The sequence below is a fragment of the Corynebacterium sp. HMSC08F01 genome (assembly GCF_001807545.1).
GTDB lineage: Bacteria > Actinomycetota > Actinomycetes > Mycobacteriales > Mycobacteriaceae > Corynebacterium > Corynebacterium coyleae.
This window is the reverse complement of record NZ_KV789303.1, coordinates 1-55,238: the sequence shown is the minus strand read 5'-3', so window position 1 is coordinate 55,238 and position 55,238 is coordinate 1. Positions and strand designations below refer to the sequence as shown.

Sequence of the window (55,238 nt, the reverse complement as noted above, 5' to 3'; positions counted from 1 at the left end):
GCGATCGTCGAAAAGCTTGATGCGTCTGCGGTGATCGTCGTCATCGAATGCGAGCACCTGTGCATGGCGATGCGCGGCATCCGGAAGCCGGGTGCGACGACGACAACGTCCGCTGTCCGTGGCGGTTTTCAGAAGAACGCGGCCTCGCGTGCCGAGGTCATGAGCCTGATTAGGGGATAGAACACCAATGACCACTGTCGCCGACCTGACACTGCCCGGACGCACGAGTGTGATGGGGATTGTCAACGTCACGGAGGATTCGTTTTCGGATGGCGGCAAGTGGCTCGCCACCGATGACGCCATCGCCCATGCCCACGAGTTGGTGCGGTTGGGTGCGGACATTATCGACGTCGGCGCCGAATCCACCCGACCCGGCGCCACCCGCGTTCCCGCGGAGGTGGAAGCGGAGCGCATTCGCCCGGTGATCCGGACGTTGCACGAGGATGGCATCCGGACCTCGATTGACACGATGCGTGCCGCTACCGCGCAGGCCGCTGCTGAAGAGGGCGTGGATCTGATCAACGACGTCTCCGGTGGCCTGGCGGATGAGGACATGTACCGCGTGATGGCGGAAACGCAGCTGCCGGTGTGCCTCATGCACTGGCGTGCGGACGCGTTTGTCAACGCCTCGGGCGCGGCTGACCACGGCGGGGATGTGGTCAAGGACGTCCACCAGGTGCTGGCAGAACTCGTCGAGAACGCCCTGGCCGCGGGGGTGGCCAAGGAGCAGATCACGCTGGACCCGGGCCTGGGCTTTGCCAAGACCGCGGCCGATAACTGGGCGCTGCTCAACGCCCTGCCGGAGTTCATTGCCGGCGAGTTCCCGATTCTTGTCGGCGCGTCGCGCAAGCGTTTCCTCCGCGAGATCCGCGCGGATCGTGGTCTGGAGCACTCCCCGGTGGATGCGGACCCGGCCACCGCTGCCGTCACGGCGCTTTCTGCCCAGGCAGGCGCGTGGTGCGTGCGCGTGCACGAGGTTGCGGTCTCGCGCGACGCGGTGGATGTGGTGGCAAGGTGGAACCATGGCTGACCGCATCGAACTCAAGGGGCTTAAGTTCCACGCCAACCACGGCGTGCTCGAGCACGAAACGGAGTTTGGCCAGGCGTTCTCGCTGGACATCACGTGCTGGTTGGAGTTTGCAGATGCCGCGCGTGACGACGACCTGACCAAAACCGTCAACTACGCCGAACTCGCCGACACCGCGCTGGCGATTGCAACCGGTACGCCGCGTCAGTTGATTGAGACCGTGGTTGTCGAGATCGCAGAGACCGCCATGCGCACCTACGACGCGCTGCACGCGATCGAGGTGACCTTGCACAAGCCACACGCGCCGATCCCGGCAGTGTTCGACGATGTTGCCGTGGTGGCGCGCCGCTCCCGGAAACGGATGTGATGCCCATGCGCGCAGTGCTGTCCTCCGGATCGAACATGGGTGATGCGCGTGCGCACCTGCGCGCGGTTGTGGACGAGTTCGCCGACGAAACCGTTGCCGCCAGCTCCATCTACGCCACCGCACCCTGGGGAAAAACCGACCAGCCGGACTTTCTGAACCAAAGCCTGCTGGTGGAGGTGGACCAAACCCCACACGAGTTGCTCGATCGCTGCCAGCGCCTAGAAAACGAGGCCGAGCGTGTGCGCGTGGAGCGCTGGGGCCCTCGCACCCTAGACGTGGACATTGTCTGGATCGAGGGCTACACCTCCGACGACCCGGTGCTGACGGTCCCGCACCCGCGCGCGCACCTGCGCCAGTTTGTGCTCGAGCCGTGGTTGGAGATTGATCCGGGTGCGGAGTTGAGGGGGTCGTCGATACGCGAATTGCTCGATGGCCTGGAGGATCAAGAGGTGCGCAAACTATGAAGCGCACGCCGATCGAAGGCCTTATCGCCGCCGCTGGCTTCAGTGCCGCAGCTGCGTTGATTGTGGTGCGGCGTTATTACAGCTGGCTGGAGTCGCTGGACCTAATCGTGCCGCTGTCGCTGTGGTGCATCGCTGCGGTGGCTGGGTGGCTGGCGTGGGTGGTGCATAAGCGCCGCAAGGACGGCCAGGTGGGGCTGGATCGGAGCCAACTCAACCCGATGCAGGCGGCGAACTTCATGGTGTTCGGCAAGGCCAGCGCGTGGGCGGGTGCGATCTGCGGCGGCATGTATGCAGGCGCGTTGATGTATGTGGTGCGCAGGCTCGACGTGCTGGCGGCCGCATCCGAGGACGTCGTGCCGCTGACCGTGGGCACCCTCGGCGGCATCGCGCTGTGTGTGGCCGGGTTGGTGCTGGAGAAAAACTGCGAGGTGTCGCCACCCGCCGACGGGCAGGGGGTTGGCTAGAGTGTTGGGCATGAGTGCCAAAAACACATCCAGTGACAGCGCAACCCTGTGGGTCATCGTCCCCTTTGTTGTCGCCGTAATTGGCACCGTTGTCATGCTGTTTACCAACTCTGCCAACGCGCTGAAGATCGCGTTGATCTTCGCGCTGTGGGCCGGAGCGGCCGGGTTGATCTTGAACTTCCGCAGCCGCCGCGAGCGTGACGACGCCACCCGGGACGCCGAAGCCGCCCGCGAGCAAGTCCGCGAGCAGGAAGAGCGCCACAAGGCCGTCATCGCCGCCCTGCCGCAGGGCGAGGGTTCCGCGGTGGACATGGAAGCCCTTCGCGCGCTGCAGGACGAGATCCAGGCACTGCGAGCACAGTTGGAGGAGCTCAACGGCCGCGTCTTCGAGTACGAGCCAGCCGCCGTGCGCGCCTCTGCGCGTCGCATCTCCGAGTTGGAGAGCACCCCAGAACCAGAACCAGAGCCGACACCGGAGCCGGAACCAACGCCGGAGCCGGAACCTGCGCGCCCGTCGCCGTCGACCGACGACACGGTTGTGCTCGACCGCGTGCGTCCCACCGGTGCACCGAGCTCGGATGCGATCGCTGGCCGCATTGGCACCCAGCCGTCCGGCCGCCCTGCCCGCAACCCGCTGTCTGACCTGATCAGCGAGCGAAAGGCGCAAGCAGAAGCAGAAGCAGAAGCAAAGCCAGAACCGCAGCCAGAACCCAAGCCGGAGCCAACCCCGGAACCGCAGCCGGAGGAGGAGCCGCACCGTTCGGGCCGCCGTCGTCGTGACGAGCGCGAGAACTCCATTTCCGTCGCTGAACTGCTCGCCCGCCGGGGGAAGTAAATGGCGCCACGCCTGCTCGTAGGCGCAATCCCCGGCCATAGCCAACTCGCTGTCGATCTGGAACGCGCCGGGCACACCGTGCGCCCGATCGACATCAACACTGACCCGGGCGCGATCGCGCACGTGGACCTCGTGCTCATCGACGGCTCCGCGAACGATATCCGCGCCGCCGCAGAAATCCTGGCTGATTACGCGCGCCCGCAGCAGATGTTCCTCCACACCGCGTTGGAGGAAGGCCCGCAGTTGCTTGACGACATCGAAACGTCTCAGGCCATCACCATGTGCGCCCACAACCTCTTCGACAACATCTGGGTCACCTCCGCCGCGGACGAACTCGGCGAGACCGTCGTGGGGCTGCTCATCGCGGAGATCGGCGGCACGAGCATGCGTATCGACGACACCGTCCGCCCCACCATCGCCGCCGCCCAAGAACTTCGCGCGCTGGAAGCGACGGTGCGCGATGACGCGCTCGAGCTGCTCATCGACGCGGTCCCGTCGTTTGAGGCGGTGGCGGAGAAGTTCATCGAGGCGGCGTCGGGTCGTCGATACGCAAGGAGCGTGAACGACTTGGACCGGATGCTGGACGCACTGCCGGAACCCGGGGTGCGCAGGCTGTTTGTGGATCTGCAGCGCCGACGCGGTGAGATGGAGCAGGACACGGATACGGAACTGTGGGTTATTCAGAAATACGAGGGAAGATAAAGGGGAAGATAGATGGCGTTTGAGGCAGGTAAGGCAGTCGTCGTTACGGATGAGGCGCTGCTGGCAACGTACGGGCGGGCGTTTCGCAAGATTGGCAAGTCCGTTGTGGTCGTGCCGTTGGGTCGCGATGTGCACGCGGGTCACATTGAGTTAATCCGTGCGGCGAAGTCGCTGCTCGGCTCGTGCGTCGTGGTCACGTTTACTGGCGACGAGGTGCCGGACATCTTCGCCGAGGAGAAGGTGGACGTGGTGTTCCACGGCCCGCTGGCAACCAAGGTGCGGGTGGATTCCGGGGTGGATCCGCTGGAGGACCCGGAGCACACGCAGCGCGAGGTGGCGCGCATCCTTGCTGCGATTAACGCCTCGCATGCGACGGATGTGGTGTTGGGGGAGAAGGACTTTGAGGTGCTCGTCGCCACGCAATATGCGGTCTCTGGCCTGCGTATGGAGGTCAAACTGCACTCGGTTCCCACCGTGCGTACTCCGAATGGGCTGGCGGTGTCGCTGCGCAACGCGGACGTGCCGGAGGATCTGCGCGAGGCAGCTCTCGCACTGCCTGCGGCGCTGACCGCAGGTGCCCACGCCGCTGAGCAGGGCGCCGAGGTCGTGTTGGAAACCGTGCGTGGTGTGCTCGCCGCCGAGGGCCTCGAACCGGCCTACCTTGAGCTGCGCGATCTGGCAATGCGCGAAGCGCCCGAGCGTGGCGACGCCCGCCTCCTCGCCGCCGTCGACCTCGGCCCTGTGCGCCTGGCCGACAACGTCGGTTTGCCGCTCGGGATTGGCTTCAAGCACATCGAAGAAGATAGGTAGCCGAACGGGCTGCGGTCGCAGGCGGTAGAATGCGGCGCATGTCTGTGCCCAACATCGCCGGAATCCTCGCCGACCGCTTCGGCTTCGCCTTCACCCCTGAGCAGGTGCGTGAAAGCGGCCGTACTGAAACGTCCACGTTGTACACCGCGTCGGACGACAAAGGCCACGCCGTAGAGGTGGAGGTCTTTGACACGAAGGTGGCGGAACACCTCGGCGCCGACGTGAACACGCTCAACAGCCGCCTCGCGTTGGCGGCGCATCCGGGCGCGTTCCAGCCGCGCAGTGTGGGTACCACCGACGAAGGGCAGCTTTTCGTCCTGCGCGAGGCCGCAACCGGCACGCCGCTGAGCGACCTCATTGCGGAGAAGGGCGCGACGTTTACCCAGCAGGAAGTGCGTGACCTGCTCGCCCCGGTGGCCGAGGCCATCGATGACTACGACCTCAAGGGCCTGTCCGGGTTCGTCTCCCGTTCTATTTCGCCGGAGCGCCTCTTGGTGCAGCCGCAGTGGTCGACCACCCCGGTGAAGCTCACCCTGGTTGGTCCGAGTACCGACGCGGTTGGCTCGGATGAGGAGTTGGCCAAGGCGAATGTGGACAAGTTCGCCAGCGTGGTCAGTCTGATGACGGGCGAGGCTCCGCGCGAGGGCACCCGCACCTGTGCGGACGTGCTGCAGATGGTGGCAGTGGGCGACGCACCCCAGGAGGCGTCCAACATCGACGTGGCCCCCAACCCGGAGGACGGCTACCGCAAGCGCCCTGAGCCGTACGCGTACGGCCCGGACGGCAACTACACCCGCCCGGCGGCGACGAACGAGAAGAAAGTCCCGTGGCCGTGGATCATCGCGATCCTGGCGCTTTTGCTCATCGCTATTGCGGCACTGTGGTATTGGTCCGCCAACCGCGGCGAGGCCTGGGAGGGTGCGGAGGCGCAGATCGCCGAGGAGTACCCGGATATCGTGTCCAAGAAGTCCGGCCAGAAGGGCTGGCAGGACCTGCGCTGCGAGAACGGCTCGACCGATCCGGACCAGGAAGGCAAGATCCGCTGCGCCAACGCAGAGTTGGGCGTGTCTGTGGTGAAGTACGCCGACGAGTATGACCGCGACGATGCGGTGCCGGACCCGCGCGAGGCCGTCGTTCTGGGCTCCGGTGAGTGCACCGTGAACTCCTATGAGTTGCCGGATGCGAACCCGCCTGCCTATGTGATGGTGCCGCAGGACAAGCCTGAATACCTCATGATTATTAACGGTTTGAACTCGGAAGAGCAGCGTCTGGATCTTCCGCTTTGCCAATAGACTACGATTGACCGGCGTGAGTACGCAGGATCTTTCAGAGCAGCAGCAAATCCGCCGGGAGAAGAGGCAACGGCTTATCGGCGAGGGCCGTGATGCCTACCCCGTCGAAGTTGACCGTACGACCTCGCTGAAGGACCTGCGGGCGAAGTACCAGGTCGTTGAAGAGGGCGAAGGCGACGGTGTGACCCGCCTTGAGGCCGGCCAGGAAACCCAGGATGCGGTGGCTGTCGCCGGCCGCGTCATGTTCCAGCGCAACACCGGCAAGCTTTGCTTTGCCACCTTGCAGGAGGGTGACGGCACTCAGTTGCAGGTCATGTTGTCGCTGGCAGAGGTGGGCGAGGAGGCCCTCGCGCAGTGGAAGGCTGACACGGACCTGGGTGACATTGTCTCGGTTCGTGGGCGCATCATTGCTTCTCGACGAGGCGAGCTCTCCGTCCAGGCACAGTCCTGGCACATGGCCTCGAAGGCCTTGAGCCCGCTTCCGGTCGCGTTCGCGGACATGAACGAGGAGCAGCGCGTCCGTCGCCGCTACACGGATCTGATCATGCGCGAGGATGCGCGCAAGAACGCCATGACCCGCATCAAGGTCATGGCCGCGGTGCGTAAGTACCTGACGGGCCTGGACTTTGTGGAGATTGAGACGCCGATGCTGCAGACGCTGCACGGCGGTGCTGCGGCGCGTCCGTTTGTCACCCACTCCAACGCCTTGGATATCGACTTGTACCTGCGCATCGCGCCGGAGCTTTACCTGAAGAGGGCCGTTGTTGGTGGCCTGGAGCGCGTCTTTGAGATCAATAAGAACTTCCGCAACGAGGGCGTGGATTCGTCCCACTCGCCGGAGTTCACCATGTTGGAGACCTACCAGGCGTGGGGCACCTACAAGGACGGTGCCGAAACCATGAAGGGTCTCGTCCAGTTCTGTGCCCAGGAAGTTTTCGGCTCCCAGAAGGTCACGCTGGCTGACGGCACCGAGTACGACTTCGGCGGCGAGTGGAAGGTACTGGAGATGTACCCGTCGCTCAACGAGGCGCTGCAGCGTAAGTTCCCGGGCCAGCCTGAGGTGACCATCGATTCCTCCGTGGAGGAACTCAAGGGCATCGCTGAGATTATCGGTCTGAAGGTTCCGGAGAATGCTGGCTGGCTGCACGGCAAGCTTGTTGAGGAAATCTGGGAGGAGCTTTGCTCCGACCAGCTCTATGAGCCGACCTTTGTCATTAACTTCCCGGTGGAGACCTCCCCGCTGACCCGCGACCACCGCGAGCAGCCGGGTGTGACCGAGAAGTTCGACCTCTACGTCCGTGGCTTCGAGCTGGCCACCGGCTACTCCGAGCTCATCGACCCGGTGATCCAGCGCGAGCGCTTCGAAGACCAGGCCCGCCTGGCGGCGCATGGTGACGACGAGGCCATGGTGCTCGACGAGGACTTCCTCGCCGCTATGGAGCAGGGCATGCCGCCGACAGCAGGTTGTGGCATGGGCGTGGACCGCCTGCTGATGGCCTTGACCGGCCTGGGCATCCGCGAGACCGTCCTGTTCCCGATGGTGAAGCCGGAGGCGTAACGACGATGCGCCGTTGGCCCCTCGCAGCAGCCGGAGTACTCCTCGCAGCCTCGTTGGCGGGCTGTGGCAGTAGTGAACAAGCAGAGCTTGCGGAGCCAACGGTGCCCGCCGCAACGTCGGCAACGTCGGCCACGGAGTCGTCGTCAAGCACCAGCGCCACGAAGCGCAATGAGCCGGATTGCTCTGATGAGGCGCTGCAGGCCTCGCCGGGGTTCGAAAACTTTGAGATGCACGGCCAATGCTGGTCTGGCTTCGCCCGCCCGGGTGTGCCGCAGTCAGATCACATCGTCCTGGCGCAGTGGGATGGCAAGCACTGGGTAGAAGTAGAGTCCGATGGTGTGTGGGATGGCATGGGTATGGCGCGGCCGTGCTTTAACCCGGGTCGTCTTGAGGAGCTCGGCGTTCCCGAATCCCTGGCGGATAAGGAGCCACGCTGCGGCGTATACCCGCCTGGTCAGGAGCCGCCGCACAAGAAGCAGGCGAAGGCTTCCACTCCTGTGCCGACATCGAGCACACTCGACCCAAACTGGGGGATTAAGCGCGACAGCGATGGCGTGATTATCGAGGCGCAGTTTGAAGGGGTTAAGCGTCAAATCTCTGCGCCGAATTGTGATGGACGAGGAATTCTCATTCTCGATTCCGTAATTGCGGACGGAGATATTGGCTCGACACACTCCAAGCTTGCGTTTGACATTGCGTATCTCGGCGATGGAAATGCTGAGTACACCTATCCAGGCCACTGCCCGTCGCTTCGCGCACAGGTCGATGGCAACGATATTTACCCGGTGTACCTCGATTTTGGCCACGACACGGATGCGCTGTGTGCTGCGAAGAAGAACTACGGCGGGAACGCGCGAGTGTTGTCGGATCGTGAGGAATATCTCGACCCCTGCTAATTGTGCACGGTGGTTATAACCAACTAACGTTTGATGTGACTAAATCATGTGGTTGAAAGGAGCATCAGCATGGCGACCACTAAGGCGAGCCTGCAGGATCAGGCTGCCGATATCCTCGCCGGAATCGGCGGGGCCGACAACATCGCATCGATGACGCACTGTGCGACCCGACTGCGGTTCGAACTCAACGACGCCTCCCTGGCCGACAAAGACCGCCTCGAAGCAAACCCGAAGGTAATGGGCGCGGTCCCCCAGGGCGGCAGCCACTACCAGGTCATCGTCGGTGGTGACGTGGCTACGGTGTACAACGCGATCAATAACCTGCCCGAGATGGCGGGCCGCTCGGTTTCCAACGATGAGTTGAAGAAGCAGCAGCGTGACAAGGCTAAGGGCAAGATGCCGTGGCTGGACGCGTTCTTCGAGTACCTCTCGGACTCGTTCCGCCCGATCCTGGGTGTGCTGTTGGGCGCGTCGCTGATCATTGCGTTTGCGGCATTCCTTGACGCGTTTGAGATCGTGAACTTCCACGCGGAAGTGAAGACGCCGGGCTGGCAGTTTGTCGACGCCATGTGGGGCTCGGTGTTCTTCTTCCTGCCGGTGGCGGTTGCCTACAACGCGGGCAAGAAGCTCAACATCGACCCGTGGGTGCCAGCCGCGATCATGCTCGCGCTATTTACCCCGGACTTCATTGACTTGAAGGACCACCCCGATGCGCGGGTGATCGATCTCTTCGGCGCACCGACCGACGTCGTCGATGTGTTCGGCCTGCCGATGATTCTGAACGGCTACAACGGCAACGTGTTCGTGCCGCTGATCATGGCGGCTGTTGCCGCCCTGCTGTACAAGGGGTTGCAGAAGATCATCCCGTCTGCCGTGCACATGGTGTTTGTGCCGTTTTTGACGCTGCTGGTCATGATCCCGGTCACCGCGTTTATCATCGGCCCGTTCGGCTACCTGCTCGGCGCGTGGATTGGTACTGGTCTGGCGTGGATGAACGGCAATGCGCCGTTCCTGTTCGCGCTGCTGATCCCGATGCTCTACCCGTTCCTGGTTCCGCTTGGCCTGCACTGGCCGCTCAACGCGCTGATGCTGGTGAACATCAACTCCCTTGGCTACGACTTCATCCAGGGACCAATGGGTGCCTGGAACTTTGCCTGCTTCGGCGCCACCGCCGCGGTGCTGGCTATTTCTATTCGTGACCGCGACCCGCTGATGCGCCAGACCTCCGGTTCCGCCCTCGCCGCGGGCCTGCTCGGCGGCATCTCCGAGCCGTCGCTCTACGGTATCCACCTGCGCTTTAAGAAGATCTACCCGCGCATGCTCGTCGGCTGCTTCGCCGGCGGCCTGACTATCGCGATCCTGGGCACCCCGTTCGGTGGCGTGAAGACGAACGCGTTCGTGTTCACCTCCATCCCGACCATGTTCGTGTTCGACCCAATGTGGGTCTACATGATCGCCATCGCAGTGGCGTTCTTCACCTCGTTCTTCATCATCCTGATCACCGACTACCGCACCCCTGAGGAGAAGGCGGACGCGCTTGCTCGCGCGGCTGCTGCTCGTGAGGAGGAGCCGGTTGCGGTTGTGGGGTCGTCGCAAAGCACTGAAAGCACAGTGCTCGCTCCTGTCGCTGGTGAGGTTGTGGCGATGGCAGCGCTTAACGACGCCGCCTTCGCTTCCGGCGCCCTCGGCCAGGCTGTTGGCGTGATTCCGGCGAATGACAAACTCACCGTGGTTGCGCCCGCTGCGGGCAAGGTGATTTCGGTGGCGAAGACTGGCCACGCCTACGGCATCAAGACCGACGACGGCGCGGAACTGCTGGTGCACATCGGCATCGACACCGTGAAACTCGAGGGCGAGGGCTTCACCCCGCTGGTGGAGAAGAAACAGGAGGTTGCGGCAGGTGACGCGCTGGCGGAGGTGGACTTCCCAGCGATTGCTGCCAAGGGGGTCGACACCACTGTGATCACCACCGTGGTCAACTCCAAGAAACTCGGCGGAGTAAACGACGTGGCCGATGGCACCGTCGAAATTGGAGATGCCATCCTCGAGATCACGCCCGCCGAGTAGGCTCGGTGGCATGACTGAACGCACAGTTCTTCACGGCATTGGTGTATCCGCTGGTACTGCCTGCGGACCCGTCGCGGTAGTGACCCCGGCGGTGGGTATCGATAACCACGAGCCCGCCTCCGTGGACCCCGAGGCGGATGGTCAGCGGATACGGGAAGTGTTGGGGGAGGTGGCGTCGTCGTTACGCGAACGCGCGGCGCACGCCAACTCGAAGGCGTCGCAGGAGGTGCTCGAGGCCACCGCGGCGCTGGCCACGGATCGTGGCCTGATCCGCGGGGTGGACAAGGAACTGAAGAAGGGCAGCGGCCCCACCAAAGCGGTACACGACGCGGTGGAGACGTACGCGAACAAGCTGCGCAAACTCGGCGGCTACATGGCCGAGCGTGTCACCGACCTTTACGACATCCGCGACCGCGCCACCGCACGCCTTCGCGGCTTGCCGGAGCCGGGCGTGCCGGATCTGACGGCGCCGTCTGTGCTGGTCGCGCACGATCTTGCGCCCGCCGAGACCGCCACACTGGATCCGGCGATGGTGCTCGGCATTGTCACCGAGGCGGGTGGCGCGACCTCGCATACTGCGATCCTCGCCGCCCAGCTCGGCATCCCCGCCGCAGTGCAGGTCAAGGGCATTTCCGATGCGATTGTCGACGACCCCCGCATCGCCCTCGACGGCAGCACCGGCCAAATCATCGTCGCCCCGTCCGATGAGGACGTCGCCGAACTCGACGAGCGCTCCCGCCGCCGCGCCGCCGCACTGGAAGGCTCCGCCGGCGCCGGCGCCACCCGCGACGGCCACGCCGTGAAACTGCTGGCCAACATCGGCACCGCCGAAGACGCGGTGAAGGCTGCGGGCTACGACCTGGAAGGCTCCGGCCTGTTCCGCTCTGAGTTTCTCTTCCTGGACCGCGACTCCGCGCCCAGCGTGGACGAGCAGACCGAGACCTACACCAAGGTCCTCGAGGCCTTCGGCGAGCGCCGCGTGGTGGTGCGCACCCTCGACGCCGGCGCCGACAAGCCGCTGTCGTTTGCGGACCTTGGCGAGGAGGAAAACCCAGCCCTCGGTCGCCGCGGCCTGCGCCTGTCCCAAGCCCGCGAGGATCTGCTCGCCGACCAGTTGGAGGCACTCGCCAACGCGCAGCGTAACGTGCCGGACGCCGAACTGTGGGTGATGGCGCCCATGGTCGCCACGGTCGAGGAGGCCGAGTGGTTCGCTGAACGCGCCCGCGCTGCTGGCCTGAAGCAGGTGGGCATCATGGTCGAAACCCCTGCGGCCGCGATTCGCGCCGGGCAGGTGCTCGACGTTGTGGACTTCGGCTCCATCGGCACCAACGACCTTTCCCAGTACACGATGGCCGCTGACCGCATGCAGGGCGAACTCGCCGAACTGCTCTCGCCCTGGCAGCCCGCGGTGCTGGCCATGATCCGCGAGACCTGCCGCGGCGGTGAAGCTACTGGCAAACCCATCGGCGTGTGTGGCGAGGCCGGCGGCGACCCGCTCATGGCCCTCGTCCTTGTCGGCCTTGGCGTGAAGTCACTGTCTATGGCGCCCGGCAAGGTCAACGCAGTGCGCGCGGCGCTGCGCCTGCACGACATGGATACCTGCCGGAAGATGGCCGATGCTGCCCTTGCCGCCCGGACCGCTGAAGATGCACGTGAGGCGGTGCTTGGGATCGCGGATTCGGTAATTCTTGACCTACTGTGAACCGCATAGTCTAGTAATGGCAGACAAAGTTGTTCACGATAGGGAAAGGGCTTCCCCATGAAGCGTTTCGCGTCCATTGCTTTGTCTGCCGCAGTTGGCCTTGGCCTCGTTGCTTGCTCCAGTGATTCGGGCGGTGAAGAACCGCTCACCGTCCTGGCGCAAGCCACGCCCCACGCGGAGATTCTGCGCTACGTCGACGAGCAAAATCCGGAGTACGAGCTGGATGTCAAGGTCATTTCTGGTGGGTCGGAACCGAACATGTCGGTGGCCAACGGTTCCGCAGACGCGAACTTTTACCAGCACTCGCCGTACCTGCTGGACTGGAATACTCAGACTGGCAAGAACCTGGTCAACATCGTCGGAGTCCACATTGAGCCGATGGGGATGTACTCCAACTCCATCAAGTCCATTGACGAGTTGGAGCAGGGGGCGAAGATCGTGACTCATAACTCGCCGTCCAACCTTGCCCGTGCGCTGATCCTGCTGGAGGCCAACGGCGTCATCGGTCTGGACCAGGAGATTGATCCGGCAAACGTGTCCAAGATCAACCTGCAGTCGATCACCGACAACCCGAAGGACATTGAGATCGTCCCGGTCGAAGACACCCTGGTTATTCAGTCGCTGTCGGACGAGTCTGTCGCTGGTGTCATCGTAACCTCGAACTTCGCTCTGGAAATTGGCCTGAACCCGTCGGAGGACTCTGTCATTGCCGAAAGCCCGGAGAACAACCCGTACGTGAACATCCTCGCAGCCAATGAGGACGCGGCGAAGGATCCCCGCATCGAGAAGCTGGCGGCGGACCTGAGCTCGCCGGAGACCGCAGAGTGGATCCGCGAGAAGTACAGCGGCTCCGTAATCCCGGTGAATTAATGAAAATCCACGGTATCGACGTCGGCCCGCAAGGCCGGTGCGCCCACTGGCACTCGGAGCGCGACGTCGTTGCCAACACCTGCGGGGCCTGCCACAAACTCTGGGCCTGTTCGCTGTGCCATGACGAGTTGGCGGATCACCGGTTTGTGGGCGTCCATAAGCACCTGCGCTCTGTGATGTGCGGCGCGTGCGGGCACCCGTTTAATCCGGGCTGCAAACTGCATGAAAATGTGTATTTCAGGGATGTTCGCTAAGGGTGAACATCCCCTCTGAGCACTGCTTTTCGACGATTCCACGCCCCCGGCAGCCAAAACGTGGGAAGTGATGTCGCACCCCGGCGTTATGGTGGTGGACAACGATTTAGCTATAGAAGGGGTCAGCCACATGTTCGAGCGGTTTACCGACCGGGCCCGTCGCGTCATCGTCCTGGCGCAGGAGGAAGCGCGCGCGCTCAATCACAACTACATGGGCACCGAGCACATCCTGCTCGGCCTGATTAAGGAAGGCGAGGGCGTCGCCGCGAAGGCCCTCGAATCCATGGGTATCAACCTTGAGGATGTGCGCCGCGAGGTCATCGACATCATTGGCCACGGCACCCAGCCGGTCACCGGCCACATCCCGTTTACCCCGCGTGCCAAGAAGGTCCTGGAGCTCTCCCTGCGTGAGGGTTTGCAGATGGGCCACAAGTACATCGGCACCGAGTTCTTGCTGCTCGGCCTGATCCGTGAGGGCGAGGGCGTTGCGGCGCAGGTGCTGATCAAGCTCGGCGCTGACCTGCCGCGTGTGCGCCAGCAGGTTATCCAGTTGCTGTCTGGTTACGAGGGCGGCGAGGCACAGAATCCGGAGTCCCCGCAGCAGGGCGGCGGCCCAGGCTTCGCAGGTGCGGGTGCTGGCGGCAACCGTGCAGGTGGTGGCGGCCCGCAGGGCGGCGAGCGTTCCAACTCGCTCGTGCTCGACCAGTTCGGCCGTAACCTCACCGCTGCTGCCAAGGAAGGCAAGCTCGACCCGGTTGTGGGCCGTGACAAGGAAATCGAGCGCGTCATGCAGGTCCTGTCGCGCCGTACCAAGAATAACCCGGTGCTCATCGGTGAGCCGGGCGTCGGTAAGACTGCCGTTGTGGAGGGCTTGGCGCTCGACATTGCGAACGGCAACGTCCCGGAGACCCTGAAGGACAAGCAGGTTTACTCGCTGGACCTGGGCTCCCTGGTTGCAGGTTCGCGTTACCGCGGTGATTTCGAGGAGCGCCTGAAGAAGGTGCTCAAGGAGATCAACCAGCGCGGCGACATCATCCTGTTTATCGACGAGATCCACACCCTCGTCGGCGCCGGTGCCGCCGAAGGTGCGATCGACGCTGCTTCGCTGCTGAAGCCGAAGCTGGCTCGTGGCGAGCTCCAGACCATCGGCGCAACCACGCTGGACGAATACCGTAAGCACATCGAGAAGGACGCCGCCCTTGAGCGTCGTTTCCAGCCGGTGCAGGTGGACGAGCCGAGCATCGAGGACACCATCCAGATCCTCAAGGGCCTGCGCGACCGCTACGAGGCGCACCACCGCGTGTCCTACACCGACGACGCTCTGAAGGCTGCTGCGAACCTTTCGGATCGCTACATCAATGACCGTTTCCTGCCGGATAAGGCAGTCGATCTTCTCGACGAGGCCGGCGCCCGCATGCGCATCAAGCGCATGACCGCCCCGGATTCCCTGCGCGAGGTCGACGACCGCATCGCCGAGGTCCGCAAGGAAAAGGAAGCGGCGATCGACGCCCAGGACTTTGAGAAGGCAGCCAGCCTGCGCGAAACGGAGCGCAAGCTCACCGAGGAGCGCGCCGCGAAGGAGAAGAAGTGGCGCTCGGACGACCTCGAGGACATCGCCGAGGTTGGCGAGGAGCAGATCGCTGACGTGCTGGCCAACTGGACTGGCATCCCGGTGTTCAAGCTCACCGAGAGCGAGTCGAAGCGCCTGCTCAACATGGAAGGCGAGCTGCACAAGCGCATCATCGGTCAGGACGAGGCTGTCAAGGCTGTGTCCCGCTCCATCCGCCGCACCCGCGCAGGTCTGAAGGATCCGAACCGTCCGTCCGGTTCGTTCATCTTCGCCGGCCCGTCCGGTGTGGGTAAGACGGAGCTGTCGAAGGCGCTTGCAGAGTTCCTCTTCGGCGACGACGACTCCCTGATCCAGGTGGACATGGGCGAGTTCCACGATCGCTTCACCGCGTCGCGTCTCTTCGGTGCCCCTCCGGGATACGTCGGCTACGAAGAGGGCGGCCAGCTCACCGAGAAGGTGCGCCGCAAGCCGTTCTCGGTCGTGCTTTTCGACGAGATCGAGAAGGCCCACAAGGAGATCTACAACACCCTCCTGCAGGTGCTGGAAGAAGGCCACGTCACCGATGGTCAGGGCCGCAACGTGGACTTCAAGAACACGGTGCTGATCTTCACCTCGAACCTGGGTACCTCCGACATCTCCAAGCCGGTCGGCCTGGGCTTCACCGGGGATACCGCTGCGGATTCCGAGGCGCAGTACGAGCGCATGAAGGGTAAGGTCCACGACGAGCTGAAGAAGCACTTCCGCCCGGAGTTCCTGAACCGTATCGACGAGATCGTCGTGTTCAAGCAGCTCTCCCAGGAAGAGATTGTCCAGATGGTGGACCTGCTCATCGCTCGAGTGGACAAGAACCTGGCCGCGCAGGACATGGGCATCGAGCTCACCGAGAACGCCAAGAACCTGCTTGCAGTCCGTGGTTTCGACCCCGTGCTGGGTGCACGTCCGCTGCGTCGCACCATCCAGCGGGAGATCGAGGACATCCTGTCCGAGAAGATCCTCTTCGGCGAGATCGGTGCCGGGGAGATCATCACCGTGGACGTCGAGGGTTGGGATGGCGACGTGGAGACGGCCCGCAAGGATCGCGGCAAGGCCGCCCCGGATGCGACCTTCACCTTCACCCCACGTCCACGCCCGCTGCCAGCGGAGGCCTTCGACGTCGAGCTGGAAGAAGAGGTCCGCGACATCGAGCCGGAGCGCACCCAGCCGGAGTCTGAAGCCTCCGAGTTCCCGGATGAGCGCGACACGACCGCCGAAGATCAGAACGGCAACGAGGGCAAGGAAGACAACGGCCCCGAGCCGGTGTAACCCCACCAGGCGGCTGCGGCACCGAGCACGCCAAGGATGCCCAGGACTAACGCGGTGATCTCCACCGCGTTGAGCCCCTCCACCACCTCATATGCAGGGTGGTCGGAGGGGCACACCCGTTTCATAGGCTGTTCGGCGAAACGATCATCCATCCACGCAATCGCATTATCGGCCTGCAAAAGCAGGGGAGCGGCATGGCCCGAACCAGGAACGCGTGGCGTCAACTGCAGACGCCCCGAAGACAATGGTTGCGTCGGGGAACCCGGCACCACCACGCGTCGGTACTCCACCTGCGCACCGACGGCGCAATAGTCCTCAGCCAGTTGGGTGGCTTGCGGCTCCGGAACGAGGTCGTCGTCGGCATTCGTCATCACCATGATCGGCGCAGACGGCGCGACGGTGCCCATTTTGTTTAGTTCCAGATATTTCGCCAGCCGCTCATCGGAATGCACGACCTCGGCAAACGAGCCGCCAGAGGTGAACAGTGTGGAAGGGTCGGCCGGCGCAGACAACGAGGCGTCGACCACGCACGAGTTTTTCAGTCCTTCGAGCCAGACTTTGCCCTCGTCGGTGAGGTGTTCCTGCAGGGCCTCGCCGAATTCCGAGTAGCTTTCGGAGTAGCTCGCAGCGGCAAAACCGGCCACAGCAGTAAGCATCGGGGCGGTACCTTGCTCCAGCACACCCAGCGGGTCGGCTGGCGGAGCACCGGAGAACGTTCCCATCACGTTGAGTTCGGGGGCGTAGTCGGCGACGAGTTCCGCAGCGGCCGCGGCAGCGCCACCGCCTTGGGAGTAGCCCCAGAAGCCCACTTTTTGGTTTGGTTTTGCAACGGCGCGGGCGGCGTCGATAAGCGCATGCCCCTGATCCACCCTGTTCAAGTAGGTGTGCAACCCATCGGTGCCCAACCCGATGTAGTCGGTGACCACTACGGAATAGCCGGCATCCAGCAGCTTCTGTACCAGGGGCGCCTCATAGTTAATGTTCACGGTGCCGTCTTCGATGCGCACCAGCATGGACGAGCCTGCCGATGGCGCGCACTGATCACCCAGACCACGCGTGCCCGGTGCGAGCGCGATGAGCCCCTTCGCGCGGCGGTGTTTGTAAAACGCCCCAGTCACCGCGACCTTCTCGCCCTTTTCGTTCGTGGTGGTGTAGCGGATGCGCTGGCCGGTCGACCCTGGCACCCGCTTCACCGCGTCAAGCGAGCCCGCCTCGCTACCTGGTGCGCCGGCCAGTGGTTTCCACGATGACTCCGGAAGCGACGACAACGACGACGCGTCGCGTACCACCTCGAGTGTCGACGACCCCACCGACGACAGCGACGACAACGACTCCGCGCTCAGGTCCGCAGCCTGCGCGGATGGGGCCAATAACACCGGAATGAGCAGGGAGCACCAACGTTTTTGCATGTACAGCAGTGTAAACTGCCGGCTATGGGATTCCAGTTTCGTAAGCGCCAGAAGCTCAGCAAGGACAGCTGGCTGAATTACTCCGGTTCGGGCGTTTCCGCCTCCAAACGCGTCGGGCCAGTGACCATCAACTCGCGTGGCGGCGTGTGGATCAAGCTGCCGGGTGGACTGACCTACCGCGGCAAGTGGAAGTAACCGCGCTCATCCTGTTCAGCGAGGCCGTCCTCCAACAGTGAGAACAGGGCGCGTGAGCGTTGGGCGTCGTCGGGCCAGACGGCGTCGATAATCGCCTGCTCAACCGGCGAATCTGCCTCGCGCAGTACCTTCATAATCTTGCCGCGCCCCTGCCTATCCGTGCCCTCAAAACGTTGCGACGGCCGCCGCTGCCCCTCCTCAGGTGCCGGCCTGCCCGCCGCCAACCAGGCACAATCCTGCGCAACCGGGCACGCATCGCACTTCGGTGCCTTCGCGGTGCACACCAGCGCACCAAGCTCCATGAGCCCGACCGAAAACTCGGGACCGTTGTCCTCCGGCAGCAGGTGCGCAACCTCCTGGATTTCCTTCTTCCCCGGCACCCCCAGCGCCTGGCCGCGCTCCACACGCGCCACCACGCGACGCACATTCGTGTCCACAACCGGCACGTTCTTCCCGTAGGCGAAACACGCCACCGCCCGCGCCGTGTAGTCCCCAATGCCAGGCAGTGCCAGCAGCGCGTCCACATCGTCCGGCACAACGCCGCCATGCTTGTCGACGATCACCTGCGCGCACTCCCGCAACCTCAACGCCCGCCGTGGGTAGCCGAGGTTGGCCCAGGCGCGCAGGATGTCGTCGATACGCGCCTGCGCAAAATCGTGCGGAGTCGGCCAGCGCTCGATCCACTCCAACCAAATGGGGGCAACGCGCTCCACCTGGGTTTGGTGGCTCATGACCTCGCTGATCAGCACACCCCACGGTGACGTACCCGGTTTGCGCCACGGCAAATCACGCGCGTTGGCGCGATACCAATCAACTATCTGATTTGGGCGAATATTCTGCACAATGAGTGCCACAATAGACGGTATGACTAATGCAACAGAGCTCCAGTCCGCAACCTCCCCACGCGAAGTGTGGGAACTGCTTCGCGCAGGCAACGAACGCTTCGCCACCGGCAACACCGTCGCCCCGAACCGCGACTCCGAAACCCTCCAGCAGCTCACGTCCGGCCAGAACCCAGCCGTGTGCGTCATCGGTTGTTCTGACTCGCGCGTGCCCGTCGAGTTGCTTTTCGACGCCGGCTTCGGCGACATCTTCGTCATCCGCACCGCCGGCGGCTGCGTCGACTCCGCTGTCTCCGCTTCCGTGGAGTTCGCCGTCGACGGCCTCGGCGTGGACCTCGTGCTGTTCCTGTCCCACGAAAAGTGCGGCGCTGTCGGCTCCGCAGTCCAGGCGTTCGAGTCCGGCGAGATCCCGCACGGCCTGACCCGCCTGTTCGTGGAGAAGATCGCCCCCTCCATCGTCGAGGCCGAAAAGCGCGGCGAACAGGTCGAGCAAGCCCACGCCCGCCACGGCGCCGAGCACTTGGTCGCCCGCATCCCCGCCGTTGTTGCCGGCCTGGAAGCGCGCCGCATCGGCGTGGTTGGTGCGCGTTACCGTCTCTCGGACGGCCGTGTCGAGACCACCTACGAAAACTTCGGCGATTAAGTTATAAGCATGTCGAACCAGCACCCATTGCCCCCGGAGATCTACATGCGTCGCCGCGTCGCGGCCCTCGTCATCCTCCTCGTGGTTGTGGCGTTGCTGGTCTGGGCGCTTTCCGCCATGGCCCGCAGCGGCGGATCCGGATCGGATGGGGCAACCGAAACCTCCACCGAGCAAACCGTGAACCCGACCGTGGCTACCGAGCCGACCGTCGCCGCGCCTGAGGAATCTGCTTCGGAGTCTGCATCCCCGTCGGAGGAACCTTCCTCCAGTGTTGAGGCCGCACCGGCCCGCACTGGCGCATGCGAACTCAAGGACCTACGGATCAAGGCGTTGCCGAACCAGCCGTCCTACGCCGCAGGCACCGAGCCGGTGTTCTACATGGAAGTGGAAAACCCGACCGACACCGACTGCGTCATCGACCTTGACGAGAACATCCTGCGCTTCGAGGTGTACGACATGCGTACCAACGAGCGCATGTGGGCAGACACCGACTGCTACCAGCCCGTCGTGTCCGGCACCCAGACCTACAAGGCGGGGGAGAAGCAGGGCTACCAGGCTCGCTGGTCCGGCACCGTATCTCAGCCGGGTAAGTGTGATGACCGTCCCGCGATCGAGCCGGGGTCCTACTTCCTGCACACGGTCATCGGCGACAATGCTTCGGAAGCAGCCCCCTTCAACATCACCTAGTTTCTTGTAGTTATTTAGCTAACAGCGCGATCGCCTCCCCGAGCGTAGAGACCTGACTGACCCGCATTCCCTCGACCGGTTCGAGTTCTCCGCTGGGCACGATCGCGTTTTCGTATCCCAACCTCGCCGCCTCCTGCAGGCGGCGTCCGAGGTTAGGCACCCTTCGTAGTTCACCCGCGAGGCCCACTTCGCCGATGACCACAGTCTTCGGCGGCAGCGGTGTTTCGTGCAGGCTCGACCATGTAGCCAGCGCGACCGCAAGATCCGTTGCTGTTTCGGTGATCTTCACACCGCCAACGGTTGCTACGTACGCGTCCTTGTCATTCGTGCGCTGCCCGCAGCGTGCCTGCAGGACAGCGAGCACCATCGGCACCCTGTTGAAATCCAAGCCCGTGACCACGCGTCGCGGGCTCTTATTCACCGGATCGACGGTAAGTGCCTGGACTTCCGCCAGCATCGGCCGGACGCCATCCATCGCCACCGTGACCGCAGAACCGTCCGGAGTCTTCCCACGGTGAGAGAGGAACAGCCCCGATGGGTCCGGTACCTCCCGGATGCCACCAGCGGTCTGCTCGAAGCACCCCACCTCGTCCGTCGCCCCGAAGCGATTCTTCATGCCACGCAGCATGCGTAACGACGACTGCCTGTCACCCTCAAAGTTCAACACCACATCCACCAGGTGCTCGAGCACGCGCGGGCCGGCCACGTTGCCGTCCTTAGTCACATGCCCCACCAGGATGATCGGCAGGTTCGTCGTCTTCGCCAGCGTGGTCAGCGCAGCCGTTACTGCGCGGGACTGTGCCACCCCACCCGCAACACCCTCCACACCCGCGGCGTGCATAGTCTGCACCGAATCCACAATGAGCAGCGAGGGGTTGACCTGCTGGACGTGGCCAAACACCACGTCGAGGTTCGACTCCGCCGCCAAGTACAGCGTGTCTTTCAGCGCATCGGTGCGCTCAGCACGGGCACGGACCTGGCCTGCAGATTCCTCAGCAGTCACGTATAGCGCCTTGCGGCCATCCATCGCGGCCCACCGCGATGCAACCTCAAGCAACAGCGTCGATTTACCCACGCCCGGCTCACCGGCCATCAGCACCACCGACCCCGGCACGACACCGGAACCCAACACCCGGTCGAGTTCCCGGATGCCAGAGGGCAACGTGCGCGTCGCAGTCGCGTTCACCTTCGTGATCGGGGTCGCGGGCGACGTCGGTGTCAGCGCAGACGTCTTTACCGGACCTGCGGAAACCGCAGCCGGCGCTTCTTCTTGCAACGTTCCCCACGACCCGCACTCAGGGCAGCGGCCGAGCCACTTCGGGGAAGAGTAGCCGCATTCGGAGCACGTGTGGATCACGCGAGGTTTCTTAGCCATGTGCGACACCGTATAACACCCCCACGACACGGAGCCTGCAAGTGTTCGAAAAGTGTTCGAAAACGAAAAAGCCGCTGGTTAACCCAGCGGCATGTGTTCGTCGATAAGCGAAAAGCTCTTAGTGCTTCGCGCCAGTCTCGCGGTCAACCTGGCCCGAAACGAGGTGCGGGGCAGACACGGTAGCCACAACGTCGATGGAGCCGGTGTCAAAGTTGAACGTGACCGGGACGTTGCCACCGTACGCGAAATCGTCGTTAGCCAGCGAGGTAGCGGTGTAGCTGATGCAGTTCGCGTCATCCTGCGGCAGGCGCTCGAGGCCCTCGGCGGAATCAGCAACCAACACGCAGTTGTACTTAATCGTGTTGTTGTTTGCGATCTTGACGGTGTTGCCACCAGCGGTGACGGACTTCAACGTGTGATCCGTCATGGAGGTGTCCTGGTTCGTCGCGGTGAACTTGAGGGCAGCCTTGCCGTCCTCGGCCAAGACGACGGTGACATCCTGCACAGCAACTTCGCCGTTCTCGGTTGCGGCGCTGGCACCATCCACAGCAGCGACCTGGTTCGAGGTCTGAGTAATCTGGCCAGCGGAGCAGCCAACAAGGGCCAAGGATGCGCAGCCAGCGGCAGCGATAACGGCTACCTGCTTCAGGGACTTCACGTGGGGTCCTCCATAGTCAAACGGTTTCGAAGGTTATTCTCTGGAATACTTTAGCGCCTAGACAGCAACTTTTCCCATTTTATCCCCTATTCGGAGCTTTGAAGGCGGTGGTAGGGTTGTGGGGTCAAAACTTCGCCGGGAGCACCAAGGAGCGTTTATGGAATTCAAGGTCGGAGAAGTGGTCGTTTACCCGCACCACGGCGCGGCGCGTATCGCCGACATCGAAGAGCGTGAGATGCGCGGCGAGAAGCTGGACTTCTTGGTGCTGCAGATTCTCCACTCAGACCTTGAGGTTCGCGTGCCCGTAAAGAACTCCGAGCTTGTCGGTGTGCGTGACGTAGTCAACGAGGAGGGCCTGCAGAAGGTGTTCTCCGTGCTGCGTGAGACGGATGTTGAGGAGGCCGGCAACTGGTCTCGTCGCTATAAGGCGAACCAGGAGCGCCTTGCTTCCGGCGACATTAATAAGGTGGCCGAGGTTGTACGTGACCTGTGGCGCCGTGACCAGGGAAAGGGTCTTTCTGCTGGTGAGAAGCGCATGCTTGGCAAGGCCCGCCAGATTCTCGTCGGTGAGCTCGCGCTTGCAGAGCCCGTCGATGAGAAGAAGGTCGAGGAGATGGAAGCCGAGATCCAGAAGATTATCGACGAGCAGGTCAAGGCCGGTATCTCCGAGGCGCCGGGCGATATTGACGCCGAAGATGATGTTGACCTCGACGAGCTTTCTTTCGACGACGAGTAAGACGAGCCCTTGGACCGCCGTGTCGTAGCGGTTGTTGCCGCAGCAGGTCAGGGCACCCGGCTGGGCGCTGAGGTGCCAAAGGCGTACGTCCCGTTGCGCGGGCGCACGCTTTTGGAGCGTTCCGTCACCGCGATGGAAACCTCCGAGATTGTGGACCAGGTGGTCGTCGTCATCAGCCCTGCCATGGAGGAGCACGCCCGTCAGTGCCTGCAGGGGCACGACGTGCAGTTTGTGCATGGCGGTGCGGAGCGCGCGGACTCCATCTACGCAGCGCTCGAAGCAATTTCGCTTGACGACGCCTGCGTTCTCGTCCACGACGCCGCCCGCGCCCTCACCCCTCCCGGCATGATTGCCCGCGTGGCCCGTGCCGTGCTCGATGGCGCGCCCGCGGTGGTGCCGGTTGTACCTGTCGCGGACACCATTAAACAGGTCAGTGGGGGTGCGGTGAATGCGGTGGAGGCGACGCTGGACCGCAGCCGTTTGCGGGCCGCACAGACACCGCAAGGCTTTGACCTGCGCCAATTGCGTGCCGCCAACCGTGCTTACCTTGAGCAGTCGCCGGAGTTCGTGGCAACTGATGACGCGTCCCTGATGGAGTGGTACGGCGCCCCCGTCACCACTGTTCAGGGCGATCCGATGGCGTTCAAGATTACCACCCCGATCGATCTTCGCCTGGCGAAAAGCATTACCGATGAGGCCGAGCCGACCGTGTTCGAGATCCCCGGCAACTAGCTAGGGCGTTCGAACGAATTATCTAAAAAGTTTCGAAAAACCCTTGCATTGTCGCGGTGGTGGCATGTATGTTCGATTGAAAGATCGAAAGGGGGGACAATGTCTACCGGATACTTCGCAACAGAACGTCAGGGTGACCAGATTAGCGTCGCAGGTCAAGCGATGCGAGACGCGGAATACAGTATCTTTCACGCTTACGCTGAGCCCGGTGCGATTATCGACGACTTCGAACTGGTAAGCCAGCGCATCGCAAGCGCCGCCGGCCGTACCGTGAGCTGGGCTGAAAGCGGAATTCTTGGGTATAGCGTCTTGGCAGACCTGCCGAAACTACGCCAAATGCAGGCTGATATGCGACGGCTAGATATCACGCGCCTTAGCGCAATCGAGACCGTCCTGAACCGGTTGAACGATCTCGCCACGCCCGAAGTGTTGGCTGAGTTCGACGACTACCTAGTCAAGGTGTTCACGCCGCGTTCCGCCGGGATGGAGTTGCCATCGGCGACGTCGCTAAAGCGCCGCCTGCGGGACCGGATCAAGCAGGTTGATGCGAAGTTGGCACCAAGCCCGAAGAAAACGAAAGCTCGCAAGAAAGCAAAAGATGCGCCATTCGGCACCTGCCAAGGCGTGTTCTATGGCCAAGACGACGGGGACGCCGGTCTGAATATCTCTGGCGACTCGGCAACGATTGGTCTGATGGATATGTATGTCGGTGCCGTCGCGAAGGAACACAAGCTCAGTCGTGACGATGCACTGCAGATGATCCTCACCGGCCAGCAGCACTCGTCGATTCAGTTGGTGCTGCACGTGTTTTCGCCGAAGACCCCAGGCGCCGGCTACTTCGTTCCCGGCTTCGGCTGGTCGGGGGCAGACGGCACGGAAATCATCGACGCGCTCAAAGAAACCGCCAAGGTGAAGGTCATCGACCTCGACGAGGCTGAACATGCCGAGACTGACGCCTATGTGCCCACCGAAGCAATGAAGGCGTTCGTGCAAACCCGCGACGGTACCTGCCGTTGGCCGGGTTGCAACGTTGCCGCGAGGCGCTGCCAGCTCGACCACCGCATTCCCTACGGCAACGGCGGCAAAACGACGCCGTCGAACCTGTTCTGTCTGTGCCAGCGTCACCACAACATCAAGACGGACCGCCGCGCTACCTATGTGGTCGATCACGTCACGGGCGAAGTCGTCTGGCTTTTCGATGACGGCACCTTCCAGGTCAGCGAACCCGACGGCTTGATCGTCGAGTATCTCGCCGAAGGTGAAAACCCGCGGTGGAAGTCCACTCTGGAACAGCGTCGGAAGCGGCGCCGCGACAGTGCGGAGTTCAACGCCCGGTGTCACTCGGCGGTGGAGCAGTACGAAAAGGACTACGACTGGGAAGCCTGCGTGGAAACGATCACCACGCTGGAGGATAAGTTTGGCCGCAAGTTCGAGTATGCGCCGGAGAAGATGCCGGAGATTACGCCGGAACTCCTCGCCTCGCTGAAGAGACACCTGCGCGACCTCGAACTGGAGCGCGAGGGCTTCGAAGAATACGACTCGGCGTCCCCGGAGTGGGTAGTGTTCAGTCCATGACGAATCTGCGAGTTGGTACTGCCTTCGATGCCCATCAGATCCAGGCCGGGAAGGAGTGCTGGATCGCCGGAATTCTGCACGAGGGCCAGGATGGTTGCGAAGGTCATTCAGATGGCGATGTTGTCAGCCACGCGATCGTGGACGCGGTGCTGTCGGCGGCGGGCCTTGGGGATCTCGGCTCGTTCGTCGGGGTCGGCCGCCCGGAGTATGACGGGGTCCGAGGGGTGCAGTTGCTCGAGGAGCTCCGTGCGCTTGTAGACGACCACGGCCACACCGTCGTCAATGTTTCTGCACAAATGATTGGGCAGACCCCGAAGATGGGCCCGGTGCGTGAGGAGGCAGAGCGGGTGTTGTCGCAGGCTTTGGGTGCTCCGGTATCGGTGTCGGCGACGACGACGGACCACATGGGGTTCACTGGTTCGGAGGAGGGCCGGGCGGCGATTGCCACTGCGTTGGTGGAATTGAACGGCAACGTAGGATAAACGGCGTGAATCAACGTATTTTCGACACCAAGACCCGCACGCTGCGAGACTTCGAGCCGGTGAATCCTGGCCACGTTTCGATTTATCTGTGTGGCGCCACTCCGCAGGCGAAGCCGCATATTGGCCACCTGCGTTCGGGTGTTGCGTTCGATATTGTTCGTCGCTGGTTTGCGGCGAAGGGCAACGACGTCGCGTTTGTGCGCAACGTCACGGATATTGACGACAAGATTCTCGCCAAGGCAGACGAGCACAATCGCCCCTGGTGGGAGTGGGTGTCCACGTACGAGCGTGAGTTCACCCGTGCGTACGACACGCTTGGTGTGTTGCCGCCGTCGGTGGAGCCGCGGGCGACTGGGCATGTGACGCAGATGGTCGATTACATGCAGCGCCTGATTGATAACGGCTACGCCTATGCAGCGGACGGTTCGGTGTACTTCGACGTCGACGCTTGGGTGAAGGCGGGCGGCGATTACGGCTCAATTTCCGGCAACAAGGTTGAGGAGATGGAGCAGGGGGAGACGTCGAACGCGGGCAAGCGTGGCGCACGTGATTTCGCGTTGTGGAAGGCGGCGAAGCCGGGTGAGCCGAGTTGGCCGACCCCGTGGGGCGATGGGCGTCCGGGGTGGCACTTGGAGTGCTCGGCGATGTCCACGTGGTACCTGGGTGGCACGTTTGACATCCACGGTGGTGGCCTTGACCTGCAGTTCCCGCACCACGAGAACGAGCAGGCGCAGTCGCATGCGGCGGGCGATGATTTCGCGCAGTACTGGATGCACAACCACTGGGTGACCATGGCTGGCGAGAAGATGTCGAAGAGCCTGGGCAATGTGCTGTCCATCGACAACATGCTGGAGGAGGTGCGCCCGGTGGAGTTGCGTTACTACCTCGGGTCGGCGCATTACCGCAGCGTGTTGGAGTATTCGCCGGAGGCGCTCAAGGAAGCTGCGGCCGGCTTTAGGCGCATTGAGGAGTTTGTGAAGCGCGCAGGTATGCCGGAGCCGTCGACGTGGACTGAGGCATTTGAGCAGGCGCTTAACGACGACTTCGCCGTCCCGAAAGCCCTCGCAGAAATCCACAACCTTGTGCGCGAGGGCAATAAGGCAGCCGATCCGGCCCCGATCGCGGCGCAGGTGCGTGCGATGGCGGCGGTGTTGGGTGTTGATCCGGGGGCGTGGCCGTCGTCGTCAAGCAATGGCAATAGCAAGGCATTAGACGTGCTGGTGGAAGCTGAACTGGAACGCCGTGCGACCGCGCGTGCGGAGAAGGATTGGGCCACGGCGGATGAGGTGCGCGACCGGTTGGCGCGTGCGGGAATTGAAGTGACCGACACGGCCGAGGGGCCGCAGTGGCAGGTAAAGGAGTAGACGATGGCGAAACCGTATCAGCGTCGTGACGTACAGAAGAAGAACAAAAAGGGTCCGACGAAGGGCTCTGGCGGGCAGCGTCGCCGTGGACTGAAGGGCAAGGGTGCGACGCCGAAGGCTGAGGATCGCGTCTACCACGCGGCGCATAAGCGCAAGTTGGAGCAGAAGCGCCGCGCGCAGGGCCGGCACGATCGTGAGGTGGCGGATCTGGTGGTGGGCCGCAACCCGGTCATTGAGTGTCTGAAGGCGAAGGTGCCGTCGGAGGCGTTGTTCGTCGCGCAGGGCACTGGCCACGATGATCGTCTGAGCGAGGCCGTTGCGCTGGCGAACAGCAAGAACATTCCGGTGCAGGAGGTGCCGCGTCAGCAGTTGGATGCGATGACCGGTAACGGCCTGCACCAGGGCATCGGACTGAAGATCCAGCCGTACAAGTACGCGGACCTGGATGACCTGCTGGAGTCGGTGGATGGCCCCGGCATGTTTGTGGTGCTGGACAACATTACGGATCCGCGCAATCTTGGTGCGGTGATTCGTTCGACTGCGGCGTTCGGTGGTAACGGCGTGATCATCCCGGAACGGCGTTCGGCGCAGGTCACGGGTGTGGCGTGGCGGACGTCGGCGGGTACGGCGGCGCAGTTGCCGGTGGCGCGCGTGACCAACGTGACTCGCACGGTGAAGAAGTTCCAGGACAACGGCTACACGGTCGTCGGCCTGGATGCGGGCGGCGAGCACACCCTGGACACGTTTGACCAGGCCACGGGCCCGGTAGTGATCGTGGTTGGCTCCGAAGGCAAGGGCATTTCACGCCTGGTGCGCGAGAACTGCGACGTGATCATGTCGGTGCCGATGACGGATTGGGTGGAGTCCCTTAATGCGTCGGTGGCGGCGGGTGTGGTGCTTAGTGAGTTCGCTCGTCAAAGAAGAATCGCTGAATAACCTCACCGCCGGTGATCTCGTCGGTGCCGGGCCCAAGCCGCGCGTCGAGCGTTTTGGCTACCGGCACCATGTGGCCGAAGCCGTCGATGGTGATGAGGCGGACGGGGGCGGGGCCGTGCCAGTCGTCGATACGCAGGGCACCGCTTGTCGACGACCCCCGCCACCCACACGAGTTGAGTTCCGCAAAGAACTGCGCAGAGTTGATTGCGGAACGGGTCTGGCCACGGTTGTTGCCGCCGATCCCGGCTTCGCCGCCGTTGTAGGGGACGAGCGGGTCGGCGGTGCCTTGGACGGAAACGAGCGGGGTGGGCTGATAATCGGAAGTGCCAACACACGTGTTGGATTCGACGGGCATGGAGGCGCCGAAGGTAGCGGCGCCGTCGAGGAGGCCGGGGGCGTCGAAAAGGAGGCGCATGACCATTTGGCCGCCGTTGGAAAAGCCGATGCCGATCACGCGACGCGGGGCGTGGTGTTCGACAACCTTGCGTAAGAAACCGACGTCGTCGATGTTCAGGCTGCGTGCGGTCTCGTTGAAACCGGTGCGCAGGTCGTTGAAGTGGTGCTCCACACCGTCCGGGTAAGCCACGGTCGCGCCGAGGGTTTCAAAGGTTCGGTCGGTGAAGTTGCGCATCACGTTGCCGGACTGGCGCGACCCGTGCAGCACCAGCAGGAGCGTGTCGGGGTCGCCTTCGACGGCGGTCCAGGTGCGAGTGCGTCCCTGGTGCTCTAGCGAGAGGCGTTCCATGCTTCCCTTTCGTCGGCGAGTTCTGCCAAGAGCTCAGCCATGGCGTCAGCATCTGCGACGCGACGCGACGCCAGCGAGGGTTTGTCGCCGACCTTTACCGCCAGGTCGGTGGGGCCGAGGGCGGCGATGGCGGTTTCGTCGGTGTCGTCGTCACCCGCGAACACGGTGGCCGCGAAGTCGCGCTTGTATTCGGCGAGCCAGGTGCCCTTCGTGATATCCACGGCCGAAAACTCCACCACGTTATGTCCCAGTGTGATCTTGCGGGCGGGCAGGGCAGCGGCGGCATCGAGCATGTCCTGGGCCGCTTGCTTATCCGCGACCGGCGCCACGTGCAACACCCTCTGATACGGCTTCACCTCCACATAGGCGGGCGGGATGGCGATGTCGCGCAGTTGGCGTTCGATGTCGACGAGGTGGGCGCGGGAGTCGTCGTCAAGCGTGGGCCCGGGCTCGGCGCCGTGGGAGCCGACGAGGGTGACATTGAGGCCGGAAGGGAGGACCTGGCGCAGACCGTCGAGGTGGCGGCCGGACAGGATTGCAACCTCGGTGCCGGGGAGAGCAGCAAGGCGACGGATCGCGTCCTCGGCCGCCGGATGCATTGTGACCGCGTAGGGGTCGGGGTTGAGTTCAGCAAGCGTGCCGTCGAAGTCGAGGCACACCAACAACGTTTCGGCCTGAGCAATCACCATGTGCGCAGTTTAACGGCCGGGGCATCCACGGCGTCACTGAGCAGGGTGAGTACAAGGTCGGTATCAGTTGGGCGGGTGACGGTGAACTCGGTGTCGTCGTGAAGCAGTGGCACCAACTGGTCGTGTATGTGGCGGCCCCAACCGGCGCAGTCGCCCGGGTCGCCGACGGTGACGTCGTGGAGGCGCACAGTGTCGTCGCCTTCAAACTCGCCGGACACTTCAGCGCAGCCGGTGGTGCCAGAAAACGACGAACCCGAAAAGGTGACGGATGCGCCGCCGGTATTGCGCGCGACGGGCGCCTCTGGGTCGGTGTACACGCCAACGACGTGCCACTGCTGCGGGCTCGAACACGCCGCGAGCAGCATCACCGGGGCGAGCAGCAGCGCGCGCTTCACAACGCCTCCAAGAAGTCCCGCGCCCAGCGGGTCACGTCGTGTTCCATGACCCAGTCGTGCATCGCTCGCATGCGTGCCGGATCAGGATTGGTTGCGGCCACAATCGCGGCCTTGACGGACCCCAGGTCGAACGGGTTGCACAGGTAGGCCTGGTTGAGTTCGACTGCAGCGCCTGCGAACTCGGAAAGCACAAGCGCGCCGTCGCCCTTCGGGTGTGCGGCGACGTACTCCTTGGCCACGAGGTTCATGCCGTCCTTGAACGGCGTAACCAGCATGATGTCGGCCGCCGCATAAAAGGTGCCCAGCTTGTTTTTGGGCACGCCGCGGTGGATGTAGTGCACGACCGGGCGGCCGACCTGGCCGAAGCGGCCGTTGATACGCCCGATCGCCTGCTCAACTTCCGTGCGGGTCTTGCGGTAGTGCTCGATGCGTTCACGCGACGGCGTAGCCAACTGCACCACGGCAATATCGTCGAGTTCGCCTTCCTCCAGCAGTTCCTCGACCGCCAGCAGTCGCTGCAGGATGCCCTTGGTGTAATCCATCCGATCCACGCCCAGCAGCACGTGCTTCGGGTTGCCGAGCGAATTGCGCAGTGTGCGTATCGACGACTCCGTCGCCGCCTGCACCTCATCCGCATCAATAGAAATGGGGAAGGTGCCAGTACGAATATCGGTGGTGAGCAGGCGGAAGTTCTCTTCGTCGGTGGTGCGCTGAAAACCGATCAGGTCGCAGCCGGACAGGCCGGAGAGGATCTCGTCGCGCCACGGCAACTGCTGGAACAGCGCCGGAGCCGGGAACGGGATGTGCAGGAAGAAGCCGATGGTTAAGTCGGGGCGTAGTTCGCGCAGCATCCCCGGTACGAGCTGAAGCTGGTAGTCCTGCACCCACACCGTGGCGTTTTTGCCAGCGGCTTTGGCGGTCGCCCGCGCAAACTTTTCGTTGACGGCGACATAGCGCTCCCACCACTCCTGCCTGTACTCGGGGGTGACGATGAGGTCGTGGTACAGTGGCCACAATGTGGAGTTGGAAAAGCCCTCGTAGAAGCCCTCGAAGTCGTCCTGGTCCAAGCACACGGGGACCAGCGAGATGCCGTTGAACTCAAACGGTTCGAGTTCTGCGCTGGTATCGCCAGGCCATCCCACCCAGCAGCCCCCACGGGAGCGCAGTACCGGTGCGAGGGCTGCGACTAAACCGCCAGGGGAGACCTCGTAATGGTCGCCCACCTTGTCTACAGGCAGGCGGTTGGCCACGACGAGGAACTCGTTGCTACCCATTAGGCCTTCTTGGCGGTCTTCTTCGTCGACTTTTTAGCAGTCTTTTTGGCAGCCTTCTTCACTGCCTTCTTGGTGGACTTTTTCTTCGTCGCCTTCTTCTTGGTGGCCTTCTTCTTGGACGCCTTCTTCTTCGTGGCCTTCTTCTTCGTGGCCTTCTTCGGCGCTTCCTCTTCCGCTGCTTGCTCCAGGTCCTCGACGTAGCGCTTGTACACGAAGCCCTGCGGGGTGACACCCAGCATGGACATGAGCGTTACGCCGTCCAGGAAGTCCTCAGCGTAAGTGGCCACGATCCGACGGGCGCCCGACGCAGTTTGCTCCTCAACGGCATGCGTTTGTTCGGCGGTGGGGCGCGAATCGGTGATCTTAGGTGGCACTTGGGGGTTCCTCCTTGCAAGAACGACAGCTAAAGCCCCATCATTCTACGCCACCTGCTTAACGACGGCGCCGTACCCGACGAATCTGCTGGAAAGTCAGCCGGCCAGCGCGCCTAAACGCCTCGTACGGCACGTAGAGCTGTGGAGCACGGATGCGGCGGGCCAGCCACTCGCCGAACACCACACCGCCGGCTAGGGCGAGGCAGGTGCCGATCGCGGTCAGTAGGTTCATCATGCCGAGCAGGAGCTGCTCGTTCATCAGTGCGTACATGCCGCGGTAGATCCACGAACCGGGCAGGAACGGGGTCACGCCGGCGACAGCAGTGATCACCGGGTTGATCAGGAAGCGACGGGAAATGAGACCGCCGGCCAAGCCGACGGCGACCGCACACGCCGCGATAGCCAACAGTCGGCCAGCGCCGAGCGGAGTGAGCACGATGTAGAAGATGAATGAACCTGTCGCTGCGGTGACGAAGGACAGCAGCACAGCGGCTCGTTCCGCAAAGCAACACACCGCAAAGGCAGCGGCCGCCATCGCGCCACCGAAGGTGGTCAGCCACACGTTGTTGTACGCCGCATCAGCTGGGAGCACCTCGACTGGTGGCAGTGGCATCCCGACCAGCTCGGAAACCTGCACGCCAGCGGCGACGCCTGCGACGATGCCGCCGGTACCCAACATGGCTTGGAAGAAGCGGGCGGAGGCGTTGACCATGGACCCGGTGACGCCGTCGAGAAGCGATTGCACCAGCGTCAAACCTGCAAGCAGGACGATGATGCCTGTTGCGATCAGCTGACTGGGGTTGATCGTGTGCCCGATCGAGGCGGAAAAGTCATAGGCGATTGCAGCGGGCAGCGTGGCGACGAACCCACCAATCACATTGTGAAAAAACCCGGGCAACCCGCCACGGGAGAGCAACTTGGAAAAGCCCATGATGAGAAACGCGGTCAGGCCGCCGAAGAACATGAGCAGCAAATCGCCGCCGAGCAGCATGGCGACGAAGAAACCCATCACAGTCCAGCCGGCCAAGTTGCGGGTGTTGCGGTAGGGGATGGGGGCGTTGTCGATCTCGTCGAGAATCTTCTCCGCCATCTCAGGCGGTGTTGCGCCTGAGCGGATCGAGCGGATCAGGCGGTCCACTTCCTGCAGTTTGTGGTAGTTCTCGCTGATCATGGTGACCACGCGGAACACGGTGACCGGGGTGCGATGGTCCACGCCGATGATGGTGTTCAGCGTAATCGTGTTCACCGTGATGGACACGTGCACGTAGTGCAGGCCGTACGACGAACACACGGTGTGGATCTGCTTGATCGCGTCCGCAGATGTTGTTGCGTTTGCGATGAGGATCTCGCCGATACGGGCGGCGATGTTCATCACCGCGGCGACCTCTGTCGGGTCGGTCAGGTTGATTGGGGCGAGGACGGATGGGGGAGGAGAGGTGCGGGCAGCGTCGATCGTCGCTAAGCGTTGGCGCGAACCTCTGAGCTTTCCCCACAATCTCTTTTCCACACAGGCCACACTATCGGCTTGGCGGTTTTCGCGCGACCACGGGCTATGTGTAAGATCTAGCGCGTTGCTGGAGTGGCGCAATCGGTAGCGCAACGCACTTGTAATGCGTAGGTTGCGAGTTCAAGTCTCGTCTCCAGCTCGTGGGTCCCCTCGTCGATACGTATCGGCGAGGGGGCACTTTCTTTGGCGAACAAAGATCGACTTGCTCAACCTTGGGCAGCAAGTACACAGGCGACGTACAGCGTTGTGTTGTTTAATCGTGGCAAGTGCATGATTGCCGCAAAAATTAAGGAGAACACAAACCATGGCTGACTCGCAGAACCTCAAGGTGCTGGTTGTTGATGACGAGCCGAACATCGTCGAACTGTTGACGGTGTCTCTGAAGTTCCAGGGTTTTGATGTGGAGACCGCCAACTCTGGTGCGGAAGCCCTCGAGCTGGCGCGCACCTCCCGCCCGGATGCGTACATCCTGGACGTGATGATGCCGGAGATGGACGGCTTTGAGCTGCTCAGCAAGCTACGAGCAGAAGGACTTGACAGTCCGGTGCTGTTCCTGACAGCAAAGGATGCCGTGGAGGACCGTATCCACGGCCTGACCATTGGCGCGGATGATTACGTGACCAAGCCGTTCTCGCTCGAAGAGGTGATCACGCGCCTGCGTGTGATCCTGCGGCGCGGCAACGTGGTGGACGATTCGAACCAGGATTCCACCTTGCGTTATGCGGACTTGACGCTTAACGACGACACCCACGAGGTCACCAAAGCCGGCGAGATCGTCGAGCTCTCCCCGACGGAGTTCAACCTGCTGCGCTACCTCATGCTCAACGCTGAGGTGGTCGTGTCCAAGGCGAAGATCCTGGACAACGTGTGGCACTACGACTTCGGCGGCGACGGCAACGTGGTCGAGTCCTACATTTCCTACCTGCGCCGCAAGGTAGACACGGGCGATGTGCCGCTGATCCACACGGTCCGTGGTGTCGGTTACGTGCTGCGCACCCCACGTCAGTAGGCCTTTCGCAACGTTATGGCGTATTCCTTATTTACGGGGCCGACAAAGAAGCCACTGAAGCGGCAACTTGTCACCACCGTGATGGTCATCTCCGTGATCGGTACGACACTGAGTTCCGTGCTGATCTACTTCCTCATGCGCAACCTGCTGCTGGACCGTGCAGACGACCAGCTGCGGGAAGGCTTGGATACGTGGGCGCACCAGGGGCCGGTGTGGCAGTTCAACCCTTGGAACCTGCCGAGTGAGTTCACCCAATCCAGGCTGTACCCGGACCGGGGCGTGATGGTGTCGCGCCCGGGGGAGGTCAACTCGCCAGATTGGAGCCAGATCAAAACGACTGACTTCGGACAGTTGGTCACGATCACTTCTGATCTCAGCGACCCAAATACGACGACTGTGAAGCGCTGGCGTGCCATTGCCACGGAGCAGTCCGACGGCTCCGTGCAGTATGTGGCGAAGTCGCTGGAGTCGGAGTACCGGATGTTGCGCTCCCTGGCACAGATTGAGGCGCTGGTTGGGGCTCTGGTGCTCGTCGGCATTGGCATTGCAAGTAACTACTTCGTGGCACGTGCGTTGGCTCCGTTAAAGATTGTGGAAAACACCGCTCTGGCGATCGCCGGAGGCGATACCGACAGGCGAGTGCCCGCTTGGCCACGTGAGACAGAAGTGGGCAGTCTGTCGTTTGCCATGAACACCATGGTGAGCCGCTTGCAAGAATCGCTGGAAAATGCGAAAACGCAGGAAGAGCAGATGCGCCGCTTCGTTGGCGATGCTTCACACGAACTGCGTACACCGCTCACCAGCGTGCGCGGATACACCGAGCTGTACCGCAAGGGCATGGTGGATGACCCGCAAATGGTGCTGAGCAAGATCGATGAAGAGTCCGCGCGTATGCAGCTGCTCGTCGAGGACCTGCTGGCGCTAACCCGTGCGGAGGGTTCCCGCCTGGAGAAGCAGGAGGTGGATGTGCTCGAGCTTGCGCTTTCGGTGAAGGACTCGATGCACGCCGCCTACCCAGAGCGGGTGGTGGACGTGGTCAAGGACACCCCAGACGTCCCTGTCGTGGTGGGGGATCCCGGCCGGCTGCGCCAGGTAGTGGTCAACTTGGTCACTAACGCCTTTAAGCACGCGGGTCCGGATGCAGAGGTGACCATCACGATCCGGCACAACCTGGACCGTGTGGTCCTCGACATTGCGGATAATGGCTGCGGCATGGAACAGAAGGACGCCGAGCATATTTTCGAGCGCTTCTACCGCGCGGATGCGTCGCGCAACCGCAGCTCGGGCGGTGGCTCGGGTCTGGGGCTGGCGATTACCAAATCGCTGATCGAGGCCCACGGCGGCACCGTGGTTGTCGATACGGCGCCGGGCGAGGGCTCGACGTTTACTATTTCGCTTCCAGCTGCTTAATGCCTTCGCGGATGGTGTCGGCGGCGGCGTCCATCTTGGCGGCGTCGGTTTCGTCGGCACGCATTGCGCTGGCCAGCGAGTAGCCGGACATGTCGTTGGCGGGGAAGACGTGGATGTGGGCGTGGGGGACCTCGAATCCTGCGATGAGGTAGCCCGCGCGCTGCGCATCAAACTTATCGACGATCACCCGTCCGACCTTCTGCGCCACCTCATTCATGTGCGCCCACAGGTCCGCCGGGATGTCGGTCCACTTGTCAATCTCTTCGATGGGAACGACCAGCGTGTGGCCGTACGCGACCGGTTCGATGGTGAGGAAGGCTGCGACCTTGTCATCCTGGTACACAATTCGGCCCGGGATGTCGCCTGCAATAATTTTGCTGAATACAGTGCTCATAGTCTCCGACGCTACCGGTAAGTTGGATCGCATGCGCATCCTTGTCATCGGTTCGGGCGGCCGGGAACACGCCCTTCTCCATGCAATGCACGGCAATGAGCTCACTGTCGCGCCGGGTAACGCGGGTATGTCCCGCCTGGCCACGGTGCGTCCGCTCGACGTGTCGTCCCCAGTAGATATTGTGTCGCTCGCCCGTGAGATCGACGCGGAACTCGTGGTCATCGGACCTGAGGTGCCGTTGGTTGCGGGTGCAGCCGACGCGTTGATCGACGCCGGCTTCCCCGTCTTCGGACCAACGAAGGCGGCCGCGCAGCTTGAGGGCTCGAAGGCGTTTGCCAAGGAAGTCATGGCGGCAGCTGGTGTGAAGACGGCGACGGCGACCCGCGTGGAATCCGCCGACACCATCGAGGCAGCGCTTGACGAGTACGGCCCGCGCTACGTGGTCAAAGACGACGGCCTTGCTGGAGGCAAGGGCGTTGTGGTCACCGAGGACCGTGCCGAGGCCAAGGCACACGCGGAAGCTGTCATTGAGGCCGGCAACCCGGTGTTGTTCGAGTCCTTCCTTGAAGGCCCGGAGGTGTCGCTGTTCTGCCTCGTCGACGGCGAAACGGTCGTGCCGCTGCTGCCCGCTCAGGACCACAAGCGCGCCTACGACAATGACGAAGGCCCGAACACCGGTGGCATGGGTGCGTACGCGCCGCTGCCGTGGTTGCCGGAGAACGGAGTGCAGGTGCTTGTCGACGACATCGCCCGCCCCGTGGCCACCGAAATGGTCAACCGTGGCATTCCGTACCAGGGCCTGCTCTACATCGGTGCCGCGTGGGGGCCGGAAGGCCCGGCGGTGGTGGAGTTCAACGCCCGCTTCGGTGACCCGGAAACCCAGGCCGTGCTGTCGTTGTTGGAGACCCCGCTGGCGGAGGTGCTGCTGGCCGTCGCACAAGGTCGCTTGAGTGAGATCGAGCCGCTGCAGTGGCGTGAGGGGTTCGCCGCCATGGTGGTGCTGGCTGCCGAGGGCTACCCGCAGTCCGCAAAGACGGGCGGCGTGATCACCGGCGACGCACTCGATGACCCGACGAAGGTCCTCCACGCAGGCACCAAGGAAGCGGACGGCAAGTATGTGGCGTCTGGTGGCCGTGTGCTTGGTGTCGTCGGCAATGGCGCAACGCTCAAGGAGGCCGTGGACGACGCCTACCGCATCATTGAGGGCATCGAACTGCCCGGGTCCTTCTACCGCAAAGACATCGCTCGCCCCGCCATCGAAGGCGCTATTTCCCTAGGATAAATGCCGTGAAACCGAATAATTCCAATGTTTTGAGCAACCGTTACGCCTCCCCGGAGATGGCCACCCTGTGGGCTCCGGAGCACAAGATCATCCTTGAGCGCCAACTGTGGATCGCAGTGCTCAAGGCCCAAAAGGAACTCGGTGTCGAGGTCGCCGAGGGCGCTATCGAGGACTACGAGAAGGTCATCGACAAGGTCGACCTGGACTCGATCGCGCAGCGCGAGAAGGTCACTCGCCACGACGTGAAGGCACGCATTGAGGAGTTCAATGCGCTGGCGGGCCACGAGGAGATCCACAAGGGGATGACCTCGCGCGACCTGACCGAAAATGTGGAGCAGCTCCAGGTGCGCAAGGCGCTGGAACTGACCCGCGACAAGGCAGTCGCGCTGCTCAAGGCGGTGGGCAACCGCGCTGGCGAGTACAAGTCCCTGGTCATGGCTGGACGCTCCCACAATGTTGCGGCGCAGGCCACCACGCTGGGCAAGCGTTTCGCCTCTGCTGCCGATGAGATCCTGGTGGCCATCGAACGGATTGAGGAACTGCTGGATCGGCTCCCACTTCGCGGCATCAAGGGCCCGATGGGTACCGCGCAGGACATGTTGGATCTCATGGGTGGCGACGAGGCCAAGCTGGCGCAGCTCGAGCAGGGCATCGCAGAAGGTCTCGGCTTCGACCGCGTCTTTGACTCGGTGGGTCAGGTGTACCCGCGCTCGCTCGACTTCGACGTGGTGTCCTCGCTGGTGCAGTTGGGTGCAGGCCCGTCGTCGCTGGCCACCACGATCCGCCTCATGGCTGGCAACGAGACGGTCACGGAGGGCTTCAAGGAAGGCCAGGTTGGTTCCTCGGCGATGCCGCACAAGATGAACGCACGCTCCTGTGAGCGCGTCGGCGGCTTCCAGGTCATCCTGCGTGGCTACCTCACCATGGTTGGCGACCTTGCTGGCCAGCAGTGGAACGAGGGCGACGTGTTCTGCTCCGTGGTGCGTCGCGTGGCGCTGCCGGATGCGTTCTTCGCCATTGACGGCCAGCTGGAAACCATGCTGACCGTGCTCGACGAGTTCGGCGCGTTCCCGGCCATGATCAACCGCGAGCTGGACCGCTACCTGCCGTTCCTTGCCACCACCCGCATCCTCATGGCGTCGGTGCGCGCCGGCGTCGGCCGTGAGACCGCACACGAGGTGATCAAGGAAAACGCCGTCGCTATGGCGCTGGACATGCGCGAGCGCGGCGCAGAGCAGAACCTTGTGGAGCGTTTGGCTAACGACGATCGCCTTCCGTTGGACAAGGCAGCACTGGACAAGGCGCTCGAGGACCGCCACGCGTTCATCGGCGCTGCCGAGGCGCAGGTGGATCGTGTGCTTGCACGCGTGCAAGAGGTTGTGGATGCGCACCCGGAGGCTGCGAACTACACCCCGGGCGAGATCCTCTAGGGGGAAGTAAAGGTCACAGTGGCGTCGCGGGTGCTGACCTCGACGCCGGTGCCTACTACACCCCGGTCTGCGGTGCCGGACCAGGAGGCGACGAAGCCGTGCTGGGGCCCGGTGAGGTCCGGGGTGTAGCCGGTGAGGGTGCTTTCGCCGCAGTATTCAGGTTGGGCGGTGTTGGCGGTGAGGGTGTCGTCGATAGGCGTGAGCTTCGGCAGCGTGACGGTGACGTCCACGGGGAACTCACCCACCGCAACCGGGGTGAACGTGACTGGGAAGCACACGAGCATGTTTGCCTGCTCGGCGCTGCGTGGAGCGCGCCGCGTTTTGGGGGCACCGACGGTGACGTCCCACTGCACGGGGACGTGGAAGCTCACATCCTCGGTGACCACGCGGGCGGTGTCGCCGAAGGACAATGTGGTGCCGTCGCGGGTTGGTTCAAACGCTGGCATGTTGCCAGCGAACTCCGAAGGGGTGCCGCACGCAGCCAAAACGAGGGGGAGTAGGACTGCAGTCGCGCGTTTGATCACGGGGAATATACTAACGCGCATGCGTCCAGAGCTTTCTGATTATGCCCATCTCGCCGGCGGCAAGGTCCGCGAAATTTACGAAGTCGATGACAACACGCTGCTGATGGTGGCATCCGACCGTATTTCGGCGTTCGATTTCTCGCTCGAGCCGGCCATTCCGGACAAGGGGCGTATCCTCACCGCAACGTCGATGTTCTTCTTCGACCTGCTCGGCGATGTCCCCAACCATCTTGCGGGGCCGATTGACGACGAGCGCATTCCCGAAGAGGTCCTCGGTCGCGCCATGGTGGTCAAGAAGCTCGACATGGTGCCCTTCGAGTGCGTTGCGCGTGGTTACCTCACCGGCTCTGGCAAGAAGGAATACGACGCCACTGGCCGCGTCTGTGGTGTGAAACTGCCGGAGGGCCTAACTGAGGCATCGAAGTTGCCTGAGCCGATTTTCACCCCGGCGACCAAGGCGGAGCAGGGGGACCACGACGAGAACGTCACCTTCGAGTTCGTGGCCAACAAGGTTGGTTCTGGTCTGGCTGAGCGCCTGCGTGCGGCAACGTTGGATGTCTACACCCGTGCCGCCGAGTACGCGGAGACCACGGGCATCATCCTGGCGGACACCAAGTTTGAGTTCGGTTTGGACGAAAACGGTGAGCTTGTGCTTGCCGACGAAGTCCTCACCCCGGACTCTTCCCGCTACTGGCCAGCCGACAGCTACGAAGAGGGTGCGACCCAGCCGAGCTTTGACAAGCAGTACGTGCGCAACTGGCTGACAAGCCCGAAGTCCGGTTGGGATCCGGCCGACGGCGTGCAGCCGCCTGAGCTGCCGGGATCCGTGGTGGAAGCCACCCGCGACCGCTACATCGAGGCCTACGAGCGCCTCAGTGGCCGACGCTTCTCTGAATGGCCGGGGGAGCACGCGTAGGCTTTCTGGGCATGAATGCTCCGAAAGCTGCGAAGCACCCGATTACACGATCGTTCCACGGCCGCGACTTTGTCGACGACTACGAGTGGCTGCGGGACAAAGAAAGCCCCGAGGTAATCAGTTACCTCGAAGCTGAAAACGCCTACACGGAGTCGAAGACCGCCGCGTGGTCCGGGCTTGTCGACGACATCTACGCCGAGATCAAGTCCCGCATCAAGGAAACGGACATGTCCGTGCCGCAGCGCCAGGGCGACTGGTGGTACTACGGCCGCACCATTGAGGGCAAAAACTACGGCATTTCCTGCCGTGTGCCGACGCGTGACGAGCCGTGGACACCGCCCGAGGTCAACGACCACATGGCGGACGAGCAGGTCCTGCTGGACATCAACGAACTGGCAGAAGGCCACGAGTTCTTCTCCCTGGGCGCCTCCTCGGTGGCCACGACCGGTCGTCTGTTGGCCTACTCCTACGACACTGAAGGCGACGAGCGCTTCACGCTGCGCATTAAGAACCTTGAGACGGGCGAGCTTCTCGACGACTGCCTCGACAACATCTTCTACGGCGCCACCTGGGCCGGCGAAGAGTACCTGTTCTACGTGCGTGTGGACGACGCTTGGCGCCCCCACCAGGTCTGGCGCCACAAGGTGGGCACCCCGGCCGAAGACGACGTGCTGATCTACGAAGAGACGGACGAGAAATTCGGCGTCGGTGTGGGGGCGGACCGCGCGGAGCGGTTCCTCATGATTGTGACGTCCTCTTCGCTGACCTCCGAGTACCGGGTGCTGGATTTGGACAATCCGACCGGTGAGTTCGAGGTGCTGTGGCCGCGCGAGTCCGGCATTGAGTACCACCCGGACTACTGCGTGGTGGACGGTAAAGAGCAGTGGGTGATCACCCACAACGCCCACGGGCCGAACTTCTGTGTGGCCACCACGCCGGTCGGTGAGTTGCCGGCGCTGTGCGATTTGGACGTGCTGGTGGAGCACTCCGATTCGATGCGTATCGAGGGCATCGATACGTACCGCGACTTCATGTTCATGGGGTATCGCCGGGGAGGGATTCCGCGGTTGGCGGTGTCGTCGCTAAGCAATGGCTTCGGCGAGTTCACCGAGCTTGAGTTCTCTGAGGAGCTCTACACCGCGAGCCTCGGCGGCAACCCGGAGTGGGACGCGCCGGTGGTGCGTATCGTGTACTCCTCGTACACGCAGCCGTCGCAGGTCGTTGATTATGAGGTGGCGACCGGTGAGATGACGCTGCTGAAGGAACAGGAAGTCGAAGGCGGCTACAACGCCGACGACTACGAGGCCTTCCGCGTGTGGGCCACCGCGAAGGATGGCGCGAAGGTGCCGGTATCCGTGGTGCGCCGCAAGGGTGTCACAGGCCCTGCGCCGCTTTTGCTGTACGGCTACGGCTCGTATGAGGCGTCGATGGACCCGGGCTTCTCTGTAGCGAGGCTGTCGCTGCTGGATCGCGGCATGATCTGGGCGTGCGCCCACGTGCGCGGCGGCGGTGAGATGGGCCGCGGCTGGTACGACAACGGCAAGATGCTGCACAAGGTGAACACGTTCACCGACTTCATCGCGTGTGCCGACGCCGTAGTGGCCGAAGGGCTGACCACGCACGAGCAGATGGTCGCCGAAGGCGGTTCCGCAGGTGGCCTGCTCATGGGCGCGGTGGCGAACATGGCCCCGGAGAAGTTCGCCGGCATCCAGGCGATCGTGCCGTTCGTGGACCCGCTGACCTCCATCCTGAAACCCGAACTGCCGCTGACCGTCGGCGAGTGGGAGGAATGGGGCGACCCGTACCACGACGTCACCGTTTACGACTACATGGCTACATACGCCCCGTACGAGAACGTCAAGGCACAGAAGTATCCGGACATTCTGGCGATTACCAGCCTGAACGACACCCGTGTGCTCTACGTAGAGCCCGCGAAGTGGGTGGCAAAACTGCGCGAGGTAGCCACCGGTGGCGAGATCCTGCTCAAGACCGAAATGTCCGCAGGCCACGGCGGTGTATCGGGCCGGTACGCCAAGTGGAAGCAAACCGCGTTTGAGTACGCGTGGACGTTGGTGAAGTCGGGCGCAGTCGACGAACCTGTGCGATAATCCCGGCTATGCCCGGCAGCCTGCTTGTCTCTATCTCGTCCATCTTCGACGCCACCTTGGACGACGTGACAAGCATGGTGCGCGACCTGGATAAGGAACGCGTGCCGGTGTCGCTGCTTGTGGCGCCGCATATCGACGCCACCTGGCACCTGGCCAAAGACACCACCACCAGGGGTTGGCTTGCAGAGCAGCGCGATGATCGCGCGCTGCTGCTCAACGGGTTCGACCAGGCGGTACAGGGCAGGCGCAGTGAGTTTGCCACCCTCGGTGCCCACGAAGCACGGCTGCGCTTAAAGGGGGCGACCCGTCAGATGGCTGCGCTGGGCTTTGACCTGGACATGTTTGCCCCGCCGCGTTGGCGCATGTCCGAGGGCACGCTTGAGGTGATGGGGGAGTTCGGGTTTGTGGTCGCGGCGTCGACGAAGGGGATCTACCGGCTGGCTCGCGGAGAGTTTGCTCAGGCCCGCAACCTGTCGGTGGGTGAGGGCTACGGTGCGGCGAAGTGGTGGCGCCGAAACGTGATCAAGGCCGCCGGGCGCGGCGCGGAGAAAGGCAACACGATCCGCCTGTCCGTGTCCGGGCGTGAGTTGGGGCAGAAGAAGGTGCGCCGCGACTTCCTCGCTGCGGCGGCTGAGGCCATCGAGGCTGGCGCAAAACCTGCCGACTACCGCGCCTTCAGGTAGGCGACCACCCGGCACAGAAGGTAGATGCCGAAGGAGATAAACGCCACGAACACGCTCACCGGCACACCAGGGGCGAGCGAGAGCACCATGCCGCCGATCGCGGAAACCTCGGCGAACAGGATTGACAGCCATACCGCTCGTACCGGGTTGGCGGTGACTTGGGCGGCGGCCGCGCCGGGTGTGATCAGCATCGACATGACCAGCAGTGCGCCGACGATCTGTACCGACTGTGCGGAGGCGATGCCGACCAGCACCGCGAACACCAGCGCCATCGTGCGTACCGGGACACCGCACGCGGCTGCCATCACCGGATCCGCGGAGGCGAACAGCAACGGGCGCCACAACACGACAACCGCGACGGCGACCAGCACCGTGGTTGCCGCCAACAGCATCACGTTCTGGGCGGACACGCCCACGATCTGGCCGGTCAGAAGTGCCAGCGCACGGTTGGAGTTGCCGGGGTAGAGGTGGATAAACAGCACGGATAGGGCCATGCCGAAACTCATCGCCACGCCCACGGCGGAATCTTGCTGGCCTTTCAGCCCCAGCGCAGCGAGTACCAGCGCCGCCACGATCGCACCCGCGACCGCGCCGAATCCGACGTTGAGGCCGAACAGTAGCGCGGCGGATGCGCCCATGAGTGCTAGCTCAGAGGTGGCGTGGACCGAAAACGACATCTGGCGCAGCACGATCAGTGGTGCCATCACGCCGGACAGGATGCCCAGAAACGCACACGCGATGAGCGTGGTCTGGACGAAGTCCTGGCCAAGCAGGTACGAGGTATCGGCGATAAACGTGCTCACAGGACCACCATCCGTCCGTCGACTTCCACAACGTCTACTCGTGTGCCGTAGAGCTCGCTAAGCACCTCCGAGCGCATCACCTCGGCCACGGGCCCGATGACGTGGCCCTCAGGTCCGATGTAGAGCACTCGGTCCACCACGTCGAGCACCGGGTTGATGGAGTGCGTCACGCACACTACGGCAGCTGGGTGCTCTGCCAGTCGCGTGACGGTGTCGCGTGCGCGGGCGGGGTCGAGGGAGAGCAGGGGTTCGTCGGCAAGCACAAGCTCCGGATCCTGCGCGAAGGCTTGTGCTTGGCGGATGAGCTGTTGCTGCCCACCGGAGAGGATGCCGACGCGGCGGTCGGCGAACGATTGCGCGCCGACGGAGGCAAGCTGCGACTCGACGTCTTCTGGTTTTGTACGTTTCCCCATTGCAAGTTTGACCAGGTCACGCCCGCGAACGGGGAGGTCTTTGGGGAACATGTGTTGCTGCGGGATAAACCCGATGCGGCCGTGCACTTCCGCCGAGCCGTGCGTGAGGCGGCGGGTTCCCATGAACGTGCCCAACAGGGTGGATTTGCCCACCCCATTGGGGCCGAGCACCGCGATGAATTCGCTGCGTTCAATGGTCAGGTCGAGGCCCGACCACAACGGGTCGACGGCGGCGCCGCGTAGCTCAGCAATCAAATGTGTATGTCCTGACTAATGGTGGTGGAAGCTCGGCTCGGCGTTGTTGGCGATCTCCACGATTTGGTCCACGATCTTCTCAAAGTAGTCGAGGAAGCTCTCGCCTGCCGGGGAAGTTTCCCGAATCTCAACAATGGGGACATTTTTCATCTGCGCGACAGCGGCCAACCGTTCGGTGGCGCTGTTGGTGCTCTGTGGGTTGACGAAAAGCATGTCAATGTCGCCCTGTTTGATCTGGTTCAAAAACGCCGACACCGCAGCCGCAGACGGCTCCTGGTGGTTCAGGCTGGCCTTGACGTACTCCTCCGGGGTGATGTCGTGCAGTTCAGTGCCCCATACAAGCCCGGCGGCGATCGGCTCGGTCATGCCGATGTGCACGTGCGGCACGGAAGCGAGCTTCTCCTCGATTGCAGCAATTCGCGTATCGACGACCCCAGCATCCCCACCGGTACGCTGCGCCACCGCATCGGCTACCTCGCGGACCTTTGACGGTGCGAACCAGGCGTGCTCCAACTCGTCGAGGGACTCCGGCAGGTGATCGCTGTGGGCGTGCTCGTGATCGTGCTCTGCGTGGTCGAGCAGCGGAATGGCGTGCACGATGCGGTCCTGCTCCGCGACGGTGTACAAGGCCGCGTCGTAGGCGCCACCATTAGCGACGACCGTCGCCGCCTCCTTGATACGAGACAGGTCCTTGGCGGACGGCTCGAAGTGGTGAGGGTCTACAGCGTCGCCGGTGATGATCGCATCCACGTCCTCCCCGGTCACGGCGGCGGCAACATCTGCCCACACCCCGGTGGTGGCGATGATGCCGGAACCTTCGGCCGCGTCTTCGGACTCCGTAGAGCATGCGGTCAGCGCGGTGCCTGCAAGAGTGACTGCAGCCAGCGTGGCAAGGGTCTTGGCCTGAAAACGATTTTGCATACGCGGTATTCAATCACTATTGGAAACTGTTTTCAATCTGTTTCGGACGAAGAACCAGTGCTGCGAGCAGTGCCATCAACAACACCGCGCCCACAATCCACCCGGCGCGGAGGTACGACAACGACTGTGAGCTGGTGGCGTCGAAACCCACCTTCACCGGATTGTGATCGGAGGACCGGAATGGGGTCCCGGGCTCGTCGATGAGCGGTTCGTCGCTGTTGATCGCCCACACCAGGGAATCTTTCACGAGGTCCATCGCGGCATCGTTGGCCAGCACATGGTCGAGCGAGCCTACCTTGTTGTCGTACTGATACGACGGGCGTTCCTGCGGGATCGTGGCGTAGCCGGCGTCGTTGAGCACGGCGATCGCGTCTTCTTGGGAGTAGGCGTTGAAGTCGCCGATGAGGAACGTGGGTAGGCCGTGCCAGTCGTCTTGCATGTCGAGGTGTTCCAGCAGCGTCCGCGACATGTCTGCGCGGAGTCGGGCGTTGTTGCCTTGGCCGTCGGCGGTGGCGTCGTCATTACGCGAGACTGTGCCCTTGGACTTGAAGTGGTTCACCACCGCAACAATGTGGTCACCGCCGGCGGCAGGCGCGAACTCCTGGGCGAGCGGCTGGCGGGCGATGCCGGTGAACGTGGAGTCATCGAAAATGCGCGACTGCCCAACCGGGCGCACCTTCGCCGGCTGGTAAATAAACGCCACGCGGATCGCGTCTTCGCGAGTGCCAAGCTCGCTTGGCGACGACACCACCGCCCACCGATCCTCCCCGCCGCAGCATTGAGCGCATCGACCAAGTGCTGCAGCGTCTCGTCGCGCCGGGCGGCATCGCCTGTGGTGCGGGCGGTGTTCTCCACCTCCGACAGGCCGAGGATCGCAGTATCGAGCTGGTTGATCGCGTTGACCAGCTTCGCCTCTTGCAGCGCGAGGGCCTGCGCATCGTGCGCGCCGCGGAACAGGTGGCAGTTCGTGCAGCCGTGCTCCGGGTCGATGTCGGGGAAGTGGGTGAAGTAATTCATCACGTTGAAAAACCCGATGGACAAATCCCCGCGTACCTTCGCTGGCGCATCGAGGATGCCTGCGCGGGAATCGTCCCAGGTGATCGGCAGATCTTCGGCGCGGGTTTGACCGGTGATTGGGCGCAGCGGCTGGAACGTCCAATCCCCGTTGTTGTAGCCCACCACCACATCTTGTTGGAAGGCCACGGTGTCGAATGTGCGGATGGACCTCGTGGGGGAAATGTACGGCAGTGGCATGTTGGGTTCTTTGGCGTAGTTGCGGGTGCGTCCGTCGTCGAGGTTGACGAACTCCGCCGCCTGCTGCGCGCTCATCCGCGCTACCTGGTGGGCGTCGGGGCGGATCTTTTCCGTGGGCCAAAAATGCGGCTCGGCGCCCGGTGCCAGACCCACGGTGCCGTACTGGCTGAGGTTGTCATTGCCGGTCACGGTGTAGGCGCCGGGCCTGACCAGCATGCCCTCGTAGGGCTCGCGGGCCGCGTCGCCCGCCGGGAGGGCATCGAGGGGGATGGGCGTTGGGGCGGGCAGGGCGTCGCTGAGACGCGAGATGCTGCTCGCCGAAATCTGGGTCTGGCCGTAGAACTCCTTCGCCGTGCCTTCCACTCGCACCGAATCGCCGTGGGCGGGGTAGTGGCCCTGCTTGCCCACGAACACGAAAATGCCGTCCGAGGCGTCACCGGGTTGTTTCGGCTGGCCGGAGCCGCCTGTTTGCATGAAGAAGCCGCGCTTGCCGCCCTCGTCGTAGACTGCCGTGGCTACGCCGGTGGTGATCACGGTCGCTGACTCATATGGAGTGGTCGCACCGGTGCCTTGGATCTCCGCGATGGTCAACACCCGCGGATCTGCTTGCGCGATGCCGGAATTGCGCGGAGTGGGGGCACCCGCGCGGAAATCGGCGGCGTTGTTGTCGGTATCCGCGCCATCGGTGACGCGCTGGATGGACAGTTGGTTCGTCGTCTTCTCGCCGGGCGCTCCCTCTGCAAGATGGGGTGGCGTGTCACCCCAAGCCACACGGTCTACCTCGCCGTCCGCGTTGCGCAGCACCGCAACCGCACTCGTGGCAGAAAAGTTAAACGCGGTCTCACGGTCCGGCGCCGGCAGATCGGCTCCCGTCTCGCCGGAAACCCCGCTGATCAGGTAATACCCACCCGCCGGCACCACCCCGAACAACTCAACCACCGTGCCGGAGTTGCCCTTGGCGGAAAACTGCTCCAGCTCCCAGCCGTCGATTGAAACGTCCTGACCGGTGGGGTTGAACAGTTCCACAAAGTCCGCGTTCAGTGGCGCCTGCGCATTGCTGCCGCCACCGTAGACCTCGTTGATCACCACCGCCTCAGCATGTGGCACAAGCGCGATGCTTAACGACGACACCAGCACCAACCACAGCAGACGAGCCCGAAACATTCCCTTAACGTAGCCGGTCATCCGATATTGCTGGACGCGTCTGTCCGTCCGATATACTCGCTGCCGTACCGCAAAGGTCGATCAACCTCCCGAAATGTGAAGGATTCTCATGGCACGAGTCGTCGTCAATGTCATGCCCAAGGCCGAAATTCTTGACCCCCAGGGTCAGGCGGTGCTGCGCGCACTGGGCCGCATCGGTGTCGAGGGGGTGAGCGACGTCCGCCAAGGCAAGCGATTCGAGATCGAGGTGGACGACTCCGTCACCGACGCCGAGCTGCAGCGCATGGCGGAAACCCTGCTGACTAACACTGTGATTGAAGACTTCGAGGTTGTGCGATGAGCGCAACTATCGGAGTCATTACTTTTCCCGGCACCCTCGACGACGTTGACGCGCTGCGCGCCGTCCGCCTCGCCGGTGCCGAGCCGAAGCAACTCTGGCACGCCGACAACGACCTGACTGGCGTCGACGCCGTTGTCGTCCCGGGCGGCTTCTCCTACGGCGACTACCTGCGCTCCGGCGCGATCGCCGCGCAGGCCCCGATGATGGGCGCTGTTGTGGAGGCCGCGAAGAAGGGCATGCCGGTCCTTGGCATCTGCAACGGCTTCCAGATCCTCACCGAAGCCGGCCTGCTGCCGGGCGCGCTGACCCGCAACCAGGGCCTGAACTTCCACTGCGTGGACACCTACCTTGAAGTAGCCAACAACGACACCGCATGGACCAGCCAGTTGGGCGAGCGCATCTACGTGCCCGCCAAGCACGGCGAAGGCCGCTTCCAGGCGTCCCCGGAAACCATCGAGGCGCTGGAGAAGGAAGGCCGCGTGGTCTTCCGCTACACCGACAACTTCAACGGCTCCATCAACGCAATCGCCGGCGTGACTAACGAAACCGGCCGCGTTGTGGGGCTCATGCCGCACCCGGAGCACGCGATTGAGACGCTCACCGGGCCGTCCACCGACGGGTTGGGCCTGTTCACTTCCGCCATCGACGCGATTTCGAAGATCGGAGCGTAAAAGACCATGACTGTGCACAACGACACTGTTGAAAACGCCGTCGACACCCCTGACCTTGAGCAGCCGTACGCGGAACTCGGGTTGCAGGATGACGAATACGCGAAGATCAAGGCAATCCTCGGCCGCCGCCCAACGGACGCGGAGCTCACGCTCTACTCCGTGATGTGGTCGGAGCACTGCTCCTACAAGTCCTCCAAGACGCACCTGCGTTACTTCGGTCAGACCATGACCGAGGAGATGGAAAAGAAGATCCTCGCCGGTATCGGTGAGAACGCTGGCGTGGTAGACATCGGAGACGGCGACGCCGTGACTTTCCGTGTGGAAAGCCACAACCACCCCTCCTTCGTCGAGCCGTACCAGGGTGCTGCCACCGGCATCGGCGGCATCGTCCGCGACATCATGGCCATGGGTGCCCGCCCGATCGCCGTGATGGACCAGCTCCGCTTCGGCCCGATCGACGCCGAGGACACCAAGCGCGTCCTTCCGGGCGTGGTCCACGGCATCGGCGGCTACGGCAACTGCCTGGGCCTGCCGAACATCGGCGGCGAGACCGTCTTCGACGCCGCATACGCCGGCAACCCACTGGTCAACGCACTGTGCGTGGGCACCCTCAAGGTGGAAGACCTCCACCTCGCGTTCGCATCCGGCACCGGCAACAAGGTCATCCTGTTTGGCTCCCGCACCGGTCTCGACGGCATCGGCGGCGTGTCCGTGCTGGGCTCCGCCACCTTCGAGGAAGGCGAAGAGCGCAAGCTCCCAGCAGTCCAGGTGGGCGACCCGTTCGCAGAGAAGGTGCTCATCGAGTGCTGCCTCGAGCTCTACGCCGCAGGTGTGGTCGAAGGCATTCAGGACCTCGGCGGCGGTGGCCTGTCGTGTGCCACCTCCGAGCTGGCTGCATCCGGCGACGGCGGCATGACCGTCAACCTGGACAACGTGCCGCTGCGCGCTGAGAACATGTCCGCAGCAGAGATCCTCGCCTCCGAGTCCCAGGAGCGCATGTGCGCCGTCGTGGCGCCGGAGGACGTGGATAAGTTCATGGAAATCTGCGCCAAGTGGGACGTGCTGGCCTCCGTCATCGGCGAGGTCACCTCCGACAAGGACCGCCTCCAGGTGTTCCACAACGGTGAACTCGTGGTGGACGCACCGCCGTCAACGATCGACGAAGGCCCGGTCTACGAGCGCCCGTACGCTCGTCCGGCGTGGCTGGATGAGGTGCAGGGCGGTGGTGTCGTCGATAAGCAGGCGGACATCAAGGATGCCTGGCTGAAGATGGTTGCCTCCCCGGCACTGTGCTCGCGTGACTTCATCACCGAGCAGTACGACCGCTACGTGCGCGGCAACACAGTGCAGGCCAAGTACGCCAATTCCGGTGTGCTGCGCATCAACGAAGAGACCAACCGCGGCGTTGCCGTCTCCGCCGACGCGTCGGGGCGCTACACCTACCTGGACCCGAATATGGGCGCACGCCTGGCGCTGGCAGAGGCCTACCGCAACGTCGCCGTCACCGGCGCCACCCCGTTTGCGGTAACCAACTGCCTGAACTTCGGCTCCCCGGAAAACCCGGACGTGATGTGGCAGTTCCGCGAAGCAGTCCACGGCCTGGCAGACGGCTCCGCCGAACTGGAAATCCCGGTCTCCGGCGGCAACGTCTCCTTCTACAACCAGACCGGCGAGACCCCGATCCTGCCGACCCCGGTTGTTGGTGTGCTCGGTGTCATCGAGGACGTTGCCCAGGCAATCCCGCACGCCCTGCCCGCGGACGACGAGGAGTACACCCTGGTGCTGCTCGGCGAGACCAAGGACGAGTTCGGCGGCTCCGTGTGGCAAGACATCTCCGGCGCTGGCCTGTCGGGCCTTCCGCCGCAGGTAGACCTTGCTAACGAGGAGCGCCTCGCACAGTTCCTCGGCGGCAACGCAGCCGGCGTAGCAGCAGCCCACGACCTGTCCGAGGGTGGCCTGTCCCAGGCTGTCTTCGAGCTGCTGCTCGGCTCCGACAAGGGCGCTGAGTTGAACCTCGAGGGCGTCCACGAGGACGCGTTTACCGCACTGTTCTCCGAGTCCGCATCCCGCGTGCTCGTAGCAGTCTCTCGTGACCGCGCAGAAGCAGCGGTCGAGCGTGCTACCGCAGCCGGCATCCCGGTCGCAGTGCTTGGCGACACGGCTCAGGACGGTGTCCTGCGCGTCGCCGGCGAAGAAATCTCCGTGCAGGAGCTTGCCGATGCATGGGCTGCGACCATGCCGTCGCACTTCGCAGCCGCAACCGCGCCGAACGCGGCCGTCTAGTCCGTCCGCTGCATAGCCGGTGCCTGTTCCACAATGGGCACCGGCTCATATTGTGCGCGCAGGTCTTTCAGCGTCTGCGTGTGATCCCAGAGGCGCTTGTCCTCTTCCGTAACCGGCGTGAACTTACGTGCCGGCAGCGGGGTGCCGTCGATATCCATGCCGATGTAGGTAAACGTCGCGTGGATCGCATCCTTCAAGTTGTCGCGGCCACCACGCGGGTCGCCCGCGCGCAGGTGCACTGAGGTGTGAATGGAACGCGCATCCGTACGGGTGATGCGCGCATCCACCTCAATCAGGTCGCCGATGTGCACCGGGTGGTAGAAGCGAATACCACCCGCGTAGACGGCGACGGTGCGCTCGCCAGACCACTCCATGGTGCAGGCCGTGCCGGCCTCATCGATCCATTCCATGGCGGTGCCACCGTGGACGTTGCCGCCCCAGTTCACATCGGTTGGTTTCGCCATAAAACGGTGCACGATGCGCTGCGCCGTGGAGTCGTCGGTGTATGTCTGCGACTCCATCTCCGCCTCAATGGCCTTGCGCAGGTCGATGCGCGACTTCGCGGCCTCGGCCACGCGGCGCTCCTCGGCGTTGGTCGGAACGAATGTCGGCACAGGCATGGACTTGCCAGTGTCCGGATCCTTTGCCACGAAAATGACCAGGCAGTCGCAGGCGCGGGTGAACACGCCCTCGCGCGGGTCGGCGGAAAGCACCTCGTTGACAATGTGCATCGAGGAACGGCCCGTCATGGCGATGCGCGAGCGCACCTCCACAATGTGGCCCGAAGGGATCGGGCGGGTGAAGTGAATGTGGCCCACATACGCGGTCACACAGTAGGTGGCGGACCACTGGGCGGCGCAGGCGTAGGCGGCCTTATCGATCCACTCCAGCACGCGACCACCGGAGACACCCTGTGCGCCGTAGTGGAGCACATCGGTGGGGGAGGCCATAAACCGCAGGGTGACGCGAGGGGAGCGTTCGGTAGCAACTACATGGGTTTTGGACATGCCGACACCTTAATATGGGTCCACATGGTGCAAAAGCAGGACCCGATACTGACACGCCAGGCCGTCGATGCGGTCAAAGCATGGATCGAGGGGGATGAGGAGTCGTCGAGAAGCGAGATTGCAAATGCTTGTCGACGAACCGCGCGCACCCTCGCCGAAGAACTCCCCGGCCACTCCGTGGAACTGCGCGTGCCCCCATTTGTGGCGGTGCAATGCGTCGAAGGCCCACGCCACACCCGCGGCACGCCGCCAAACGTGGTGGAGATGGATCCCCGCACATGGATGCGACTGGCCACCGGTTTAACCACCTTCGAGGAAGAACTCGCGCAAGGCAACGTGGATGCTTCCGGATCGCGCGCAGGCGAGATCGCGGCGGGTCTTCCAGTAATTGCCCTCCGCTGACATTCCTCGGATACAGTGTTTGTCGTGCATACGAAGAGCCCCACGGGGAAGACCAACTTCGAGAACAACGACGAACCACGCGACGAATGTGGCGTGTTCGGTGTCTGGGCACCGGGCGAGGACGTGTCCAAGCTGACCTATTTCGGCTTGTTCGCGCTGCAGCACCGCGGCCAGGAAGGCGCCGGCATTGCCGTAGGCGACAAGGACAACGTCGTGGTGTTTAAAGACACCGGCCTGGTCAGCCAGGTCTTTGACGAACCTGTCCTGGAGGCGTTGCAGGGCGATGTGGCGATCGGCCACACCCGCTACTCCACAGCTGGCGGGAACTCCTGGGAAAACGTCCAGCCGATGTTCCGCACCTCGCCCAATGGCACCGACATTGCGTTGGCGCACAACGGCAACCTGGTGAACTTCAAGGAACTCGAAGAAGAAGCGATCGAGCGCAAGCTCATCCCGGCGTCGGGCGTGGACGGACAGGGCTCGTCCTCAGACACCGCTGTGGTGTCTGCGTTGCTGGCGGATCTGGTCACTGAGGACAAGACGCTTCTCGACGCCGCACGGGAACTCCTCCCACGCGTCGAAGGCGCATTCTGCTTCATGGTCACCGACGGCCAGACCCTCTACGCCGCGCGCGACCCGCACGGCGTGCGCCCGCTGTCGCTGGGCCGCCTCGACGGCGGTTGGGTGATCGCCTCCGAGACGTGTGCGTTGGACATCGTCGGCGCCTCGTTCGTGCGCGATATCGAGCCGGGCGAGCTTGTGGCGATTGATAACGCGGGCGTCCACTCCGAACGCTTCGCCGAGACCCCGAAGGCGCACTGCGTGTTCGAGTACGTCTACGTCGCCCGCCCCGACTCCATCATCGACGGCCAGACCGTCAACCTGTCGCGCATCGAGATCGGCCGCCGTCTCGCCCGCGTCACCCCGGTGGACGGCGACCTGGTAATGCCGGTGCCCGAATCCGGCACCCCCGCCGCCATCGGCTACGCGGAAGAGTCCGGCATCCCGTTCAAGCAGGGCCTGATGAAGAACGCCTATGTCGGCCGCACCTTCATTCAGCCGTCGGACACCCTGCGTCAGCTGGGCCTGCGCCTGAAGCTGAACCCGGTGCGCGAAGTCATCGAGGGCAAAAAGCTCATCGTTGTCGACGACTCCATCGTGCGCGGCAACACCCAGCGCAAACTCATCCGCATGCTGCGCGAAGCCGGCGCCGCCGAGGTGCACGTGCGTATCGCGTCGCCGCCGGTGAAGTGGCCGTGCTTCTACGGCATCGATTTCGCAAGCCCCGGCGAACTCATCGCCAACCACGGCCGTACTGATTCCGATGAGGCGATCGCGGAGTCGATCCGCACCATGATCGGGGCGGACTCGCTCGCGTTCGTGCCTATCGACGACATGATCGCCTCCACGAACCAACACGAAGACAACCTTTGTGCCGCCTGCTTTACAGGCAACTACCCCCTGGGGCTGCCCGACGGTAACCCCAACGCCGACCTTGTCCGACGCATCCAGAAAGGTGCTGAAGCCTAATGACCACTGAGCAGACCCCAGTTTCCTACGAGGCCGCCGGCGTATCCATCGAGGCCGGCGATAAGGCCGTCGAACTGTTCGCCCCGCACGCCAAGCGCGCCACCCGTCCTGAGGTTCGTGGCAGCCTCGGCGGCTTTGCCGGCCTGTTCGCGCTGGGCAAGTACAAGGAGCCACTGCTGGCAGCAGGCTCTGACGGCGTGGGCACCAAGCTGGCCATTGCGCAGGCGATGGACAAGCACGACACCATCGGTATCGACCTCGTCGCAATGTGCGTAGACGACCTTGTCGTCTGTGGTGCCGAGCCGCTGTTCCTGCAGGACTACATCGCTATTGGCAAGGTCGTGCCGGAGAAGGTCGCCGAAATCGTCGGCGGCATCGCCGAGGGATGCGTCCAGGCAGGTTGTGCGCTGCTCGGTGGCGAGACCGCTGAACACCCCGGCGTGATGGAGCCGGACGACTACGACGTCTCCGCAACCGCAGTCGGTGTCGTTGAGGCCTCGGAACTGCTTGGTCCTGAAAAGGTCCGCGAGGGCGACATCATCATCGGTATGGCATCGTCTGGCCTGCACTCCAACGGCTACTCCCTGGCCCGCCACGTGCTTCTCGAGCGCGCCGGCCTGCCCCTGGACGCCGAGATGGAAGAGCTGGGCCGCACGCTCGGCGAGGAACTTCTCGAGCCAACCCGCATCTACGCACTCGACTGCCTAGAACTGGCCGCCGAGTGCGAGGTTCGCACGTTCTGCCACGTCACCGGCGGTGGCCTGGCAGGCAACATGGAACGCATCATTCCTGAGGGCCTTGTCGCAGAGATGCACCGCAACACCTGGACCCCAGGTCCGATCTTCCGCACCATCAAGTCCGTCGGCCAGGTCCCGGACGAGGAGATGGAGAAGACCTTCAACATGGGCGTCGGCATGACTGCCGTCGTTGCCGAGGAAGACCGCGATCGCGCCCTGGCCATCCTGGCCGCCCGTCACGTGGATGCGTGGGTGCTCGGCGAGGTCCGCGCCACCAGCGAAGGCGACGAGAAACGCGCCGTGCTGACAGGCTCCCACCCGCAGTACTAAACGCGATCGCTAGGCCTGTTTTCGGGCTGATACGAGGATTCGTTCTCGTATCAGCCCGTTTCTGCTTTTAGGGCGCGGTGTCTTTTGCTGGTCGTCTAGCTGGTCTCGTGATGTTGCTAGACGGTCTCGTTTCGACGGCTCCAAACCCCCAGGTGGTGTTGAGGGTCATTGTCACTATGGAGCTGATCGTCTGGTTGGCGTTTCGGGGAGCTAGACGATGGTCGTTGTGGCGGCGCAGACGGGCGTGAAACACCCTGTTTTCGTGTCTTGAGCGCTGTTGTTGCGTCTGTGCTCGTAAAACGGGGGTAATTTGCGGGGGTAGGGCGGTGGTGTGGATTGCTGAACAATCCGCACGTTACGACCATTTCAGGCCGTTTCCACGGTCGTTGAACAATCTTTCCGACCATTTCTAGGACGTTTTCGGGTGGTGTTCCGGCATTTCCGCAGGTCGCGATTCAAACAGGCGGGTGTTGGCTGAAAACACCCTTAAACCGCATACTATGCATGTATAAAGATTGTTCAACGAAGTGCACCCACGGCAAAACAGATCGTTCAACAACCCTTCGCGTCAGTG

56 protein-coding genes and 1 tRNA gene (1 of these 57 running past the window's edge) are annotated in these 55,238 nt (G+C 63.3%); 38 read left to right on the top strand and 19 right to left on the bottom strand.

From position 1 onward, the window contains the following. From folE to HMPREF3171_RS05200, 14 genes are all read left to right on the top strand, one after another. A protein-coding gene (folE, locus tag HMPREF3171_RS05265) for a GTP cyclohydrolase I FolE (RefSeq protein ID WP_070422479.1) crosses the window boundary here: on the top strand, window positions 1–180 show its 3' portion. It extends 396 nt beyond the left edge of the window; 180 of the gene's 576 nt are visible here — the last part of the coding sequence; its start codon lies off the left edge, out of view; the stop codon is at window positions 178–180. 7 nt (window positions 181–187) lie between these two features. Continuing rightward, complete coding sequence (gene folP, locus HMPREF3171_RS05260; RefSeq protein WP_070483454.1) at window positions 188–1,030, top strand: dihydropteroate synthase; 843 nt, start codon at window positions 188–190, stop codon at window positions 1,028–1,030. Further along, complete coding sequence (folB, locus tag HMPREF3171_RS05255; protein WP_070483452.1) at window positions 1,023–1,394, top strand: dihydroneopterin aldolase; 372 nt, start codon at window positions 1,023–1,025, stop codon at window positions 1,392–1,394. Before folP ends, folB begins: the two co-directional genes overlap by 8 nt. A gap of 5 nt (window positions 1,395–1,399) precedes the next feature. Continuing rightward, complete coding sequence (folK, locus tag HMPREF3171_RS05250) at window positions 1,400–1,858, top strand: 2-amino-4-hydroxy-6-hydroxymethyldihydropteridine diphosphokinase (protein ID WP_070483496.1); 459 nt, start codon at window positions 1,400–1,402, stop codon at window positions 1,856–1,858. Continuing rightward, a complete protein-coding gene (locus HMPREF3171_RS05245) occupies window positions 1,855–2,322 on the top strand; it encodes a DUF3180 domain-containing protein (protein WP_070483450.1) in 468 nt (155 codons plus the stop codon). Before folK ends, HMPREF3171_RS05245 begins: the two co-directional genes overlap by 4 nt. Window positions 2,323–2,332: 10 nt before the next feature. Then, complete coding sequence (locus tag HMPREF3171_RS05240) at window positions 2,333–3,157, top strand: DUF6779 domain-containing protein (protein ID WP_070422532.1); 825 nt, start codon at window positions 2,333–2,335, stop codon at window positions 3,155–3,157. Beyond that, the gene (locus HMPREF3171_RS05235; protein WP_070483448.1) at window positions 3,158–3,859 is read left to right on the top strand and encodes a 6PGD fold domain-containing protein; all 702 of its coding nucleotides are present in this window, start codon (window positions 3,158–3,160) and stop codon (window positions 3,857–3,859) included. It abuts the gene before it with no gap. Between the two features lie 12 nt (window positions 3,860–3,871). Beyond that, window positions 3,872–4,669, top strand: a complete 798-nt coding sequence (locus tag HMPREF3171_RS05230) for a pantoate--beta-alanine ligase (protein ID WP_070450290.1) — start codon at window positions 3,872–3,874, stop codon at window positions 4,667–4,669. A 38-nt stretch (window positions 4,670–4,707) separates the two neighbouring features. Next, window positions 4,708–5,961 carry a hypothetical protein gene (locus tag HMPREF3171_RS05225; RefSeq protein ID WP_070483446.1) on the top strand — a complete coding sequence of 418 codons (1,254 nt, stop codon included), beginning with the start codon at window positions 4,708–4,710 and terminating at the stop codon, window positions 5,959–5,961. Window positions 5,962–5,977: 16 nt separating this feature from the next. Continuing rightward, entirely contained in the window at window positions 5,978–7,519 is a 1,542-nt protein-coding gene (gene lysS, locus HMPREF3171_RS05220) for a lysine--tRNA ligase (RefSeq protein ID WP_070483494.1), read from the top strand. 5 nt (window positions 7,520–7,524) lie between these two features. Beyond that, window positions 7,525–8,415, top strand: a complete 891-nt coding sequence (locus HMPREF3171_RS05215; RefSeq protein ID WP_141743360.1) for a hypothetical protein — start codon at window positions 7,525–7,527, stop codon at window positions 8,413–8,415. 69 nt (window positions 8,416–8,484) lie between these two features. After that, window positions 8,485–10,482, top strand: a complete 1,998-nt coding sequence (locus HMPREF3171_RS05210) for a glucose PTS transporter subunit IIA (RefSeq protein ID WP_070483441.1) — start codon at window positions 8,485–8,487, stop codon at window positions 10,480–10,482. A 10-nt stretch (window positions 10,483–10,492) separates the two neighbouring features. Continuing rightward, complete coding sequence (gene ptsP / locus HMPREF3171_RS05205; RefSeq protein ID WP_070483439.1) at window positions 10,493–12,184, top strand: phosphoenolpyruvate--protein phosphotransferase; 1,692 nt, start codon at window positions 10,493–10,495, stop codon at window positions 12,182–12,184. A 57-nt stretch (window positions 12,185–12,241) separates the two neighbouring features. Then, window positions 12,242–13,054: a MetQ/NlpA family ABC transporter substrate-binding protein gene (locus tag HMPREF3171_RS05200; protein WP_070450280.1), complete on the top strand. Its 813-nt coding sequence runs from the start codon at window positions 12,242–12,244 to the stop codon at window positions 13,052–13,054. Here the strand turns inward: HMPREF3171_RS05200 and HMPREF3171_RS12480 are convergent. Then, complete coding sequence (locus HMPREF3171_RS12480; protein ID WP_168161877.1) at window positions 13,051–13,278, bottom strand: hypothetical protein; 228 nt, start codon at window positions 13,276–13,278, stop codon at window positions 13,051–13,053. The two genes, HMPREF3171_RS05200 and HMPREF3171_RS12480, sit on opposite strands and share 4 nt — an antisense overlap. Window positions 13,279–13,438: 160 nt before the next feature. Here HMPREF3171_RS12480 and HMPREF3171_RS05195 point away from each other — a divergent pair, with 160 nt between their 5' ends. Further along, window positions 13,439–16,180 carry an ATP-dependent Clp protease ATP-binding subunit gene (locus tag HMPREF3171_RS05195; RefSeq protein WP_070422490.1) on the top strand — a complete coding sequence of 914 codons (2,742 nt, stop codon included), beginning with the start codon at window positions 13,439–13,441 and terminating at the stop codon, window positions 16,178–16,180. Here the strand turns inward: HMPREF3171_RS05195 and HMPREF3171_RS05190 are convergent. Beyond that, a complete protein-coding gene (locus HMPREF3171_RS05190; protein WP_070483437.1) occupies window positions 16,132–17,589 on the bottom strand; it encodes a lipase family protein in 1,458 nt (485 codons plus the stop codon). The two genes, HMPREF3171_RS05195 and HMPREF3171_RS05190, sit on opposite strands and share 49 nt — an antisense overlap. 24 nt (window positions 17,590–17,613) lie before the next feature. Here HMPREF3171_RS05190 and HMPREF3171_RS11635 point away from each other — a divergent pair, with 24 nt between their 5' ends. Beyond that, window positions 17,614–17,784: a DUF4236 domain-containing protein gene (locus tag HMPREF3171_RS11635; protein ID WP_083279432.1), complete on the top strand. Its 171-nt coding sequence runs from the start codon at window positions 17,614–17,616 to the stop codon at window positions 17,782–17,784. Here the strand turns inward: HMPREF3171_RS11635 and HMPREF3171_RS05185 are convergent. Next, window positions 17,763–18,638, bottom strand: a complete 876-nt coding sequence (locus HMPREF3171_RS05185) for an HhH-GPD family protein (protein ID WP_305764011.1) — start codon at window positions 18,636–18,638, stop codon at window positions 17,763–17,765. The genes HMPREF3171_RS11635 and HMPREF3171_RS05185 overlap by 22 nt on opposite strands. 10 nt (window positions 18,639–18,648) lie before the next feature. Here HMPREF3171_RS05185 and HMPREF3171_RS05180 point away from each other — a divergent pair, with 10 nt between their 5' ends. Both HMPREF3171_RS05180 and HMPREF3171_RS05175 read left to right on the top strand, forming a co-directional pair. Beyond that, complete coding sequence (locus tag HMPREF3171_RS05180) at window positions 18,649–19,269, top strand: carbonic anhydrase (RefSeq protein ID WP_070483434.1); 621 nt, start codon at window positions 18,649–18,651, stop codon at window positions 19,267–19,269. 9 nt (window positions 19,270–19,278) lie between these two features. After that, window positions 19,279–19,956, top strand: coding sequence for a hypothetical protein (locus HMPREF3171_RS05175; protein ID WP_070483432.1), 678 nt, complete (start codon window positions 19,279–19,281; stop codon window positions 19,954–19,956). Window positions 19,957–19,966: 10 nt separating this feature from the next. Here the strand turns inward: HMPREF3171_RS05175 and radA are convergent, their stop codons facing one another. Together radA and HMPREF3171_RS05165 are read right to left on the bottom strand one after the other, a co-directional pair. Beyond that, window positions 19,967–21,331, bottom strand: coding sequence for a DNA repair protein RadA (gene radA, locus HMPREF3171_RS05170; RefSeq protein WP_070483429.1), 1,365 nt, complete (start codon window positions 21,329–21,331; stop codon window positions 19,967–19,969). Window positions 21,332–21,449: 118 nt separating this feature from the next. Beyond that, complete coding sequence (locus tag HMPREF3171_RS05165; protein ID WP_070422495.1) at window positions 21,450–21,989, bottom strand: hypothetical protein; 540 nt, start codon at window positions 21,987–21,989, stop codon at window positions 21,450–21,452. 157 nt (window positions 21,990–22,146) lie between these two features. Between HMPREF3171_RS05165 and HMPREF3171_RS05160 the strand changes: the two genes are divergently transcribed. From HMPREF3171_RS05160 to rlmB, 6 genes are all read left to right on the top strand, one after another. Continuing rightward, the gene (locus tag HMPREF3171_RS05160) at window positions 22,147–22,725 is read left to right on the top strand and encodes a CarD family transcriptional regulator (protein ID WP_070422496.1); all 579 of its coding nucleotides are present in this window, start codon (window positions 22,147–22,149) and stop codon (window positions 22,723–22,725) included. Between the two features lie 9 nt (window positions 22,726–22,734). Beyond that, window positions 22,735–23,457 carry a 2-C-methyl-D-erythritol 4-phosphate cytidylyltransferase gene (gene ispD / locus HMPREF3171_RS05155; protein WP_070483427.1) on the top strand — a complete coding sequence of 241 codons (723 nt, stop codon included), beginning with the start codon at window positions 22,735–22,737 and terminating at the stop codon, window positions 23,455–23,457. 99 nt (window positions 23,458–23,556) lie between these two features. After that, window positions 23,557–25,032 carry an HNH endonuclease signature motif containing protein gene (locus HMPREF3171_RS05150; protein ID WP_070483425.1) on the top strand — a complete coding sequence of 492 codons (1,476 nt, stop codon included), beginning with the start codon at window positions 23,557–23,559 and terminating at the stop codon, window positions 25,030–25,032. After that, window positions 25,029–25,514: a 2-C-methyl-D-erythritol 2,4-cyclodiphosphate synthase gene (ispF, locus tag HMPREF3171_RS05145; protein WP_070483423.1), complete on the top strand. Its 486-nt coding sequence runs from the start codon at window positions 25,029–25,031 to the stop codon at window positions 25,512–25,514. Before HMPREF3171_RS05150 ends, ispF begins: the two co-directional genes overlap by 4 nt. 5 nt (window positions 25,515–25,519) lie before the next feature. Next, window positions 25,520–26,878 carry a cysteine--tRNA ligase gene (gene cysS, locus HMPREF3171_RS05140; protein WP_083284732.1) on the top strand — a complete coding sequence of 453 codons (1,359 nt, stop codon included), beginning with the start codon at window positions 25,520–25,522 and terminating at the stop codon, window positions 26,876–26,878. Between the two features lie 3 nt (window positions 26,879–26,881). Beyond that, entirely contained in the window at window positions 26,882–27,814 is a 933-nt protein-coding gene (gene rlmB / locus HMPREF3171_RS05135; protein WP_070422501.1) for a 23S rRNA (guanosine(2251)-2'-O)-methyltransferase RlmB, read from the top strand. Here the strand turns inward: rlmB and HMPREF3171_RS05130 are convergent. From HMPREF3171_RS05130 to thrE, 6 genes are read right to left on the bottom strand one after another with little or no spacing between them, the layout of a single operon-like run. After that, window positions 27,777–28,559: a CE1 family esterase gene (locus HMPREF3171_RS05130; protein WP_070483420.1), complete on the bottom strand. Its 783-nt coding sequence runs from the start codon at window positions 28,557–28,559 to the stop codon at window positions 27,777–27,779. The two genes, rlmB and HMPREF3171_RS05130, sit on opposite strands and share 38 nt — an antisense overlap. After that, window positions 28,541–29,248 (bottom strand): trehalose-phosphatase, encoded by a 708-nt coding sequence (locus HMPREF3171_RS05125; protein WP_070483418.1) that lies wholly within the window; start codon window positions 29,246–29,248, stop codon window positions 28,541–28,543. Before HMPREF3171_RS05125 ends, HMPREF3171_RS05130 begins: the two co-directional genes overlap by 19 nt. Then, on the bottom strand, window positions 29,242–29,643 hold the full coding sequence (locus HMPREF3171_RS05120; RefSeq protein ID WP_070483416.1) for a YajG family lipoprotein: 402 nt from the start codon (window positions 29,641–29,643) through the stop codon (window positions 29,242–29,244). Before HMPREF3171_RS05120 ends, HMPREF3171_RS05125 begins: the two co-directional genes overlap by 7 nt. Further along, window positions 29,640–30,917: an alpha,alpha-trehalose-phosphate synthase (UDP-forming) gene (locus HMPREF3171_RS05115; protein ID WP_070483414.1), complete on the bottom strand. Its 1,278-nt coding sequence runs from the start codon at window positions 30,915–30,917 to the stop codon at window positions 29,640–29,642. The genes HMPREF3171_RS05120 and HMPREF3171_RS05115 overlap by 4 nt, the downstream gene beginning before the upstream one ends. Continuing rightward, entirely contained in the window at window positions 30,917–31,291 is a 375-nt protein-coding gene (locus HMPREF3171_RS05110) for a hypothetical protein (RefSeq protein ID WP_070422506.1), read from the bottom strand. Before HMPREF3171_RS05110 ends, HMPREF3171_RS05115 begins: the two co-directional genes overlap by 1 nt. A 58-nt stretch (window positions 31,292–31,349) precedes the next feature. After that, the gene (gene thrE, locus HMPREF3171_RS05105; protein WP_244268636.1) at window positions 31,350–32,798 is read right to left on the bottom strand and encodes a threonine/serine exporter ThrE; all 1,449 of its coding nucleotides are present in this window, start codon (window positions 32,796–32,798) and stop codon (window positions 31,350–31,352) included. 66 nt (window positions 32,799–32,864) lie between these two features. Between thrE and HMPREF3171_RS05100 the strand changes: the two genes are divergently transcribed. The 3 genes from HMPREF3171_RS05100 to HMPREF3171_RS05090 all read left to right on the top strand — a co-directional run bounded on the left by HMPREF3171_RS05100 (window position 32,865) and on the right by HMPREF3171_RS05090 (window position 35,217). Further along, a tRNA-Thr gene (locus HMPREF3171_RS05100) sits at window positions 32,865–32,937 on the top strand. Window positions 32,938–33,102: 165 nt separating this feature from the next. Next, on the top strand, window positions 33,103–33,807 hold the full coding sequence (locus HMPREF3171_RS05095; RefSeq protein ID WP_070422508.1) for a response regulator transcription factor: 705 nt from the start codon (window positions 33,103–33,105) through the stop codon (window positions 33,805–33,807). Window positions 33,808–33,822: 15 nt separating this feature from the next. Next, window positions 33,823–35,217: a sensor histidine kinase gene (locus tag HMPREF3171_RS05090; RefSeq protein ID WP_070422509.1), complete on the top strand. Its 1,395-nt coding sequence runs from the start codon at window positions 33,823–33,825 to the stop codon at window positions 35,215–35,217. On the opposite strand, the gene HMPREF3171_RS05085 is transcribed toward HMPREF3171_RS05090, so the two are convergent. Then, window positions 35,195–35,611 carry an HIT family protein gene (locus HMPREF3171_RS05085; RefSeq protein ID WP_070422510.1) on the bottom strand — a complete coding sequence of 139 codons (417 nt, stop codon included), beginning with the start codon at window positions 35,609–35,611 and terminating at the stop codon, window positions 35,195–35,197. The genes HMPREF3171_RS05090 and HMPREF3171_RS05085 overlap by 23 nt on opposite strands. A 31-nt stretch (window positions 35,612–35,642) precedes the next feature. On the opposite strand from HMPREF3171_RS05085, the gene purD reads away from it, so the two are divergent. Beyond that, entirely contained in the window at window positions 35,643–36,893 is a 1,251-nt protein-coding gene (gene purD / locus HMPREF3171_RS05080) for a phosphoribosylamine--glycine ligase (protein ID WP_070483410.1), read from the top strand. 5 nt (window positions 36,894–36,898) lie between these two features. Then, complete coding sequence (gene purB, locus HMPREF3171_RS05075; protein WP_256388296.1) at window positions 36,899–38,323, top strand: adenylosuccinate lyase; 1,425 nt, start codon at window positions 36,899–36,901, stop codon at window positions 38,321–38,323. Here the strand turns inward: purB and HMPREF3171_RS05070 are convergent. Continuing rightward, entirely contained in the window at window positions 38,320–38,847 is a 528-nt protein-coding gene (locus HMPREF3171_RS05070; protein ID WP_070483408.1) for a hypothetical protein, read from the bottom strand. The two genes, purB and HMPREF3171_RS05070, sit on opposite strands and share 4 nt — an antisense overlap. 19 nt (window positions 38,848–38,866) lie before the next feature. Between HMPREF3171_RS05070 and HMPREF3171_RS05065 the strand changes: the two genes are divergently transcribed. Genes HMPREF3171_RS05065 through HMPREF3171_RS05055 form a run of 3 tightly spaced genes read left to right on the top strand, consistent with a single transcriptional unit; the run spans window position 38,867 to window position 42,554 of the window. Beyond that, window positions 38,867–39,763: a phosphoribosylaminoimidazolesuccinocarboxamide synthase gene (locus HMPREF3171_RS05065; RefSeq protein ID WP_070483406.1), complete on the top strand. Its 897-nt coding sequence runs from the start codon at window positions 38,867–38,869 to the stop codon at window positions 39,761–39,763. Window positions 39,764–39,774: 11 nt separating this feature from the next. Beyond that, on the top strand, window positions 39,775–41,871 hold the full coding sequence (locus tag HMPREF3171_RS05060) for a S9 family peptidase (RefSeq protein WP_070483487.1): 2,097 nt from the start codon (window positions 39,775–39,777) through the stop codon (window positions 41,869–41,871). Window positions 41,872–41,879: 8 nt separating this feature from the next. Further along, window positions 41,880–42,554 (top strand): DUF2334 domain-containing protein, encoded by a 675-nt coding sequence (locus HMPREF3171_RS05055; protein WP_070483404.1) that lies wholly within the window; start codon window positions 41,880–41,882, stop codon window positions 42,552–42,554. On the opposite strand, the gene HMPREF3171_RS05050 is transcribed toward HMPREF3171_RS05055, so the two are convergent. The 5 genes from HMPREF3171_RS05050 to HMPREF3171_RS05035 are packed head-to-tail and all read right to left on the bottom strand — an operon-like array spanning window position 42,536 to window position 47,364. Further along, entirely contained in the window at window positions 42,536–43,357 is an 822-nt protein-coding gene (locus HMPREF3171_RS05050; RefSeq protein ID WP_070483402.1) for a metal ABC transporter permease, read from the bottom strand. The genes HMPREF3171_RS05055 and HMPREF3171_RS05050 overlap by 19 nt on opposite strands. Then, entirely contained in the window at window positions 43,354–44,025 is a 672-nt protein-coding gene (locus tag HMPREF3171_RS05045; protein WP_070483400.1) for a metal ABC transporter ATP-binding protein, read from the bottom strand. Before HMPREF3171_RS05045 ends, HMPREF3171_RS05050 begins: the two co-directional genes overlap by 4 nt. Before the next feature lie 15 nt (window positions 44,026–44,040). Beyond that, window positions 44,041–44,946, bottom strand: coding sequence for a metal ABC transporter solute-binding protein, Zn/Mn family (locus HMPREF3171_RS05040; protein ID WP_083291972.1), 906 nt, complete (start codon window positions 44,944–44,946; stop codon window positions 44,041–44,043). A gap of 16 nt (window positions 44,947–44,962) precedes the next feature. After that, window positions 44,963–45,505, bottom strand: coding sequence for an endonuclease/exonuclease/phosphatase family protein (locus tag HMPREF3171_RS12335; RefSeq protein ID WP_371327138.1), 543 nt, complete (start codon window positions 45,503–45,505; stop codon window positions 44,963–44,965). After that, window positions 45,502–47,364, bottom strand: a complete 1,863-nt coding sequence (locus HMPREF3171_RS05035) for a lamin tail domain-containing protein (protein WP_246815329.1) — start codon at window positions 47,362–47,364, stop codon at window positions 45,502–45,504. Before HMPREF3171_RS05035 ends, HMPREF3171_RS12335 begins: the two co-directional genes overlap by 4 nt. 109 nt (window positions 47,365–47,473) lie before the next feature. On the opposite strand from HMPREF3171_RS05035, the gene purS reads away from it, so the two are divergent. The 3 genes from purS to purL are packed head-to-tail and all read left to right on the top strand — an operon-like array spanning window position 47,474 to window position 50,658. After that, window positions 47,474–47,704, top strand: coding sequence for a phosphoribosylformylglycinamidine synthase subunit PurS (gene purS, locus HMPREF3171_RS05030; protein WP_070422519.1), 231 nt, complete (start codon window positions 47,474–47,476; stop codon window positions 47,702–47,704). Next, complete coding sequence (purQ, locus tag HMPREF3171_RS05025; RefSeq protein ID WP_070422520.1) at window positions 47,701–48,375, top strand: phosphoribosylformylglycinamidine synthase subunit PurQ; 675 nt, start codon at window positions 47,701–47,703, stop codon at window positions 48,373–48,375. Before purS ends, purQ begins: the two co-directional genes overlap by 4 nt. Window positions 48,376–48,381: 6 nt before the next feature. Continuing rightward, window positions 48,382–50,658, top strand: coding sequence for a phosphoribosylformylglycinamidine synthase subunit PurL (purL, locus tag HMPREF3171_RS05020; RefSeq protein WP_070483398.1), 2,277 nt, complete (start codon window positions 48,382–48,384; stop codon window positions 50,656–50,658). Here the strand turns inward: purL and HMPREF3171_RS05015 are convergent. Continuing rightward, window positions 50,655–51,665, bottom strand: a complete 1,011-nt coding sequence (locus HMPREF3171_RS05015; protein WP_070483396.1) for an acyl-CoA thioesterase — start codon at window positions 51,663–51,665, stop codon at window positions 50,655–50,657. The two genes, purL and HMPREF3171_RS05015, sit on opposite strands and share 4 nt — an antisense overlap. 24 nt (window positions 51,666–51,689) lie before the next feature. Between HMPREF3171_RS05015 and HMPREF3171_RS05010 the strand changes: the two genes are divergently transcribed. From HMPREF3171_RS05010 to purM, 3 genes are read left to right on the top strand one after another with little or no spacing between them, the layout of a single operon-like run. Next, window positions 51,690–52,067, top strand: coding sequence for a sterol carrier family protein (locus HMPREF3171_RS05010; protein ID WP_070422523.1), 378 nt, complete (start codon window positions 51,690–51,692; stop codon window positions 52,065–52,067). Window positions 52,068–52,082: 15 nt separating this feature from the next. Then, the gene (gene purF / locus HMPREF3171_RS05005) at window positions 52,083–53,597 is read left to right on the top strand and encodes an amidophosphoribosyltransferase (protein ID WP_070483393.1); all 1,515 of its coding nucleotides are present in this window, start codon (window positions 52,083–52,085) and stop codon (window positions 53,595–53,597) included. Then, entirely contained in the window at window positions 53,597–54,664 is a 1,068-nt protein-coding gene (gene purM, locus HMPREF3171_RS05000) for a phosphoribosylformylglycinamidine cyclo-ligase (protein WP_070483391.1), read from the top strand. Before purF ends, purM begins: the two co-directional genes overlap by 1 nt. Window positions 54,665–55,238: the final 574 nt, after the last annotated feature.

What these genes read in the sequence shown, in the direction of transcription:
- folP (WP_070483454.1), top strand. Translation starts at nt 188, where the DNA reads ATGACCACTGTCGCCGACCTGACACTGCCCGGACGCACGAGTGTGATG.
- folB (WP_070483452.1), top strand. Translation starts at nt 1,023, where the DNA reads ATGGCTGACCGCATCGAACTCAAGGGGCTTAAGTTCCACGCCAACCAC.
- folK (WP_070483496.1), top strand. Translation starts at nt 1,400, where the DNA reads ATGCGCGCAGTGCTGTCCTCCGGATCGAACATGGGTGATGCGCGTGCG.
- HMPREF3171_RS05245 (WP_070483450.1), top strand. Translation starts at nt 1,855, where the DNA reads ATGAAGCGCACGCCGATCGAAGGCCTTATCGCCGCCGCTGGCTTCAGT.
- HMPREF3171_RS05240 (WP_070422532.1), top strand. Translation starts at nt 2,333, where the DNA reads ATGAGTGCCAAAAACACATCCAGTGACAGCGCAACCCTGTGGGTCATC.
- HMPREF3171_RS05235 (WP_070483448.1), top strand. Translation starts at nt 3,158, where the DNA reads ATGGCGCCACGCCTGCTCGTAGGCGCAATCCCCGGCCATAGCCAACTC.
- HMPREF3171_RS05230 (WP_070450290.1), top strand. Translation starts at nt 3,872, where the DNA reads ATGGCGTTTGAGGCAGGTAAGGCAGTCGTCGTTACGGATGAGGCGCTG.
- HMPREF3171_RS05225 (WP_070483446.1), top strand. Translation starts at nt 4,708, where the DNA reads ATGTCTGTGCCCAACATCGCCGGAATCCTCGCCGACCGCTTCGGCTTC.
- HMPREF3171_RS05215 (WP_141743360.1), top strand. Translation starts at nt 7,525, where the DNA reads ATGCGCCGTTGGCCCCTCGCAGCAGCCGGAGTACTCCTCGCAGCCTCG.
- HMPREF3171_RS05210 (WP_070483441.1), top strand. Translation starts at nt 8,485, where the DNA reads ATGGCGACCACTAAGGCGAGCCTGCAGGATCAGGCTGCCGATATCCTC.
- ptsP (WP_070483439.1), top strand. Translation starts at nt 10,493, where the DNA reads ATGACTGAACGCACAGTTCTTCACGGCATTGGTGTATCCGCTGGTACT.
- HMPREF3171_RS05200 (WP_070450280.1), top strand. Translation starts at nt 12,242, where the DNA reads ATGAAGCGTTTCGCGTCCATTGCTTTGTCTGCCGCAGTTGGCCTTGGC.
- HMPREF3171_RS12480 (WP_168161877.1), bottom strand. Translation starts at nt 13,278, where the DNA reads ATGCAGTTTGCAGCCCGGATTAAACGGGTGCCCGCACGCGCCGCACAT.
- HMPREF3171_RS05195 (WP_070422490.1), top strand. Translation starts at nt 13,439, where the DNA reads ATGTTCGAGCGGTTTACCGACCGGGCCCGTCGCGTCATCGTCCTGGCG.
- HMPREF3171_RS05190 (WP_070483437.1), bottom strand. Translation starts at nt 17,589, where the DNA reads ATGCAAAAACGTTGGTGCTCCCTGCTCATTCCGGTGTTATTGGCCCCA.
- HMPREF3171_RS11635 (WP_083279432.1), top strand. Translation starts at nt 17,614, where the DNA reads ATGGGATTCCAGTTTCGTAAGCGCCAGAAGCTCAGCAAGGACAGCTGG.
- HMPREF3171_RS05180 (WP_070483434.1), top strand. Translation starts at nt 18,649, where the DNA reads ATGACTAATGCAACAGAGCTCCAGTCCGCAACCTCCCCACGCGAAGTG.
- HMPREF3171_RS05175 (WP_070483432.1), top strand. Translation starts at nt 19,279, where the DNA reads ATGTCGAACCAGCACCCATTGCCCCCGGAGATCTACATGCGTCGCCGC.
- radA (WP_070483429.1), bottom strand. Translation starts at nt 21,331, where the DNA reads ATGGCTAAGAAACCTCGCGTGATCCACACGTGCTCCGAATGCGGCTAC.
- HMPREF3171_RS05160 (WP_070422496.1), top strand. Translation starts at nt 22,147, where the DNA reads ATGGAATTCAAGGTCGGAGAAGTGGTCGTTTACCCGCACCACGGCGCG.
- HMPREF3171_RS05150 (WP_070483425.1), top strand. Translation starts at nt 23,557, where the DNA reads ATGTCTACCGGATACTTCGCAACAGAACGTCAGGGTGACCAGATTAGC.
- ispF (WP_070483423.1), top strand. Translation starts at nt 25,029, where the DNA reads ATGACGAATCTGCGAGTTGGTACTGCCTTCGATGCCCATCAGATCCAG.
- rlmB (WP_070422501.1), top strand. Translation starts at nt 26,882, where the DNA reads ATGGCGAAACCGTATCAGCGTCGTGACGTACAGAAGAAGAACAAAAAG.
- HMPREF3171_RS05130 (WP_070483420.1), bottom strand. Translation starts at nt 28,559, where the DNA reads ATGGAACGCCTCTCGCTAGAGCACCAGGGACGCACTCGCACCTGGACC.
- HMPREF3171_RS05125 (WP_070483418.1), bottom strand. Translation starts at nt 29,248, where the DNA reads ATGGTGATTGCTCAGGCCGAAACGTTGTTGGTGTGCCTCGACTTCGAC.
- HMPREF3171_RS05115 (WP_070483414.1), bottom strand. Translation starts at nt 30,917, where the DNA reads ATGGGTAGCAACGAGTTCCTCGTCGTGGCCAACCGCCTGCCTGTAGAC.
- HMPREF3171_RS05095 (WP_070422508.1), top strand. Translation starts at nt 33,103, where the DNA reads ATGGCTGACTCGCAGAACCTCAAGGTGCTGGTTGTTGATGACGAGCCG.
- HMPREF3171_RS05090 (WP_070422509.1), top strand. Translation starts at nt 33,823, where the DNA reads ATGGCGTATTCCTTATTTACGGGGCCGACAAAGAAGCCACTGAAGCGG.
- HMPREF3171_RS05085 (WP_070422510.1), bottom strand. Translation starts at nt 35,611, where the DNA reads ATGAGCACTGTATTCAGCAAAATTATTGCAGGCGACATCCCGGGCCGA.
- purD (WP_070483410.1), top strand. Translation starts at nt 35,643, where the DNA reads ATGCGCATCCTTGTCATCGGTTCGGGCGGCCGGGAACACGCCCTTCTC.
- HMPREF3171_RS05065 (WP_070483406.1), top strand. Translation starts at nt 38,867, where the DNA reads ATGCGTCCAGAGCTTTCTGATTATGCCCATCTCGCCGGCGGCAAGGTC.
- HMPREF3171_RS05060 (WP_070483487.1), top strand. Translation starts at nt 39,775, where the DNA reads ATGAATGCTCCGAAAGCTGCGAAGCACCCGATTACACGATCGTTCCAC.
- HMPREF3171_RS05055 (WP_070483404.1), top strand. Translation starts at nt 41,880, where the DNA reads ATGCCCGGCAGCCTGCTTGTCTCTATCTCGTCCATCTTCGACGCCACC.
- HMPREF3171_RS05040 (WP_083291972.1), bottom strand. Translation starts at nt 44,946, where the DNA reads ATGCAAAATCGTTTTCAGGCCAAGACCCTTGCCACGCTGGCTGCAGTC.
- HMPREF3171_RS05035 (WP_246815329.1), bottom strand. Translation starts at nt 47,364, where the DNA reads ATGTTTCGGGCTCGTCTGCTGTGGTTGGTGCTGGTGTCGTCGTTAAGC.
- purS (WP_070422519.1), top strand. Translation starts at nt 47,474, where the DNA reads ATGGCACGAGTCGTCGTCAATGTCATGCCCAAGGCCGAAATTCTTGAC.
- purQ (WP_070422520.1), top strand. Translation starts at nt 47,701, where the DNA reads ATGAGCGCAACTATCGGAGTCATTACTTTTCCCGGCACCCTCGACGAC.
- purL (WP_070483398.1), top strand. Translation starts at nt 48,382, where the DNA reads ATGACTGTGCACAACGACACTGTTGAAAACGCCGTCGACACCCCTGAC.
- HMPREF3171_RS05015 (WP_070483396.1), bottom strand. Translation starts at nt 51,665, where the DNA reads ATGTCCAAAACCCATGTAGTTGCTACCGAACGCTCCCCTCGCGTCACC.
- HMPREF3171_RS05010 (WP_070422523.1), top strand. Translation starts at nt 51,690, where the DNA reads ATGGTGCAAAAGCAGGACCCGATACTGACACGCCAGGCCGTCGATGCG.
- purM (WP_070483391.1), top strand. Translation starts at nt 53,597, where the DNA reads ATGACCACTGAGCAGACCCCAGTTTCCTACGAGGCCGCCGGCGTATCC.